This is a genomic window from Mucilaginibacter rubeus (assembly GCF_003286415.2).
In the GTDB taxonomy this organism is placed as follows: Bacteria; Bacteroidota; Bacteroidia; order Sphingobacteriales; family Sphingobacteriaceae; genus Mucilaginibacter; species Mucilaginibacter rubeus_A.
The window spans coordinates 3,633,302-3,690,972 of record NZ_CP043450.1 but is presented as its reverse complement, the minus strand read 5'-3'; the positions used below and the strand labels follow the sequence as shown (position 1 = coordinate 3,690,972).

Here is a 57,671-nt window from a genome sequence, read left to right as displayed (position 1 = left end):
CCCTGGCGACTCGGCCCGTTCGCATTCGGCCGATGAATTTATTTACCTCGAAGAGATCAAGAAGGGCATCAATCTTTATGTACGGCTGCTTGAAACACTGCCGCTGATGCTCATCAATAATCCAAACAAATACAAAAATGAAATCAAGCATATTAATAATTGATGACGAGGTAAAGCTCAGCGAACTAATGGCCCGCATCCTGGTACTGGAGGGCTATCACGTGATTCAGGCCCCCAATGCCAAAGCAGGTTTGCGCCTCATTGAGCGCGAGGATGTAAGGGTGGTTTTGAGCGATGTAAAACTGCCTGATGCCAATGGTGTCGAGTTGGTGCAGCGCATCAAACAAATAAAACCCTACATCGAAATCATTAACCTTACGGCTTTCGGCACCATTAGTGATGGGGTTTTGGCTATCAAAAACGGGGCTTTTGATTATTTAACCAAAGGTGATGATAATGATAAGATCATACCGCTGGTAAGTAAAGCGCTTGATAAGGCCAACCTTCAGTATCACATTAACGAACTGCAAAATGAGGTTGAAACCCTGCATGGTTTTCCGATTGTACTGGGGCAATCGCCGGCAATACTCGAAGCTGTTGAACTGGCGAGGAAAGTAGCCCGGACGGATGCCACCGTTTTGCTTTTGGGTGAAACAGGCACAGGTAAAGAAGTATTTGCCGAAGCCATTCATTATGAAAGCCTGCGTAAAGATAAGCCCTTTGTTGCTGTTAACTGCAGCGCCTTTAGTAAAGAGTTATTGGAAAGTGAACTGTTTGGATACAAAGCAGGTGCCTTTACTGGAGCCATCAAAGATAAAAAAGGGCTGTTTGAAGAAGCCAACGGCGGAACCATTTTTTTAGATGAGCTTGGCGAAATGAGCCATGACCTGCAGGCCAAACTGTTACGAGTGCTTGAAAACGGTACTTTCATAAAAATAGGGGAAACGCGGACTGTAAAGGTAAATGTGCGGCTTATTGCGGCCACCAACCGCGATCTGCAAAAAGAATCGGAAGATGGGCATTTCAGGCTGGATCTGTTTTATCGCCTGTCCGGGTTTTCTATCGTGTTGCCGCCCCTGAGGGATAGGATAGGGGATATAGAAGTGCTCGCAAGGCATTTTATCAAACTCTATTCGGCCAAAGTAAAGAAAAAGCAACCCGATGTAGATGAAAACTTCTTTAAGCTACTCAACCAGCACAAATGGAACGGTAACATCCGCGAGCTTAAAAATGTAATTGAACGAGTTATTATCCTGATGGATGAACCGCTGCTTACTCCCAAACTGTTGCCCAATGAATTTCATAACGGCGGATATTATGACCTGGTTGCGCTTGATCTTGACAGCGTGGAGCGCCATCACATCCGCAGGATCCTGAAATATGTAAAAGGTAATAAATCGGAAGCGGCCCGGGTATTGGGGATTGGTTTAGCTACCCTATACCGCAAAATTGAAGAGTATCACATTATCATGAACTGATACTTATGAGTAAATAAAATCACGATCATGTTGAAATTGTTTCAACACCTCACCCGCTAAGCAAAATGCCCACCTATCCTGTGGGGTGCTGAAACAAGTTCAGCATGACGCCGTGATTATCCCTTTTCCTCCCAATCACCATGAGAAAACCACCTTCTCAAAATGAAAAGGATCATTCAGATGCCGCTCATCAAAAAATAAAGACAAAATAATTAAAAGGCTGATAATCAAATCGGCGAAAAAAATTGCGGCCGCTTTGGTATAGCAATTGGCAGGCGTGCCATAATTAACGCAGGTAGGGGCAAAAAAAATTAAACACTGCAACCCGCTCTTGCCGCGAACAAATAATATCATATTCAAAATGAAAAAACTTCTCTTATTTATTGCTTTAGGTCTTACACTTCTTTTAGCCTATGCCCAGGCAAACGCTGCATCATTACAAGACAGCACCATTGTTAAAGACACCGTAAAAACCAAACCCGAGCCGTTTGCTTTTGGCGATTTTACCTGGCTTAACGGTAACGACCGCCGTCATAAAGCTTTGTTAGATACTAAATATTTCACCGGTCGTTTCCTGCTTGATTTTAACTATACCGCTTCAAACAATAACCCGGTAGACCATACCGTAGTTGGCTCAACCGCTCTGGCCCGTGATCACGAGTTCGAGATATCTACCGTAGCCTTTGGCGGCGATTTTCACTACGACAACGTGCGTGCCAGTGTACTCACACAGTTCGGCACCCGTGCTACTGTAGTGCCCCGTAATGATTTTAGCGTTACCCGCGGACAGTTCGACCTCACAACAGCTTACCGCTATCTGAGCGAGGCTAACGCCGGTTACCATTTTAATGTGCTTAACGGTATTAACGTAGATGCCGGCTTGTTCATGTCGTACGTGGGTTTGTTCTCGTACTATAATGCCGAGAACTGGGCTTACCAGCCATCGTTCACCAGCGATAATACACCATGGTTCTTTAACGGCGTACGTGTACAAATCTTTGTATCGGATAAACTGAAAATTGAGCCTTGGCTTATCAACGGCTGGCAATCATATGGCATGTTTAACAGCAGGCCAGGTATTGGCGGCCAGATACTTTGGCGTCCAAAAGAATGGTTGCAGGTATTAACCAATAACTACTACGGCGCCGATACTCAGGACAAACCGGGCCGTAAACGTTTCCATACTGATAACAGCGTAGAGGTACGTTACTATAAAAACAAAAATACGTTTGTAAATAGCATGGCTTTCTCTTTAACCGGCGACCTTGGCGATGAGAAAGGTGATGGTGTTAACGGCTTTAAATCTGACCCGGTTAAAGGCCCTGCCCAATATTTTGCAAGTGCCATGTTTTACAACCGTATGGTGATGGCTAACGGTCACTTAGGCTGGACTATAGGCGGTGGTGTAATGAATAACCCGGGCCGTTACCTGGTGCTTTATCCAACAGGTGATGCAAACCCAATTCCGGCAGTGGGTACCGGCGCAATTGGTACACATCCGTTCTCTGCTAACCCTGGCGATAAGTTTCATGCTTACGATTACTCAACTACTGTAGACTTGATGCCTAACGATTACCTCACCTTCAGGATGGAAGTGGTACACCGCCATGCAGATGTGCCTTATTTTGCAGGCCACGGTGGCGTAACCTCACCTGACGGCTATAATACTACACCGCTTTCCGGAACTAATTTTACCCCCGATCTGGTAAATTCTGAAACGAGATTCATAGCAGCCTTGCTTGTGCGCTTTTAGGCACAGTGGGCGTATCATATAAACGTACTTTAAAACCGCGATAACTTATCCCGTTTGGATTGTAAGGGTAGGTTTAGTAAAGGTTGGAGGCCGGGTTTTGCCGCCCGGCTTTTTTATGCCCTTAATTTCAAGAATTAAATAGTAAACAAAATGAAAAATTCAATTAAAATGATCATCGTCATGATGGTGATCGGTATACAGGCAAATTGCCTTATGGCACAAAATACAGATGCCAATTCTGGTATTTATTTAACTGTTCAGGATTACAAATCAGGCAAATTGAGCTATGGGCCTGAAGCTGGAAAAAAGCTAAAACTTAACGATTTTTTAGGTGGTAGCCGCATCGGCGTTACTTCCGGCAGGAAAAAGATCAAGATAGCAAAAAACGAAATATTTGGTTACCGCTATGAAGGCAGGGATTACAGGCTTTATCAAAACGAAGCTTACGAGGTGATTGATACTGCAGGGTTTCCGCTTTATGCCCATGTACAGCTAATGCCACAAGGTAAAGGCTATGCACGTACCGAAACTTATTTTTACAGCACTGATACTACAACGCCGGTTTTAAACCTAACCATAGCAAACGTGTACAGGAGTTTTCCCGGGCAAAATGATTTCAGGTACAGCATCCGCAATTATTTTCGTGGTGATGCCGATTTGATGGTTTATGATAGCTTAAACCGGGAATACCAAATCAAATACCTGTATTTTGAGCATCAACATGCAAAAGGCACTCAACACGCATCCTTATAAATAATTAACTATTGATTTTTCAAACCAAACAGCAATCCCGGCGCGAGGCCGGGAGCTGTTTATTGTTCTAAAGCCTGTTTGATATCTGCTATCAGATAGTGCGGATCTTCGAGCCCAATATACATCCGTATTAATTGATGATGACCGTTATAGGTTGAATAATCCTCTTTCTTAAATGATGCTATGGCCGGCACAACAAGGCTTTCGTGGCCACCCCACGAAACTGCCAGCAGGATATGCTGCAGGCTGTTACAAAACGTTTCAATTTTATTGAATGTGCTGTTTTTTAATACCAGGCTAAACAAACCGCCACAGCCCTGCATTTGTTGATTTACGAGATCGGCTTGTTGAAACTGTGGACTGAACGGCCAGATCACTTCCTGCACTGCCGGGTGGCTTGCAAGCCATTCTGTAATGATGCGGGTACTTTCAAAGCTACGTTGCAAACGAAGCGGTAGGGTCCTTAAGCCCCGCAAAAGCAGCCATGCCGAATGAGGCGATAGCGCCGGGCCTGTATTCATGAATTCATGCTCAAAAAGCTTTTTTAACAAAGTCTTGCTGCCGGTAAGCACACCGGCTACCACATCTGAGTGCCCTCCAATATATTTTGTTGCCGATTGCGCCACCAAATCAACGCCCATGGATATTGGCTGTTGATACAGTGGACTGCAATAGCTGTTATCAATCATGGTTATTATACCTCTTGATTTTGCGAAGCTGGTCACTTTTTTGATATCCTGGAGCGCATAGCAAAACGTATTGGGACTTTCGAGATAGATTAAACGAGTTTGTGGAGTTGCTGCTTGTTCAAAATTTTCAAAAACAGTTCCGTCAATAAATGTTGTGGTGATACCAAATTTGGGTAAAAAGTCTTTGAAAAGTTTAATTGTCCAGCTGTACAGGTTATCCACTGCAATAATATGATCGCCCGATTTCAGCAGGGACAAGATCGGGATGCTAATGGCACTGATACCGCTGCTGAACAAAAGTGCGTCTTCGGCTCCGTCTAACGCGGCAAGTTTCTTTCTGAGTATATTGAGTGTTGGGTTTTGTCCCCTTGAGTACAAGCTGCTTTCAAATTCATCATTCATAGCCTCCCTAAGCCCTGCAACATCTTTAAAACTGAAGTTGCTTGATTGCATAATGGGCGGCGAAACGGCGTTAAAATAGTTCTCTCTTTCCTCCCCAAGTTCATTTAAAATAAATGACAAATCCATAATTAAAGTGTAGTAATAGGTTTTTGGCTTCGTTTTGTGATATAGTATATAATAAGGCCTGCTATAAATGCGCTGATGCATATCAAAGCAGCCTGCGGATTTTCAATAAAAATGCTGATGGTAACAAACCAATATGTGGTAATAAATATGATAGGTATAACCGGGTACCACTTCATAACATATATACCGGTATTATTAAGCTGTTTGGTTTTGCGCCGTAAAATGAAGATCGTAATAGCCGCGGTTGAAAGGCCGACAGTATCAAAAAACATCACGTAGCTTAAGATGGTTTGAAACGAGCTGGCAAAAAACAGGATGATGAGTACGGCGCCCACGAAAAATGTAAGTCCAAATTCCTGTACCTGGGTTTGGCTGTTTACACGTTTAAAGCGTGCCGGTAATATGCCGTCTTCGGCCATGGCGTAGTAAACACGGGGGTTGGCCATAATGTTTACATTAACAAAAGCCAGCACCGAAACAAACATCAGTAGCGACACTATTTTATAGCCCGCTGCTCCAAACAAAACCCCGGCAAGTGTTGCCGCAAGCGTGGTTTTGTGCTGAAGACCGCTAATACCCAGAACAGAATAATAGGCAAAGTTGATAAGCATATATAATGATATCACGGTGGCTATCCCAAAAAATATAGCCTTGGGGATATTGATTTTCGGGTTTATAATATCGCCTCCAAAATTTATGGTTTGCTGGTAGCCGCCGTAGGTGAAAAATACAGCCACCAAACTTAATCCGAACGCACTTATATTGTTATTATTATGATATGCGATAACTTCTTTGGCGGTATGGATATTGCCTTTGAACACGGCGGCGCACAAAATCAAGATCATGCATATTTTAAAAAGGGTAAGTATATTTTGGGTACGGGCACTCATCTTAATACCCAGGTAATTGATGATGTACAAAATAAGCACCGATGTTATGGTCATGATTTTGATGCCCGTATCGTTTTGAAGGCTTGGGGGCATAATAACAGGATTAATATATTCTGCACCTATAAGTGCTACGGCAGCCACCGACGCGGCGTTGCTTATTACCAGTACCCAATTGATCATAAAAGCAAAAGCGGGGTGAAAGCAGTACGAAAAAACCTTGTAAAAACCACCGGTAGTAGGGTAGCGTGCACCAATTTCGGCAAAGGTAAGTGCCCCACATAAACTCACTGCACCACCAAGTAGCCAGGCCCCGAAATACAAAAGAGGAGTGCTTGAGTTTTTAGCCACTTCGACAGGCGCCGCGAAAATGCCCATGCCAATCACAAGGCTCACAACAATCATTGAAAGATCAAAACGGTTGAGTTTTGGCGTTATGCTCATGTAGTTTTAAAATACCAATTAATTAAGGGAAACACAAAATTTAAATGTAGCATAAATTCGTTAGCTCCGGGCATAGTAAAAGCTTTTATTGAATTCCTTCTTTAAAAAATATTTAGCTATAGTATCTGACAATTATTGCTTGTTTTCATTGTTTTGTAACAAATTGTTGTTGAAAAGATTAAAAATGGAAGTCATAAGCTATATTTACCCAGCCGGTTTTAAATGTTTATATTGAATAGCTAAAATATTGGCAGTTAGATGGATAAAATTGCCTTTTTTGATTGAAAAGATGGAGTAAAGCGAGATTTTTAGTAAGATCTCCGATTTTTAACTGACTTTAGATCAGGCATAAAATTGACAAATATTTAAAGTGGCGGGCTTTCTAAACCTTAAACCTGAATTTGAGAAACGATGATGAAAAAAAAGATATCCATTAAGGATATAGCCAAACTTACCGATACGTCAATAACCACTGTTTCATTTGTTTTGAATGGAAAGGGCCGTATTAGCAAAGAGATCAGCAAAAAAATATTGGATGTAGCCCAAAAAAACGGTTATGAACCTAATCGTATGGCCGTTGGTCTGCGTACGGGTGTTTCCAAAGTTATAGGGTTAATAGTAGAAAGCATTGGCGGCCCATTTTTTGGAGAGATGGCGAAGGTGATAGAAGAAGAAGCCGAGAAAGGCGGATACCGCATTATATATTGCAGCACCAACAATAACCTGCAAAAGGGAAAGGATATGATCCGGATGCTAAGCCAGCAACTGGTTGATGGTTATATTATTACCCCAATGAAAGGTTTGGAAAAAGATATCCAGAACCTGGTTGATAATGAAAAGCCGGTAGTACTGATAGATGGATATTTCCCCGGAACAAACATCCCGCATGTACTGGTTGATAATTTTGCAAGTGCCTATAACGCCGTTGATTGCTTTGTAAGATCAGGCTATAAAAATATAGGAATGGTGACGGCCGATCTGGGCCTGATCCAGCTTAATGACCGTAGCCTGGGCTATAAAGCGGCTTTAAAGGATAATAAGTTGAAGGATAGCAGCAAAATGCTTTTGAAAATCCCTTTTGATATGGATAAGAATGAAGGGGTGGAAGCCATAAAAGCCTTTATTGAAAAGCAAAAGCAGATGGATGCTATCTTTTTTACCACCAATTATCTGGGTACCATGGGCTTGCAGGCCATTAAGGATCTTAAGCTTCGTATCCCTGAAGATATCGCGGTAATCAGCTTTGATGATAATGAAGTGTTTAGCTTATATCCGCCGGGGATTACTACCATACAGCAGCCTACTTATGATATTGCTAAATCGGCAATTGACATTTTGATGGCGCAAATCAACACGCACAAGCTTGATGCTTCAAAAATAGATCTGCAGATTCCGTCTAAATTGATTGAGCGGGGATCAACCTTAGCTAAGGTCTCTGTATAACAGGGAGTTTAGTATTGGTAAACAAATATTACGAAAATCATTTGGTAAAACGTTTTAATTGTCTACATTTGAATAATGCACTGATCTGAATTGGGTAGTGCGAAGGAGGAGATGATCTCCTGAGGGTTCAAGTGCTTCATAGTTCTTTTTTACTAATATTGTTTAATTAATAAAGACGCCTGTTGTTTGAAGAGCAACAGGCGTTTATTTTGACCAGATAAAAAAATAACATAATAATATTACAAAGGATTGTGTTTTTAATGATAAAACGTTTTATCTATATTTGAACGGTTTTACCTACTATCACGCGCAAAAACCAAAACTATTCATGAAAAAAATACTTATTCCACTACTTTTAATTGGGGCAACATGTTGTGGCGCCAAAGCCAATGCTCAGGAAGTTTTCAAGAAAAAAGGGTACCAGGTAACTTTCATTAATAAGGATGCTGCCTTCAGCACCGAATTGAAAGACAAGCTGATCAAAACCTTTTTTGAGGTATATCCTAAACTGGCAAAAGAGTACAACAAAAACACATCTAAAAAGGTAACTTTTGTTATCGACACCGCCTATGATGGCGTAGCGGCTACCGGGAATGATACCGTAGTATTCAGCGCTAAATACATGACTAAACATCCTGGCGACATTGATGTAGTTACGCACGAAGTAATGCATATTGTGCAGGCTTACGGTAACAGCGTTGGTCCCGGATGGTTAACTGAAGGCATTGCAGACTATGTCCGTTTTAAATTTGGAGTTGATAACGCCGGTGCAAAATGGGCGTTGCCTGCCTTTAAATCAACCCAAAACTATGATAATGCTTACCGCATAACCGCCCGCTTCCTGGTATGGACAGAGAAAAATTTTAAACCAGGATTGGTTAAGGAACTGGATAAGCAACTGCGCGACCATACCTACACCAACGATAGCTGGAAAAACCTTACCGGTAAAACTGTAGACGAATTGTGGGCTGCCTATGCAGCAAACCCTGCTATTTAAACCGTTTACGTTTGTTGTGTAACAAATGTAGCTAAACCACAATTGGCACTGTGTTTTATATAAATTAGCTGCCTTATCACAAAAAAGCTAAAGGCTGTAATGTAAATAAACAGGAGGGCCGGTGATGATGAATATTTTTCCGGCGTAGCCGGGAACAAGGATATACTTAATAGTACAAATGAAAAAATTACTTACAGCGTTATTAATAGGGTCGGCGGCATATGCGCAGGCCCAAACCAAAACGGAAAAGCTGGTTGATTATGTTAACCCCATTATAGGCACACAACGTATGGGGCATACTTATCCTGGTGCTACTGTACCATTTGGTATGGTGCAGTTAAGCCCTGAAACGGATACGGCCAGCTATGAAAAAGACGGTCACTACAATCCCGATGTGTATAAATACTGCGCGGGTTACCAATACGATGATAAAACGATAGTCGGCTTTAGTCATACCCATTTCAGTGGCACCGGTCACTCAGATCTGGGTGATTTTTTGATCATGCCAACTGTCGGAACACTTAAACTAAATCCGGGCACTGCCGATAAACCGGGTAGCGGCTACCGTTCAGCATTTTCGCATCAGAATGAGGTTAGTGCAGCTAACTATTACAAGGTAAAGCTGGATGATAACAATATAACGGCCGAGCTAACTACCACTGCAAGGGTTGGTTTCCACCAGTATACTTTTCCTAAGTCAGATCAGTCGCATATCATTCTTGACCTGATGGCTGGTATCTACAACTATCCTGATAAAAACGTATGGACTTACCTTAAGGTAGTAAACGATTCAACCGTTGTTGGCTTTCGCCAAACCAATGGCTGGGCACGTACCCGTACGTTGTATTTTGCCATGAGCTTTTCAAAGCCATTTTATCAGCATGGTTATAAAAAGTATGATAAACGCGAGGTGTATGGTGGTTTCTGGGGTAAATTCAATCAAACCAAAAACTTCCCTGAAATTGCCGGCAAACAGATCCGTACTTACTTCGACTTTAAAACTGAAGAAGGAGAGAAGATCAAGATCAAGTTTGCTATATCTCCTGTAAGTATGGATGGCGCTATGAATAACATGCGCACCGAGGCACCGGGATGGGATTTTGATAAGATCAAGAATGACGGTCAGCAACTTTGGGAAAAAGAACTGCACAAAATTGAGATTGCCGGAAGCAAAGAAACCAAACTAAACTTCTACACTTCCATGTACCATACCATGATCAACCCAACGTTGTACATGGATGCTGATGGTCAGTACAAGGGTCTTGATCAAAATGTACACAAGGCAGATGGTTTTACCAACTACACTACATTTTCGCTTTGGGATACTTACCGTGCGTTGCATCCGTTATTCAACATTATTGAGCCGAAACGCAACGCAGACATGATCCAGTCGATGCTGGCCCACTTTGATCAGAGCCCGGAGCACATGTTGCCGGTTTGGTCAAACTCGGGTAACGAAAACTGGTGTATGAGCGGCTACCATAGCGTTGCCGTAATTGCTGACGCTGTTGTAAAAGGCAATGTGAATTTTGACGCCAACAAAGCGCTTGATGCTTGCGTTGCTACAGCCCGCCACCGCGATTATGAAGGTATTGGAGAGTATATGGATAAAGGATATATCCCCGACGAAAAAAGCGGTGTATCTGTATCTTCAACTCTTGAATATGCTTTTGACGACTGGGCAATTGCTCAGCTTGCCAAAAAGCTGAACAGGAATGATATTTATGAAGAGTTTATCAAACGCTCCGAAAACTATAAAAACGTTTATGATGCCTCGATAGGTTTCATGCGTCCTAAGCTGGCCAATGGCTCGTTCAGAACTAAGTTTGACCCTTTGAGCACTATTAATGAAGGCTTTATTGAGGGCAACAGCTGGAACTACACGTTGTTCGCTCCGCAAGACCCTAAAAGCCTGATCAAGCTGATGGGCGGCGATAAACGTTTTGTGCGTTACCTCGATTCATTGTTTACCATGAACCTGCCTGATAAATATTTTGCCGAAACTGAAGACATCACCCGCGACGGTATTATTGGCAACTACGTGCATGGTAATGAGCCATCGCACCACGTGGCTTACCTGTATAACTGGACAGATAAACCATGGAAAACACAGGAACGCGTACGCATGATTTTGCCGATGATGTACAAGCCGACCCCAGATGGTTTGGGTGGTAACGATGATACCGGCCAGATGAGTGCATGGTACATATTTACCTCGCTTGGTTTTTACCCGGTAGCACCAGGTTCTGATCAATATTCAACCGGCAGCCCGGCTGTTGACCACGCGGTTATCAACCTGGATAACGGAAAGAAGTTTACCGTAAACGTTAAAAATCAAGGCCCTAAAAATGTGTACGTACAAAAAATGGTACTAAACGGTAAGCCGCTTGATAAGCTTTTTATCAGTCATGACGAGATCATGAACGGTGGCGAAATCACTTTTTACATGAGCTCGAAGCATAAGTAGAGATTAGAGATTAAAGATTAGTAAAAGGGCTTTCCGCATTGGAGAGCCCTTTTTGTTTAATCATTTTTATTTACCTGTAATGATAAAAAATGCCCCTGTCAAACGGTGTCCATACGCAGGCTGTTTGGCCGCATGATTTTAGCGCGTTATTGGCCCAGGTGTTGCAGGTATAAAACATATTGTATTTACGATTGGCTTCATAAAATGCATCGTTTTTATCATAATTGGCATTTGTTTTTATGTTGATGATGTTGCCGGCGGCATCTCTTTTAAAACTGTCATCCACAAAAGCTATCAGTCGTTTATACTGCTCATTGCTGATCATGATCTTTTTGCAATCATTACTTTCGGGCATGCTTTGATAATAAGTAGCATGGATAGCCGATGTACTTAGCGCGAAGGCCGCTTTAAAAGCGGTACTAAACTTTAGATCGGCCCAGGTAGGGGTGCTTAGATAAAAGCCTTTATCACCCCAGCCTATAGCTAAATATCGGGCTGTGGTATCCCTGCTTATAGTATTTTGGTAGCTTATTTCCTTGCTCCAATCGGTAACGGCATTTTTAACAGGGACAACGATATCTGTATGATCGCCATTGGTTAGGATATAAATGGCTACATCATTTGAGGTTTTTGCCTCTTTTTTAACGCTCCATACAGAAAATATAAAAGCCGCAAAAAGGTAGAACAGTACAAATGCCACAAAGCCCAGCACGAGTCTTAAAATTACCTTCGCAATTTTTGTAATGGTTTTCATAATTAAGGTTTTTAGGTTTGGTTTACCTTAATTAATACTGGAAACAGCAGAAGGTGACCCTATAGGTAGATTGGGCTCTCTAAAAGCTAAAAATGAAAGAGCAAAAGGCAACAGGTGGCTTTCAGGATTCGAACCTGGCTACATGTATTGCTACACGTTTTCAACCATCGAAGTAACACCCGCTTACGGCATCTTTCATTACTTATTCCCGAAGGGATTTGTGTCTTTGTTTAAAAATCAGGGAATAAAGAGCAACGGGCAGCAAGCGCGGGTATAGCATTAAGGGTGCGAAGTAACGCTTACTAACGGCATCTTTATTCCTGATTGCAACAGGTTTAGGTAAAAGAAAATGATGAACAACAGACTGAAGGCAACAAGCAACAAGTGTTTCGGTTGTCCCATGCTCTGATCTGCTGAGCTACTTTAGCTTTTGGCTAAAGGCCGGATTTTTACCGGCGACCCTGGGGTTAAAATGCGAAGTAATACTTGTTTACGACACTTTAGGCTGTTGTTCATTTAAAAATAAGGGCAATGGTTAACAAATCTTCTGCATTATGCTCTACCAACTGAGCTACCGCTGTTACCAACGGGCCGGGTTCGAACCGGCGACCCTAACGTCCCTAAACGAAGTAGTACTTGTTTACGGCACCTTATCTTCTTTCAAAATTTTAAAAAAGAAGGGTAATAAGCTATAAGTGCTTGCTTACACTGCGTTCTACTCGTCTAAACTACCCTTTCGGGGCCGGACTCAAACCGACGTTTCAGGAATGGAAATCGAAGTAACACTTATAAACGACACCTTCTTTATAAAGAGCAAAGGCGGCAAGAGACCTGGGGGCTGCAAGCGAGGACTCGAACCTCCATCATGGCTTTCACCACAATGCCCTCCCCATTATTGACTGCGAAGTAACTCTTACCTACGGCATCTTTATTTTTTTAAGTGCAGGGATGTTAGCGTCCCCGCACGTTTTATAAATCTATTTTGTTAATGATATCCAGCGCTGTGCTTCCGTTTTCAATTGCTGCTAACACATCAAAAACTTTATCGCTCCAGCCTGCTATTAAGTACACATCGTTTTGCAATAGCTGCAATGGTGCGTGGCCATAACCAGCCAGGTCAAACAAGTACAGCTTTGCCTCTGGCGCAATGTGTTGTTTATAATAAATCCACTGCTCCTGGATGTGGTTGCTGCCACCGTTACTGTTCCACAGTTGGCAATCGGTAAATAGCATTATCTTGTCCATGACTGCACGTCGGGTACTCAGGTCATGGATAACCAGGTAGCCATTGGTTGAATAGCCCACTTCACTTTCGCGGCGGTAAAACTCCTGCACGTTGCCTAATATATTGTTGTGTGGTATGGCAATAGTTTTCCAACGGTCGCCAAACATACCTACTTCCACATTTTTGCAGCGCGATTGCAGCAACATAGCCAGCATCAAACCGATATCGTATAACAGCACTTTTGATTTTGCTGAAATAGGCTTCTGCATTGATCCTGATACGTCGCAGGCCAGTACTACACGGGTGTTTTCATTAAAACCCCTGATATTGGCTGCGCTTGCCTGTACCGCTTTCTCCAAAGCATCCAGCAATTCGCCGGTGTAGCCTTTGTTGCCCGTTATAGCTGCTTTGGCCGCCCTCGCAATATTTTGTACTGCCGATGCAGGAGTTATCAACTCACGGTAAGCCGCCAGATAACGGAATGGGAACTGTTTGGCTTTAGCCACCTGTTCGCCATCGACTAATGTTGCGCATACTTTTTTAAAGTGCGCATAGCTTACGCCGGCATCCTGTATGTTGCGCAGGTTACGCAGTAAGGCCATATAACCAACTTTACCGCTATCAATCAGCTCTTCCCATTTGGCACGGAACGCTATCGCCCTGGCTTCGGCACTGTCAAAATTCAGCTGACCAAGAGCCGAGAGTTCTGTTTCCCAGGTGTAAGGCGTTTGCAGTTCGTTTGCTGCAATCTTGTTAAAGATCAGCTGCTGCAAATCGTCTTTGGCACGTGGGTGCACCAGGAACAAAGCGTCGCGCATTTTAATAGCACCATCGCGGTTATATTTAGCAAACTGGTATTCATCAAAGCGGTTAAATGCTTGTGATAAACCTTTTTGCATTTGTTTTGACAAGCGGTTGAGCTTTTTTGTGCCTTTGCGCTGGTTTAATGTTTCATAGCAAGCCAGTAACTCGGTGATCTCATCTGCGCGACCGATAACCCCGTCGGTAACCCGGGCAACCAGATCGTTGCCCGAGTGCAGCTTAGCCAATTCGGTAACCAACACCAGCGGTACCGAACGCATATACATTTTGGTACGTGCATAAACTGCCAGTTTACCAACAAATACCGGGTTACATTTAGCTATCAGGTTGCGCAGGCGCTCCATACGTACCTGGTCTTTTTCATAAAAGGTGTCGTTTAAGCTCCAGGTTACTACCATGGTGTACAATTCCAATTCGGCACTCATGGTAAAGGCTTTCGCGCCTTCATGATTTGTCGTTTTGGTTTTTACTCTGCTTAATAGGTTGAATTTCATTTTGAACCTCCTTTATTTCGTTTTGTTGATACAAAGGTTAAAGGTTACTGCGCAGTGTATTTGCGCAGTGAAAAATATTTTTATTTTTTTTCTGAACCCTGATTTGTAGGATTAAAAGATGGACATGATGTTTTAGTAAATTGTGAAAATTCAGAAGATTAAATGTTGCTTTAGAGTTCTACTCAAGTAATCCTTTAATTCTACGAATCAAGGTTCAAATAGTTGTTAAGAAAAATATTTTTAATAATTATTTTTTAATTTAAATATTGTTTGTATAATTGCATCATGAAAACAACAATATGTATACAATGTCCATCACCCATACTGATTTATCAGAGGAGATAGCTATGTATATATAGTAAGTATATAACAACATTGAAAAATCCTCTTAGATAAAACTAAGGGGATTTTTTGCTTTACAGGGTAGTATATCAATTGGTCAGATTACCACATTTGGGATGTGGAGGCTCCCGGTTCGAGTCCGGGTTACCCTACTGATTTACAGCTGGAAATATAGCTCAATGGTAAGAGCAGCACCCTTATACGGTGTCGGTTAAAGGTTCAAGTCCTTTTATTTCCACAACATGGCCGGTTGCCCGAGTGGTTCAAGGGAGTCCTCTGCAAAAGGAATGCTCGCAAGTTCGAATCTTGTACCGGCCTCTCTTTTTTATTGATGCGTAATTACAATACGCAGCGGATTTGATTATTGGATATCCTGTGCGGCGATCAGTTGTTTTGTTATTAAATACTTATTTAATAGTATTTATATAGGTATTTTTTGTCTTTTTTGTTTTGTGGTTGTAGTTTTTAATTATTGAATGATATCTTCTATCCTTGAACAATCGGCGATTGTTTTCTGTGTTGTATTGTTTGAAAGAATGTTGTGTAAATAGCTGTAAATAAATATATTGCTATTTTTATTTGGATTTATTCTAAATAGAGTATTTCTTTGTAGTCAATTACTCATCTGTTACCGTTATGAATCCACTGCTTGAAGTAATATCGCCCCGGTTTTTCATCAAAATAAGATGTCTGCTTAATTCCAGGTCATTTGTTCCTGAATCGGGGCGAAAAATCTATCCAATCCTAAACCACCCGGTGTCCGTCGCCAAACCTTACATCGGGCAGCAATTAACCGATCCTTTAATATTTCAATTTGCAAATGAATAAACTTCAACGTGGCAGTTTTACTTTTTTCGACTTCATTCAACTTGCCTATTCATTAGTTATAGGTAAAAAGAAGCAGAGCTAAGTATAAAGATTTAATGAGATGAGCCTTTCAGGTAGGGTTATAGCCTGAAAGTAAAAAAGCCCCGGTGCCTGGTCGCCAAACTTCACACCGGGTAAATGTTAACCGATCCTTTAATCTAATTAATCATTCTAAACAAAACTATGAATTCTTCCCGACTATGCAGTCAACCTTCTACATTCAATCCATTACAAAAAGTTAATATTTACAATACGCTAAAATGGCTGGGATGCCTTGTGTTACTGCTTATTAGCAGTGTTGCGCAGGCCCAAACCCCGCATGGTACAATTAAGGGTAAAGTTGTCACGTCAGACGGGCAGCCTGGTGAGTTTGTGAATGTGGCCCTTAAAGGCACCAGTAAAGGTACCCATGTAAACGCTAATGGTATGTATACCATAAACAATATCAATCCGGGTACTTATACCCTGGTTGCCAGTTATATTGGGCTTAACACACAAAACCAAACGGTTGAGGTTAAAGCCGGCGAAACTATTGAAGTTAACTTTACCCTTACCGAAAATAACCAGCAATTGCAGGAAGTGGTGGTAACATCGGGCAAAAAGATTAACAAATTTAGCCGTCAGCAAAGCGACGATGTTGCCAAGCTTCCGCTTAAAAACCTCGAGAATCCTCAGGTTTACAACGTTGTAACCAGCGAGTTGCTAAAAGATCAGCTTAACGTAAATATATCTCAGGCTTTATCAAACGTACCCGGCGCTGTTCCATCTATTGATCCGGCTGGTGGCACCAGTATTACCTTGAGGGGTTTTACGGCCGAGATTGCCGCCCGAAACGGCATCCAGTTCATAGCGGCCGGTCGCTCATCTGTTGATCCGGTGAATGTTGATCATTTTGAAGTATTAAAAGGCCCATCGGCTACGTTGTTTGGCAATACGGTATCATCTTATGGTGGCGCTATTAATATGGTTACTAAAAAGCCTACAGCCGAAACTAAAGGTGAGATCACTTATTCGGCAGGTAGCTGGGGTTTAAACCGCGTTACTGCCGATATCAACACTCCACTTAACCAGGAAAAAACAGCATTATTTCGTGTTAATGCCGCTGTAAACAAACAACAAAGCTACCTCGTAAACGGCCATAACAACACGTTTACTATCGACCCGAGCCTGTTGTATAAGGTAAATGACCGCCTTACTTTGTCGGCCGACCTGGAGATTTACCACGAAGATCTTACCCGTGTGCCTTATATGCGGTACACCGGGTTGAATATCACCAACATTAATCAAAACCCTTTAGATTATCGCACTTCACTTTACAGCGATGGGATCAACGCTGTGACCAATACCTTCCGTTCATATTTTGAGGCTAAATACAAGATCAATGATAGCTGGACATCGCAAACTAACATCTCGGTAAACAACGAGAAGGTTGCCAAAAGTTATCAGGCATATCCTACGTTCATCAGTCCTACGCTGATAGAACGTGGTATTTCATTATTTGGCCCGATAACTACCATCAATACAGATATTCAGCATAATTTAAAAGGCGATTTCAAGATCGGTAAGATTCGCAACCGTCTGGTTTGGGGACTGGATTATATTCACACCAAAAGCGATTTTACCTATGCCAGCGCCACTATCGATACTATCGACATTACAAAATCATACGGCCCTGTTACGCAACCACTGGCTGATAAAGCTATTCAGAATGGCTTTACCGGATTATATCCTTCAGAATTTAACCAGTACGCTACCTACGCCTCTGATTTAGTAAATATTACAGACAGGCTGATGACGCTGGTTAGCTTACGTGTCGACCGGTATCAGCTTAAAGGCAATGGTGGATATAGCCAAACATCACTTACCCCAAAATTGGGTTTAATATATCAACCCGTTAAAGACCAGGTATCCATTTTTGGTAATTACATGAGCGGTTTTACCAACAATGGCCCAATTGTGCAGCCCGACGGCACACGGGTTGTTTTGAAACCGGAACATGCTTTTCAATGGGAAGGTGGTGTTAAAGTAAGTACAGCCAATAACAGGCTTTCGGCAACGGTAAGTTACTACAACATTGATGTGCGCGACGCTTTGCGTTACGATAACTCCAATTTTACCTATCAGGACGGTAAGCAAAAAAGCCAGGGAGCAGAGGTAAGCATTGTTGCTAACCCTGTAGAGGGCGTTAACCTCCTTGCGGGATATGTTTATAACAAAAATCAATACATCCGCGCTACATCCGGCGAAGGTAAGGATGTAACCGGTACACCAAGAAATGTGGCCAATTTTTGGGGTAGCTATAAATTTCAACCTGGCACTATACTGCAGGACTTTGGTTTTGGCGTAGGTGGTAACTATGCTCAAAAAAGCTATTATGATCTGGACAATATCATCGTGATCCCGTCATTTGTACTGGTGAATGCTACCGTGTTTTATGAACAGCCTAAATGGCGTTTGGGGATTGCTGCCAATAATACCGGTAATAAAAAATACTGGTCGCCGTCGTTTACAGCTAACCCGCAGCCTTTGCGGCAGCTAATTGCCTCGGCTTCATTTAAGTTTTAACCTTCATCACATACCGGTCGGAGATGTAGATCTCTGGCCGGTTTTTTTAAAAAAACACTAATGCCTGATTGCACCTGCTATGCGTGATTTGATTAATGAAATAAAGTTACGACCCATATCACAGGTTATTTTAAAATACCTGATGGATCACCGGGAGCCTGTGGATGCCGAAACCATTTGGCTTGATGTAAAAGCTAACGGGGCTACTTTTAGTATAGGTTCTATTTATGGGCACTTAAAGCGGATGGAGGATGCGGGAATTATTGTCAAAGTACCGAAAACCGATAGGAAAGCTTTATACCAATACATATCTTCAAATGCTTAACAAGATATCAGGTTGGCTTCACGTGGTTAAATCCTGTTATTCACCTCCGAAGAATAAGGGTGTGTGGGCATTGGTAATCCCTGAATTTCGACGTTGCTAAGTAATATTGCGAAATATAGTGATTGTAAATAAGTGTTGTTTTTATTTAAGTATTTGATTTTTAGTGTTATATGTGTTTGGCCTCTGTTTGGCAATGGATGGTGTAAATTAAAAAGCATCAACCGAAAGCAAAGCCAACATGAAAACATTATCTACCGTAAAAAGAAACCTCATCTCAGTTTTTAAATATCTTTTCATACCCCATAAAACGCTTTCGCCCGGGGAAAGGGCTGCCTGTATTAAAGGAGAGCTGATATCGATATACCTGATCACTATCAGATTGTATTATGTGATCTATAATTGATGTTGGATTTGTACTTTTATCCTGATGACCCAAGAGGAAGTAGTATATATAATAAGTAATTTCAATAGCCTAATTAGTGAGCCGGAGCTGATTGCTTTGAAACACCATTTCTACGTGGGCGAAATCAACGGAAATAGTTTACGTAAACGATGGTACCTGGAAAATAAAAGGATTACCGAAGACCCGGAAATATTAAAATTACTGGATGATGGTTACGAGCAGCTGCGATTAAGGGCTGCTGAAAATGCATTGAAAAACCATCCTGATAAAGTGTATTTTAACAGATGTGAGATATGTGGTAAAGTTGCCCGTACACCTCTCGCCAGGCAATGCCGGTTTTGTGGCCATGACTGGCACTAAGTCTACTCGCTGTCTTCGTTCTTAATCCCTTTCAATAAAGCATAAATAGCCATGGCATGACCATGCCCCAGTTCAAAATCTGCCTTAAGCCAATTGGTGACATCGCCGGCTTTAGCAAGTAGCTCGCCATTTTTTGTAAAACCTTTTTCTTCAGCCAATTGTCTAAAATCAGCCGGCCCTTTGCCCGTTTTCTCTTTTATTGTTTTTAAATATCCCTGGAATGACATGGTTTATATGTTTTAGATAAATTAAAGGTCCGCTACAAAAATTACACCCCTTTTTTGCCATTTACAAAATCGAGGATCTTTTTAGTCTCCTCCGGATAAATGCCAATGTAGTGGCTCCTCACCATATACGGCACTTTCATTTTGCTTTGGGCAGCCTCGAGCCTGATCACGTTTGATGCCTTATTTGGCATGTGGCAATCAATACAATATGTTTTTATAGCCGTACCCATTTGCGGTGCCAGTTTGCAAAAATTATGATTAGCCTCACTGTGGCAGCTCAGACATTTTTGCGTGTAGGTTACCATACTTTGAGGCTGACTTACGTGTGGGTTGTGGCAATTACCACAATCCATTTTGCTCATGGTGTAGCACTTGCTGGCTATCAGCAAATCATATTGGTTACCATGAACGTCGGGCATATTGCTGCCGGGTATTACACGCGGTTGGGTACGGTCTTTTAGCAAGGTATCGCCCATTTCAAACTCAAATGATGAGCGTTGCGGGATATTTTTATTGCCCGAGTGACAAACCGCGCAAGCATCCATTTTTTGCGTGCGCGATAATGATGCGTAAGTGGCAATATATTTTGCCTTTTTATCATCGGGGTTGTCGGTATGGTAGTTAACGTGATTGGCTGCAGGGCCATGACAACGCTCACAATCGATACCATAAATGAGGGAAGCTTTTTCAAAGCCGAAATCGCCAGCCTGCGGCGGAAGTTCTTTTACGTACGAACTATGGCATTCCAGGCATCTGCGCAAAATAGGGCGACCGAAATTCATACGATCAGGCAAATAACCAGGACTATTGGCCCAATTATGGATAGCCGCAAAATAGGATACCGGCAGTTCATAAAGCATTTTGCCTTTCCAATACATGTAGGTTTGGGCTTTGCCGTTGCCAATGGAAACATCAAAAGGTTCGGCTTCTGTTTCTTTTCCGTTGAGATAACCAACCTGGTAAAGGCTGTCGTTGCGCTTTTCCATTACTATTTTTTGGCCCATGCCAAACTCAAAAGTGTTCGAATCTTTAGTAAAGCTGCCCCGGATGTTATGGATATTAGCCAACTGCGATGTTTGAAAATGCGCGGTATGCAGAAACGAGTTGTAAACGTCGCTGTGGCACTTTTTACAACTCTCGGATCCGGCGTAAATTTCGCCCCGCGGATCAGCAGAAGTTGAGTTATAGCACTGGGTTAAAATGAAGCTTAAAGGTATAAGAGCAATAAGAGCTAAAAAAGAGTATCTTTTTTTGAGCATTGTTTACGGTTATCTGGCTGGTTATAAATTGGTTTTGATTTTTAGGGAAACCCGGTAAAATCCAATTCCAATTTAAATCAATATTTATATAAAACAAATGCTAAAACAGGCAGTAGAGGTGATGTAGGGGAGAGGTGGGATTTCGGAATTGGGAATTTCGATTTCGGATTTACGGCGTTAGCAGTGCGCCTAAAGATTTATGAAGTTTTTTAAATTTTGTAAATCTGAACATCCACAAATTATTTGCTGATAAATGGTTTATGCACTATGGAGGCTTTGCTCATGGTTTGCTGGATTTTGTATAAACGAGTAGCCATTTCAAAACGTTCTTTATAGCTTCGTTTCAACCCTTCTTTTAAGAGTTCAATTTCAGCATCGCTAAGTGTTTGCTTGTTTTTCTCCATACTATAGCTAATCAAATTTATGAAAAAATAAGCTTTAAGGCAAAATTTGAGAATGGCTGCCTGACCTCTATAAGGTAATGAGATTTACGAAGTTTTTAAAACTTCGTAAATCTGATAAGAACATGGCTGAAAAGAACTATATCTGCGAATAGGCTGTAGGTACCAGCATAGTTGATGTTATTTTATTAACCAACAGTGCATCGGCGTATTCAGGTACGGCGCTAATCTTTTTCCATTCAGGATCGCTGCCAAAGGCTTTCCAGTGGGCGCTTTTTGCTTCCATGTCGTCAAATGTGATCATATAGGTAAGATTAGGCCTTTGCGGACCGATAACCGTTTCGCCCCAAAAAACAGGTTTGAAACCAAGCCGTTTGAAAACATCTATTTCGCCTTGGTCATTAAACATCTCAATCTTCTTTTTCCCGGCGGCCTCAGTGGCGCTTTGGTACTGCCGCAATTCAAAAATCCTTGCCTTATTTTCCGGAGCTTCCAGGTGTGGCATGTGTACAAATGCTTTTAATAATGAACTTTCAATGCGCTCATAAGCGGGGGATGCAGCCGGGGCGTTCAGATAGGCGGCTCCTTTAGTCTGTAGCTGGGCATCAGTGTCAAAGCTTTCTGTCACCGAGCTGAAATGGGCAAGACTATTAAATTGTATCAATACAAAAAGCCTGGTTTGGCTTTCGGGTTTCATTTCGGTAAATACACCTACGTGTTTTACGCCTAAACGATTAAGCGCTGGTATGGCGGTATCTTTCAAAAAATTCTCAACCAGCTTTTGCTGTTCCGGACTTTTAAGGCTGTATACTCTTAGCTCATAATACTCGGCGGTTTTAGGGGCGGTTTCTGTAGCGTAGCTCATAGCGGGTAAAACAGTTGCGGTTACACCGGTTAACAGGGTTGATTTAACAAAGGAGCGCCTTTTCATAGGAGGTTTAATTGTTTGGCTAAGATAGGCTTTTCGGCAAAAATGCGGCGCGGCTGTTGTATGTTTTTGAAAACGAAAGCATCATCTAATTGTAATACAAAGGCATCTGATTTTGGCCGGCTTGCAAATTTCTCTAATTTGGTCACCTGCCTTTTGCAGATCATCTATTTATTATGAGCCAACTATTATTACCCGCCTCTGTATTCGATTTTATGAGGCAACTGAAACAGAACAATAACCGCGAATGGTTTGCACAAAATAAAGAAGCTTATCAGCTGCAACTGGAATATGTGGAGACTTTTACTGAAGGGTTATTGAATTTGGTTAATACGCATGACGTAATTGAAACGCCTACCGCAAAAAGGGCGCTGCACCGTATTTACCGCGATATCCGTTTCTCAAAAGATAAAACACCTTTTAAAAGCAATTGGAGCGGCGGTTTTAAACGTGCAGGCAAACATCGCAGGGGTGGGTACTATTTTCACCTGGAACCGGGAAATACTTTTATAGGAGGAGGTTTTTGGGCGCCTAACACGCCCGATCTCAAACGGATCCGCGACGATATCGCCTTTGATCCATCGCCTTTAAAGCAGATCATAAACAGTAAGGAATTTAAAACTGTTTTTGGTGTGTTGGAGGGAGAGCAGCTTAAAACAACCCCCAAAGGTTACGCCGCCGATGATGATGCCATTGAGCTTTTGAGGTATAAACAGTTTTTAGTTAGACGACGCTTTACCGACGCCGAAGCTTTAAGTCCGGATTTTGTAAAACAGGCTTCTGACACTTTTAAAAGTATGCGCCCGTTTTTTGATTACATGAGTGATGTGCTCACCGCAAATTTAAACGGGGAAGAGGATTAGCCGAACCCTTTATGGGGGCGACTTACTTATGTCCGGTTGACCCGTCGTTAGCTTCCGTGATCTTGCTGAGGTTGTAGTGCATTTGGCCGTTATGCTCTTCGCCTTTAAGCAGGCCTTTGTTAAACAGGTCGGCCAGGGTGGTTTTAACCAGAGCGGTAAGCTGCTCATTTACAATGCCGGGCTGCAGGCTTTCCAGTTCTTTTAATACCCTGTCTGCCGTACCTTCGCCAATCTGGGCGAGCGCGTAAATAGCTTTGTTTTGCTGGGTATCCTGCGTATCGAAATGCGCGGGGATATGCAACGGTTTATATTCTTCCCTGAATTCTTCGTCAGATAATGCCATGATAGTAAGTTTATTATCTATTAACAAATGTCGTCGGGGTTTGTGTGGCATGTTTCTAAAACAATAAACGCGGGCTTATGGCCCGCGCTCAGTTTAATTTATAAGATAGTTTTAGCATTAAACAGTTGATGGGTTTCTGATAACGCCCAGTAAAAATGAAATTACGGCAATTACCAATAATGCATGTATTAAACCTGTTGCCGAGTAGGCAAAAACGCTGATCGCCCATCCTATAATCAGGATTACCGCGATGATATACAATAGTGATCTCATAGTTTGATGTTTTTAGTTTGTTATATAAACTACTTTAAAAACCATGCCATAAATCATTCTTTATGTAAAAATATTATTTATACTGACAGTGAATTGATTTTAGCGAAATGTGTTTTGTGGCATCCCTATTGTTATATTTTGCGGATAAACCTGCATTATGAAACCTTTTTTCGTAACCACCGCCAATAACCTGTCACTTGTAATCATGCCCGAAAGTGAGGCGCATGCCGATGGGCACCCATTTTTAACTTATACCTACAGTATCTTCCGGCGCGATGACTCGATTCTTGCCAGGCTAAACCAACCCGACAGGCTTTTGCTGCCAAATAAGAAAAACAATCCTGATTATCTCGGGTATGTCAGCTTTGAGCAGCCTGGCAAAGTGTTTAGTTATTTTGCTGATGGCGAACACGAGCTATCATACGACGAAGTAGTGGATGTGATTGAAGAGATCAATCATTTTAGGGACACGCCACAATTATGGACGATTTAAAGTTAGATGTTCACATATTACTCCCATAAAAATGAACAGAGGCGCTAAGGAAAATCCTTGCGCCTCTGTTTGTAAATAACAAGAGTTATTATTTTTATTTAGTTGGCGGTATCAACTGCATGAAGGTTACAATACTACTGGCTTCGTACGATTGAATATCGCCGGTAGGTGTGCTTACAGCATAATTACGGTAAGTTAGATTACGGGCGTCGCGGTTCTTCCAGCCTGTGTTGACGTTGGTTTGAATCCAGCTCAAGTACTGGCTTTGACCGCCATCATTTATCAACTGTACTATATACTGGGCAAAAATAGCTTTTAGCACACCTTGTTCGTTAAAATCGCCTTCGGCAGGAAGTATGCCGTTGGTACACAGGTTGTTTTTAACATAATCGGTATATAGTTTAGCATCATTCAGGTAAGCTACATCGTTGGTTTGTTTGTATAGCGCCATGGCCGCGCCGATGGCTGTGCCCGAATTATAAGTATAGTCCTGACCACCGGCCGGGTTATTGCCTATTTTATTGTCGTTTACTTTACCAGATGCATCAACCAAATTGGTTTTTGACCAGGTGTAGATAGATTTAGCCTTGTCAAGGTATGATGCATCTTTGGTGATGCTATACAGTTTCATGGCTGCTATAACAGTTGGGAAATTGATGCACGAGTTTTTACCGCTGTGCTGAAAGTCCCAGAACATGCCGCCATCTACCGAGTCGTACGATCCATTCCATACCCGCTCAAATCCGACTTTTGCTTTATCAAGATAAGTGGCATTGCCTGTGAGCTGGTTAGCGCGGGCCAAAGCAATTACCCACCACATCATATCATCATAAATAAACCAAACGGTAGTATTGTTCCAGTTGTAGCCATCGTAATGATTGTAGTTTCCCTGGTATATATCACTGATCCGGGTTAATTGTGCCGGGGCTTTGGTGCGTTCATAAACATTCATGGCCATATCCCAGTAAACAGCCTGTGTCCATATAGCGGCTACGCCGTCTTTTTTGGTGGTGCTGAAATAAAGCTTATTGTTTGAATCATAAAAGGCATTATTGAACGCGGTATAAGCAAGATCGGCATCTGCACTGCTAAAGCCGGTGTTGTTATCGGTTGGAGTAGGGGTATTGGTATCGGGCTTGGTAGTAGCAGGTGTAACTTCCTTTCCCTTACTGCAGCTTACCGCGGTAATAAAAGAGCTCAGGAGTAACAGGTAGATCGTTTTTTTCATAATTTATAAATGTAGGTTAGTAAAATTGGCTTGGTTGGTAGCGCGATAAGATTTGCTTTTATTTATCAATAGGCGGGGCAATTATAGGTTAAAAAACCGCTGCTTGACGGCGTTTTAACCTATAAAAAATCGTTAACCCAATTTTTAACCGGCATTTTAACCGACGAAGCGGATTTTGAAAAGAGAAATATTAAGCCGCAGCTTTTAGCCTTGCGCTGGTTTACGTTTGGTGGTATGTGCTTTACTTTCCTTTTTGTCTGGCACTGGTGTAGATGGAGGGGCTGAATGATGATGTTGTTGATGACCATGTACCAGCCGCTCGCGCATAAAATGGGTAAGCTTATGATGAAATGGCACCAGTACAGATGCAAGGCATACTAAAATGATCAGCTCAAGCACCGGTAGGTGGTTACTGATGCGCTGCACAAAAGGGTGGATGAATAAGGTAAGGAACTCAAAAGCCAGCAGCAATGACAATACACTCATAAACTCAATAACCTTGCGGTGGGTGCGACTTTTACTAAGTAGCAGCACAATCAGGAAAAATGTGGGTATAAATACGGCTATGCCAACCAGTTGCAGGTTAACTATACGGGCTTCTTCTTCGCGGTGCTTTTCTTCGGCAATTTCCTCCTGCCGGGCGGCTTCGTTAAAACTTAGCGTTTGAATCTGCTTAACCTTTTCGGCATTGAACATGCTGTCTTTCGCGGCGATGGAGGTTTTTAGATATTGGAGTTCGAGGTGATCGTTTTTGCCCCGGTATACATCGGTAAGCAGGTTGCTGGCATGGAAAATGCCTTCAGGATATGCGGCTTTTTTTGCTGCATTAAGAGCCAATGAGGCGTAGTATACGCTTGAGTCGGGCGCGCCGGTTTGTTTATAGAGCTGTGCTATGCTGTTATAGCTGTCGGCAAGGCTGTTCTGATCGTTGATTTTGACTGCGTAATTTACACTTACCCGGTAATAATCCAGCGCAAGGGCAGTGTGCCCCATTTTGTAGTTGATATCGCCTAAAATGGATAAGGTATTGGACATGGTGGCCGTATCCTTGAGGTTTTGTTTTATGGTATAGGCCTGCATCTCATAATTTAAAGCCGAATCAACTTTGTTAAGTTTGATGTAGCAGTTGCCGATATTAGCCAGGATAATGCCCAGACGGGTGGTTTCATGTAATTCTTCTGCAACGGCTTTAGCTTTAAAATGATAGGACAGAGCTTTTACGTTGTCCATCTGATCGGAATAAACAATGCCTATATCACTCAGGCTTTTTAAAATGCCAAGGCGGTCGTTAATTTCTTCGCGAATTTTTAGGGAGTTGAGCAAAAAGGAGAGGGCGCGGTCATACTTGCCGTTTTTCCATAAAACTACACCCAGGCGGTTCATACAGTCGGCTTCGCCTTTTTTAAATGAGAATTTGCGGGCCAGTTCAAGCCCCTGTTGCGCGTACATCAAAGCGCTATCGGGCCGGGTAGCTTGTAATTGCAGGCTTAATTGCCTTAACGGCTCAACGCCAGCTGTGTCGTTTTTATGCTGATCGGCTTGTTGTCTTAACTGGTTTAGCGTGTTTTTTTGAGCATAGGTATTTACCACGATGCCCGTGAAAAAGCATACGCAAGCCATCACCTTTTGTATGTGGTTCAGCATAGATTATTTATAAGCATAAGCTCCGTTTTGATAAACGGGGATAAAAGATATACAGGGTAATGGTACCGGCTTGTTAAAAATGGTTATCTAACTATCCATCGAAGGTTCTTCTGCTGCCGCTTCTGGTTCTGGAACGTCGGCAAATCCGTCGGCCCCTTCGTTTTCCGGCTCTATGCCTGTTTCGTTATCAGCAAATCCCATTGAAGTGTTTTTGTCCCTAAAACCCATTGAAGTGTTTTTGTCAAATGCTTTGGTTGATGCGCTCATGACTTTAAAGTTTAAAATCCGTTTAAAACCAGTTAATTGTTAATTGATCAGGTATATAAATATACAATTATATTTTACTGATAATCAAATTTTTACGCATTATGTGAAAATGATGTGATGCTATAGCCTATTATTTTGCCGCTTTGAGAATTTGATGAGGATGCAAGAGGCAAAAGAGGAAAAATATAGCCTGTTTTAAGGAGAGTATATGGCAGAAAGATTTTTTAAATCCGCGATTTTAGATGACGTAACGCGGCCTGTACATGCTCCCCGTGGTTTTTATGCCAGTTGGTTACCTCGGCCGGATCAACAAACTTTATCTCAAGGCTTTCTAACGATATTTCGATGTTGCCGCTGATGTATTTGCAAAGGTATAGCGCCTGTAAGGAGCTATGAGGTTGTCCAAACCTCCCGGCTGGCACAGCCAGAAATTGTATTAGCTCAACGGGTTCAACAACAAGTTTCGCTTCTTCCCAAAATTCGCGTTTGATGGCTGTTTCCGGATCTTCACCAATATCAACCCAACCGCCGGGCAATCCCCATAGCAGGTCATCGCTGCGGTGTTCAACCAGTATGCGGCCCTGTTCATCAAGCAAAATGCCATTAACGCCTACTTTCGGGGTTGCATATCCCAGGTCATTCTTAAAGCGCTCTTTTAAAACTTCGGTTTCGAGGCCGGTAAATTCGCTGTATTCCTGGGTGGCTATCTCAAGCAGTTTTTGGTAGCGCTCCATGTCAAAAGGGCTTTTCGTGTACCTGATGCCGCTTTGAGCCAGGGCGTATATGCTTTCAAGCAGGTCGATATAGTTCTTTTTCATACAGTGCCTGCAATATACCTAACAGCTTATATAACCGGGATAAAGAAATTATAAAATCATTGGTTGTGATTATTGGGTAGGTGACAGAAGTTATGTAATTTTGAATCATGCTGTTCTCCTGACCGCATCAGCCAGTATGTGGTTCAGAGATGCACGAGTTCGAATCTCGTTCTGGGCACACTCCAAATTCATAAGAACTTCTTATTTGCTTAATTATTGGGTCGAGAGTTTGAATCTCTCCGGGGTCACAAAATACTTAGTGTATTTCTATGTTTTTTTTAATTCAATAATTTTGTCTTTTAAATGGTTTACTGATCGTTCTTATGAATTTTTCAATAAGGGTAAATGGGGGTTTAGCAGAATCGAAGAAGTCTGAGCTGAATTTAAAATCTTTATCTTCCTGTAATAATCTTTCTGCCATTTTTTGGGGGTCGAAGCCTTCAGGACGCATAACCTGATCGTTGAATGCAATTTTGATTTTTTCGACACTCATAACTAATTGCTCAATGTTAATGTTGGCAAGTTTTAGGGCTCCTATATAACCGAAGTCGCCCATTGTTAAATTATATCCTTCCCATTTATTTTGACATTGTTCCCATAATCCAAACTCACTTTTGTCAATGATCATCTCCTTGTTTACAACGTCAAATATTAATGTTTCAAACACTTTATCCTCTTCCTCTTTTGGTAAAGGGTATTCTTTTTTGTTCAGTAAAATATCTATGACACTTTCGCCATAATTTAATACTTCTGACGCATCAATACCTCCCAATTGTGTTATATGAGTTTTGATACCTGTTTTTATAATTATTATTGTATTTCCAAATTCACTAATCTCATCATTAATAATCTCCTCTGTTGTTTTTACTAATAACGGAAATTGCTCTTGCTGAGAAATATAATCGATATCCAAAATTTGTTCAATATCATACATTTGGTTGTAAAGTAAATTTAACGACCAGCCTTTCCACCTTTGTTGGAGTTTATTTAAGTAAAAGTCAGTTGCTGATGTTGTGCCGAATTCCAAACTCCAAAAGTAGAGTGTCTTTTTATCGATATTGATAATTACGCAGCCTTCTATCCAAACCTCATTCAATAATACCTCTACCGACTTACATGATCTTACAAAATCTATAAAACGCTTTTCCCCAAGATAAAGATCGGATGTTATGACGTTAGCTCTCCAATGACTGTAATGGATGGTCTTCTGAGAGTTTTCAATAAATATATAATTTGCTCTTTGCCCCATCTAACTAATTATAGTTTATTTAAAGCTACAATTTTCTTGCAACTCTCTTTAAGAGTTTCGACACGAGCAACATTATAAACCTAAATCGGATATTCTATTACGCGTTTTTCTATTTTTCTATTCGTCGCATTTGCCCTACTATTGGTCGCATATACACCGTAGCGGTTGTTTTCTTATTCCTGAGATTTGTATTGTAACAAAAACAAATTGTAAACATAAACCTATACAGGAGGCAAATCTTATGAGAAAGATAATCGTTTTAACATTCATTACATTAGATGGCATAATGCAGGCACCCGGTGGCCCGGAAGAGGATACAGCAGGCGGTTTTAAATTTGGTGGTTGGTCGGCACCTTTTACCGACGAAGAGTCCGGTAAGATCATGCAGAAGCAGATGGAGGCTACGGATATCCTTTTAGGCCGGAAAACATTCGATATTTTTGAGAGCTACTGGCCTCAACATGCTGATTATTGGCCGGGTATTAACGACGTAACAAAATATGTGCTGTCTAACACTAAAGATAAATCTGACTGGAACAACAGCATATTTCTTACCGGCGTAGAGGATATTAAAAAGCTTAAAAATTCAGAGGGTTCGGATTTAAAAGTGTGGGGTAGCGGCGAACTTGTTCAACTGCTGCTGAAGCATGACCTGGTAGATGAACTTTGGCTCAAGATTTACCCGGTGCTTCTTGGTAAAGGAAAAAGCATATATGGCCCGGAAACTCTGCCAATGACATTGGAGTTAACAGAAAGCACCGTTACGCCAAGTGGGGTGATTGTGGCTAATTACAAGCGAGCCGGTGAAGTGAAGACTGGTAATCTGGGCGCGTAAATAAATTCAGGAAGCCGCTCATTCTCCAAACAAAATGCGGGTCATTTCGGCATGGTGGTTATTCAGGAAATGCCGGGTAACCATGTAATGCTCCGTTTCCTCGTATTGTACCCGCTTAATGCCCGAGTCATCCAGTTGGTAAATGGTGGCGCCCGGGTAGGCTAATAAAATAGGGGAGTGAGTGGCAATAATGAATTGTGAATTTTCGCGTACAACCGTGTTGATGAGCGACAAGGCAGCCATTTGCCGGTTGGGTGAGAGCGCGGCCTCGGGCTCGTCAAATATGTAAAGCCCATTGCCTGTAAGCCTGTTGGTGAGCGTGGCCATGAACGATTCGCCATGAGAGCATTCATGAAGTGATTTAACTCCATATTGCCTTTCAAATATGGCCCGGTCTTTTTCACTTTCGTAGGCGTTTTCCATATAGGTAGCCAAATTATAATAACTTTCGGCCCGGAGGAAGAAATAGTCAGTCGGCTTTTTGAAACTTTTAATACCGGTTAAATAGTTAAAAAGCTGCGACGAATTACTATGCGTTTGAAACTGCGCATTTTTTGAACCGCCCTCGGTACTAAAACCCATCTGTAAAGCAATTGCCTCAATCAGTGTTGATTTTCCCGAGCCATTCTCGCCAATAATGAAAGTAATGTCAGGGTGGAATTTTAACGAATGAAGGTTTCTGATAGCAGGAATTTGAAACGGGTAGGTATCAAAAGATGGCACCATATCACGTTTCAGTTGGATCTCTTTAAGAAAAGGTTTGGCTTGCATGGTATGGTAAAGATAGGGAATGTGATTGCATGTAGACACAGTCTACATACATTAAAACCCGTAGCTGGAGACTACGGATAGCGAAGGAGGGAGAATTAGTTTGGAAAAAATGTTGCAATTTGGTTGCTAATGATACCCCATTCTTCGTAATTATCAAAGTTGAATTTATCTTTATATACAGATAAAAAGGTCAATATTTCAAGACGCAGGTTTTCGATATCGTCCGGACGAAATAACTCTTGAATTTCATCGTAAAATTGGAAAAAATGTCCCCTTTCCCAATTGGTTAAAGTGTTAAGTAAAGCTATACCATCCAGAATGTCGCATGCTCTCTGTAGTGAGATAGTGGTATTGTTAAGCTGATTAAAAGTCAGGCTAAGTAGTACGCGGCCGGCAATTGGATCCGTGCTTTTATTCATCCTATTGCCGATAAGCGCTATTACTTCGTTAATATTTTTACTCATTGCAAGTTCAATGAAAAAATAATCCGGTTCCGCTTCAGCGAGAATGATATCATCGGCCCATTTTACAATTTCGGTTTTGGTGACAAGTTTCCATTTTAGCCCAAGGTAAAATACTTCAAACAAAAGCTGATATGATTGTGGAAAGGCTGGCATTAGTAATTAGTGATAAGATCATTTTGGCCGAGGAAATATCCTTCAAAGCCACCAAATAAAATAAAATCCTGGTCATTTTCTGAAATGGCCATTAGACGTTCGTCTTCAGGATCAAAAGTAAAGTAGAATAGACCGTCACTTTTAAGCAAGCTTAAATTCTCAACGTATCTAAAATGATGATTGCGGTTGTGATAAAAAGAATATTCTCTTATATCGTAAAATTTGAGCCTAAATATTTCGCCTTTTATAGGTTCGAAATCTATCTCAATAAATAATTGATGATTTTGCGTGAAGATATTTATTCTCAAAATATTTGAATCAAGAATGCGGACTTGAAACTTCTTTAACAAGTCAAATAGTTCATCGTCTTTTGCTATGTACTTCATTACAATTAATTTGGTTGTGTTTTGATCTTTAATATAGTCTATTTATAGCCACTGATAGCAGAATAGCCGCTTATACTTAGTTAGGTTAAACGGGGCTCACAGGCGAGGATGCTTGCAGCAGCGTTCGACGACATTCTGGTCAATCGGACAAACTCCCCTTTAGGGGTCGGGGGCTAATCTTCCGGCTTCTCCTTCGCGTCGGCCATACGCACAATTCTTGGCTGAAAGCTTGCTAACACATCAACCAAATCATGCTGGGCAGCCATTACAGCGTGGATATCTTTGTATACCATTGGAGCCTCGTCAAGGTCGGAGCCAATTAGCGTGATGCGTTTATCTACCAGGTTAGCGGCAACCACTTTCGGGTCGACGGTTTTGAAGGCAGCGCTTCGGCTCATTAAACGGCCCGCACCGTGAGATGCTGAATTGATGGAAGTCGCGTCGCCTTTACCGCGCACTACAAAACCAGGTGTGCTCATACTTCCGGGAATAATACCTAATACGCCTTCGCCGGCCGGTGTAGCACCTTTTCGGTGTACCATCACTTCGGTACCATCGGCAAGTTGCTCTTTCCAGGCAAAGTTATGATGGTTTTCTATCATCATAATCGGTTTAAGATTAAGCGCACGGGCAATTTTGTTATGAATTTCGTGGTGATTGGCGCTGGCATAATCGCCGGCAAGGTTCATGGCAATCCAGTATTCCTGACCCTCATCGTTATCTAAATTTAACCATGCCAAATGTTTGGCTTCCTGCGGAAGCTTGGTTTTGCTCATGGCAATTTTGGAGTAATGATCTGCAATATTTCCCCCAAATCCCCGTGAACCAGAGTGCGATAACAAGGCAAGATAGTTACCTGCCGGGATACCCTCAAGCGCGCCATCGGCAACGGTAAGCTCGCCCCATTCCACAAAATGGTTTCCCGTACCTGATGTACCTAACTGGGCGTAAGCCTTATCCTTCAGGTTACGAATGGTTTTAGTCTCGCTCCAGGTAGGGCGGTCGAACAGCGAAGTATCAAAATGCGTTTTGGTAACACCGCCAATACCAAAATGAGTATGGTTAAGCAACAGGCTTTTAAGCATATCATTTTCGGTATCTACAACACCTGCCGGTAAATCAAAAATGCTCAGGCACATACGGCAGGCAATATCCACCCCAACCGCAAACGGGATAATGGTGTTGGCGGTTGTAGCCAATACGCCACCAATCGGTAATCCGTATCCCTGGTGTGCGTCAGGCATTAATGCACCTGCAACAGCTATAGGCAGCTTAACGGCAGTTTTCATCTGCGCTAAGGCGCCTACCTCAATATGTTCAATACCATATACCGGGAAATCGGCTATCTCCTGCTTTAAGGCAAAGGTGGTTCGGGGCTGTTTCAGAAATTTTCCTTCTTTTCGAAGATCGATCACGGCTTCGGCCAGGTTTTTAAATTTACCGCCTTTTTTAAGGGCATAAGGCATCGGGTCGTCAATAAGGGCTTCAAGATTTGCCAATATTTGTTCCTTGTCCATTACACCATGTTTTAACAGACCGTTGGCCACACGGCTAAAGTTCTCTAATATTTTTACGTCGTTAATACCTAATGCGGTAAGTTCGTTGTTGCTTATTTTTATCTTTTCCATAGCGCTCTAAAACCTCCGCCAATTGGCGGAGGGGTTTCTTAAATCGGCTGCTTTTGTTAATTAATGATACAAAGTAAAATTGCAACTGCGCAATGTATTTGCGTAGTGAAAAATAATTTGATAATATTATAAAAAAAATAATGCGCTTTAATATACCGTCATTGCGAGGTACGAAGCAATCTCCGCCAGGCAGAGCGGCTATGAAAGTCACCCTGCACAGTTTGGGATTGCTTCGTTCCTCGCAATGACGGGTGATCAATTATCCGAAATCGAACATCCGAAATCCCAAATCAAAATATGCCTGTTAACCGTAATGCCCTTATCCGCTACAGAACCATTGATAATTGCCTGCAAAACCGTCGCAAACAATGGACGCTTGACGACCTGATTGAAGCATGCTCCGAAGCCTTATACGAATACCAGGGGATAGATAGCGGCGTGAGCCGCCGTACCATCCAGGCCGATATTGAGATGATGCGCAGCAATAAGCTGGGCTATGAAGCGCCTATTGTGGTGGTTGATAAAAAATACTACACCTACTCGGATAAGAATTACAGTATCAATAACATCCCGCTTAACAACCAGGATATGCAGGTGCTCAGCGAGGTAGCCGGTTTGCTTGGTCAGTTTAAAGGCCTCGGACATTTTGCCGATCTTAATGAAATGGTTACAAAACTGGAAGACAAGATCTACAGCCAGAAAACACATAGCGTGCCGGTGGTAGATTTTGAAAAGAATGACAACCTGAAGGGTTTGGAATGGATTGAGATTATCCGCAAGGCTATCGTTGCTAAAAATACGCTGTGTATCACATACCAATCGTTTAAGGCAAGAGAGGCCAGTACATTTTGTTTCAGCGCTTATTTATTAAAGGAATATCGTAACCGCTGGTTTGTGCTGGGCGTAACGCATGTAAGGAATAGCCAATTGCTTACACTGGCGCTCGACAGGATCCAGACCGTTGAAATACACCCCGACAAATACATTGAAAATACGCAGGTGAACCTGGCTACTTATTATAACGATGTACTGGGCGTAACAAAATCGGCAGGGCAGCGCGATGTTGAAATTACCTTTTGGGTAGATGATAAAAATGCGCCTTACGTCATCACTAAGCCTTTGCATCACACCCAAAAGATACTGAAGGTTACAGTAGATGGGACGATATTCAGCATAAAAGTGGTTATGAATTTTGAGCTTGAACGCGAGCTGCTTGGCTTCGGGCCTAAATTGAAAGTGCTTGGTCCGCGGATATTGGTTAAGCAAATGAAAGACTTGTACCGAAAATCATTGGAGCACTACACGGGCGATAGCCCGATTCCGCAGGGGAAGAATTTGAGTAGTTTATTGAACTCGTAAATATTGCAGTGAAAAAAACAGGGGAGTGAAAATGCAATTATTATTCCCAACTAAATCCGAAATCGAACATCCGAATTCCGAAATCAAGAAATTGACTTTTGTACCCGATAAGTCGAAACTTTATTTTTGAAAATGCTTGCAGATTATGTACCAAACCTGTTACATTTAGGAAATTGTAAACTGAAATGCCAAAACACATCCTGATTATTTACGTATTGGTTGCCTGCTGTATTATGGGCATTATGATTAACGCATTTGTAAAATGCTGGCTGAGCAAAAGAGCCGAACAACGGCGGGTGCTAAAACCGCTAAATGCTAATCGTTCCTGATTTTTAACACTTCAAATGAGCAGGCCCTGTGACTTAAGCGGGGCTTGCTGAAAACGCTCATCTAATTGGGCCTGTTGTCTGGTGTAATCACGAGACTTATCAAACTAACCTCCAGTATTGCCGCAATTAATATCAACCGTTCAAGTGTCAGCGCTGTATATCCAAGTTCAAGCTTGCTATAAGTATTTTGAGAAATGCGAAGCTTACCGGCCATATACTCCTGCGAATAGTTCCTGCTTTCCCTTAGCTTCCTGATATTATCTGTGATCAGCTTAAGCCTGATCTTGATCTCTGCACGAGGCACGGCAATTGTTTTCATTTGTTTCTTAATAGTGTAATATTTATATAATTACGATATTTTTGTGATGGTAGATTTATGAATGCTCAAAAAGAGAAATATCAAACAAAATACCGGCCATAAAAACGGGCCATGAAGTTTTATCCTCATGGCCCGTTTTTAATATAGACTGATGATGTTTATCTCCTAAAAACCATCAAAAACAAAGGTTTCGTTTTCAAGTGGCTTTCTTGGTAACATTTCAGGGCGGATACTGGCCTGATATACAAATGATGCTACGATGATTGCGGCCTGTTTCAGATCGTCAATCATCAGGTGATCGTAATCGTCCATATTGCTGTGGTGGGTACGGGTTTCATAGTCGATAGGATCCTGCACAAACTGAAAACCAGGGATGCCGGCCCAGTCAAATGAAAGGTGATCGGTTGACCCTGTATTGGCCAAAGTCACCGCGGTAGCTCCAAGGTCGTTAAAAGGTTTTAACCACTGTTCAAAAATGGGCTTCATCTTTTCATTACTTTGCGCGTAGATGCCCCTGATTTTTCCGGTACCGTTATCAAGGTTAAAATAAGCCGATACCTTCGCCTGTTCAGGTTTTACTGTAAACTTAACAGCATCCCTAAAATGATTTTTAACATACCCGAACGAGCCCAGCAGGCCTTGTTCTTCGCCGCTCCAAAGCGCTATGCGGATGGTGCGCTTCGGCTTAAGGCCCAGCGAATCGAGCAGGCGTACGGCTTCCAGCATTACAATACAACCCGCGGCATTATCTGTAGCACCGGTGGCCGCTTGCCATGAATCAAGGTGACCGCCCAACATCACGAGCTGTGACTTTAGTTTAGGATCGGTACCCGGAATTTCGCCCACTACGTTATAGCCATTGGTATCCTCGGAAGATGATTTGCCGGTAAAGCTCATGGCCAACTCCACTTTTTGGCCGGACTGAAGTAAGCGTTTTATTTTTTGCGCATCTTCCAGTGCGATACTCAATTGGGGTATAGTTTCCGGATCGGTTAATTTGTAGCCATAATAACCCTGCACAAAAACGGTTCCGTTTACATTGTTACGGCCGGCGCTGATGAACGCCAAAGCGCCGGCGTTTTTCAGTATCATGTCGGCAGTTTTAAAAACCTTCATGCGGTCATTATACATGTTAATTATTCCCTTCGGAACCATATAAGTGTCCTTAAGATTGGCCAAAGCAGTGTCCGTCAGTCTTTCTGCCGATGGTTCAAAATTCTTTTTATGATCGGCTGCGGTACCGGTGACCAGTACAAATTTGCCCTTGTATTCTGTAGCGTGGTTACTCAAATAGGTAGTATCCATGGACTGTGTTGGCGTAATCACCACAACCCCGCCTTGTAGTTGACCTTTACTGCTTGGGCTCCATGGAGTTGGATAGGCCCTGATCTGGGCATTATATGGCGCACGCATCATCATGCTGAAATCCTGTACTTCCCATGATTTTCCAAAAGTACCCCAGCGTTCGGTGGCGGCGTTGGCCAGTCCCCATTTTTTCATGGTGGCTACCGCCCAGCTTGCCGCACGGGAATAACCAGGCGAATTGGTCAGGCGCGCACCCGAAACATCGGTCAAATAATGCGCTATTTGTGGAATTTGTGAACTGCTAAGCTCCGCTTTACGGATACGGTTGAAAGTTGCCGTGTCAACAACGTCCTGCTGGGCATAGCTACCGGCATGGACAAGCAGCAATGCACCGGAAATGAAAAGGTATTTTAAATGAGTCATAGTGAGGGTTTTAGAATTAAATATAAGGGTTTAGCTTGATAATCTGCGTTTAGCCGGAAAGAGCGAATGAGATTAAAGTTGCTTTTACCCGAGGCTGCTAATATGCTTTACCTCTGTATCGCTTTAATTTGTTTTGAATATAGTGAAAAATGAAAAATAAAATTTATATTAGTCTTATAATAAGCTACTTGTCATGAAAGATGTGACTCCCCGAACCATTATTGCTTATGTAATTATCGGTACATATACCTGCTTAACAGTAGTAGCGGTTATATATCCGGTTCTGGGGATCCGGTCATTTGACCTTGAAAAGTTCTCCGCTTACTTTTCAAAAATATCGGGGGCTTTCACCGGGCTTGTCGGCGTTATTATTGGTTATTACTTCGGTAAAAGTGATAGCAATCAAACGGGCTCTACCGGGCCGGAAGCAGGGTTAAGTAGCCCAACGCCTCCTAATCCTACGGTGCCTCAACCTACACCAGAGCAACCTGTTTCACCTGTTCCGGAATCGGGTTCCCCATATTCGGTATTTGACGAGGATCAGCAAACAACGAACGAAAGGCGGTCTTCAAATGAGAATGATATGCTTGCCGGTATATAATGATAACGATTTAATGCCTTGTTGGTAATTGTAATTTATTCTTTGTTAAATGATTAACAGGGCTTTATAGACCTTAAATAGCGTAAAAACCGAACGTTAAACGCGTATAAACACTATATAATCAGGGGATTTTTATCTTCAATTTTATCTTCTCTAATTAAAGTCTACCGGGCTTACTATTAATTTGTTTTTTTAATAGATGAGCTCGATCCGGAATATCAGCGCGAACTAATCAACAATCAAATTATATAAACCTTAATTTACAACCTATGTCTTTTTTATCAAACCTTTGGGACCATGTAAAATCCCTGTTCCACAACGCTTCGGGCGCCGTACACGAAATTATCACCGTGGCCGACAAAGTAGCCAATACCCTTAAAAATCTTGAAGCAAGCCAGGCCGGGCAATTCCTGGAAGCCACCCTTGAGACCCTGGTGCCACCATCAGCAGTAATTGTAAATGGTATCAAATTATGGCTTCCTAAAATTGTAACCGAATTGAATTGGGCAGTGCAGGAAGATGGCAAAACAGATGAGCAAAAAATAGCCGACGCCGTTGGGTATCTCGCTAAATTAAAAGGTATCAATCCCGATGCTTATGCCAGCCAGCTAAACACGCTGAACGCCCTCATTCAAAAATGGATGTCAGATCAACAAGGTGCTGGGCTAAACATTCAGCAGGCGCTAACCATAAGCCAGGTAAATCATAATCCCGACCTGGTTTCGGCTTAATAGCATTACCGGCCAAATCTTATCATAGTACTGAAAGCTTATGAAGTGAAAAACTTCATAAGCTTTCGCCTTTCACCCATTCTGACTTTTTGATGATTGCTCTTACTATATCATCAAGTTCATTGGCTGATATAGTGAGAAATTTTAGCAGCTCGGCGGCATCAGGGTTTTGAGCAACATGGTCGCTCAATAAATCGGCAAGGCCCATGACCCGGGCAACAGGAGCACGTACAATATGGGCTTGTGTCCATGCAATTTCCTTTAACTGGATGTTTTGTTTCTCTACGGCGTCGATATGGTCTTTTAGCATGGTAACGTCCCGCTCAATCAATATCCAGTGGGTTGTAGCGCCAGAGCTATCCTTAACCGGCGATGCTGATCTGTGGCTCCAATAGCGTTCGCCGTTCTTCTTATGACTTATAATTTCAACTTCAAAGCTCTGGTTTTGTTCAGCAGTGTAATTTGTGGCTGTTTTTTGAAGCAGGTGGTCTGTTTTTAATAAAATATCTATGTATGTGCCGGTAACTTCGTGTTTGCTATAGCCTGTTATATGGGTGAAGGCTTTGTTAACATAAACAATCTTCCGCTGATGGTCGCTATTGGCTTCGGCCTCAACAATTAATACTGCGTCGGTGGCGTAACGTAGTGCCGATTCGGTAAGCCTGAGCCATTGCTCTTCTTCTTTTTGGCGGGTAATATCCTGCATGGCCCCAATAACCCTTACAGGGATACCGGTTTCTGAATTTCTGACAATAAAAGCCCTGTCAAATACGTGTTTATATTTACCATCGGCACATAAAAAACGGTAGCTTAACTGCAACAACGTATCTCCGTTTGCCAAAGCCTTCTTTATTTGCTTGTTAATAAAATGTAGATCGGCAGGGTGAAGTCTATTTTTAAGCCACTTATTTACGTCTCTAATCTCAGTTAACTGGTGCCCAAAGGTTCGGCTCATGCCATAGTTGTACAAAATAGTATCGTTAGCTATATCCCAATCCCAAATGGTATCACTGGTGGCCTGTGCAACCGTTTCATAACGGTTATTGCTTTGCTGTAGGCCATTAAATAGCATAGGCAACAATATGGCTACTACGATACATAGTATGATCAGGTTGCTGGATACTGCTATCCATGAACCCAGAGAGTACTGTAAACTAATGCCGTTTTTTAATAAATTGAAATGAATGCAAATAGCTACCGATACGCAAATGGCTGCATTGGCATAAACGGTACAAAAAGGGTGCTCGCCATGAAAAACGAGCAGGCAAAATATGGTTAGTGCCAATAAATATAATAGCCCCGGCCCATACCAGCCAAGGTAATAAAGTAAACCAACCGCAAGGAGGTATAATAAACCTATAAACCATGATTTGCGCACCTTAACACTCATGCCCGGCAATAACACCGAAGCTGTAATGCTCACAACAATAAATATATCAAACCCGGCAAGTGCGTACAGATGGCTAATGACGCTCATATAAACGCCAGGTACCAGTGCAAAAAGAAATAGCGGAAACAGGTATAGCATCATGGTAGCAAATAATTTGTTGCTCCAATAATGTAAACCGTGCAATTGAGAAGTATCGCCCGAGCAGTTTTTGGTAATGATGCTTTTATAGGCCTGCCAGATCTGCATCAGTTTTTTCTTGATATTATATTGTGTGTTGAACTACAGTTATAGTGCAGTAAACGACGCGGAGTATCAAACGCGAGTTGCGAATCTGGTAAAAAATAAGGCATAGATGTGGTACCGTCAGTTTACTAAAATATTAAATAAACATATAGGTTGTACGTGCTTTTGGGGAGTTGTGTAACAATGTACTATGGAATTTAATTTAATTGTTGCCGTTGATGTTCATAATGAGATATTTATAGCAATCAATTATTAGCGCTCTTTTCTGTTTATCTGACATTTAACGTTTCTTGATCGTGTAAAATTATGAAAAGGATAGTCATATTAGCATTTATTCTTATTGGTGGTGCTTTTGTTAACAACCTGTTGGCTCAACAAACGGATAGTAAGCTTCCGCGTTTGCTTGTCAGATTGGACGATATCGGCATGAACCATTCTGTAAATATGGCCATGCTCAAGGCCGCGCAAACCGGTATGCCATTGTCTGCTTCGGTTCAGTTCGCGTGCCCATGGTACCAGGAGGCTGTTGAAATATTAAAGCAATATCCAAATGTTACTGTCGGCGTTCATCTCACGCTCACATCCGAGTGGAAAAACTACCGCTGGGGGCCGGTAACAGGGCGCACAGCAGTGCCAAGCCTGGTTGATTCAAACGGGTATTTTCCGCAATCAACAAGGGCGTTTGCTAAAAGTGGATATAAACTAAGTGAAATTGAAACCGAATTATCGGCACAAATAGAAAGGGCCAGGGCTTCCGGATTAAAAATAACCTACATCGATCCGCATATGGGTATTATGCTCTCTACACCCGAATTGCGTGCCCTCACAGAAAAACTGGCGCGCAAGTACAAACTCGCTATATCAACCTTAAGTAGCGTAACTTATTTCGGCGAAACCTATAAGGAGATGTGGGGCGAACCTATCGCTACAAAAAAGGAGGCTTTTTTAGCTTATGTAAGCAACTTAAACCCTGATAAACCAAACATGCTTGTGCTGCACACCGCTACGCCCAGCCCCGAAATGGATATACTGGTTGATATGAACAGCAATATGATGAACTCGAAGGATGGCAAGCCACTTACAAGCGTACATCGCCAAACTGAACTCAACGCTTTGTTATCTCCCGAGTTTGCGGCGATGATTGGCAAAAAGTTTCAGCTTATTAATTACGGCCGGTTACTTGCTGGCAAGGATATTAGTGTTCTTACAGCAGCGGATAATAAATAACGCCTTTATTTTTTTGAAACAGCGATTATAACAATGCCGCCTATAACAAGTACACCGCCAAGGTAAGGTGGCCAGTTAACAGTCTTTTCCCTATCGGCCGATACCTGTATAGGGCCGGCGTCAATGATCTTTTCTTTTTTAGTATAAGTAAAGCCCGTCCAGATGAGCATGGCCACACCTACAATGATGAGCAGGATCCCGATAGTTTTGTTCATGATTTTATAATTTGGTTATTTTTAAACAAATAGCTTTTTATAGTTATTTGTTTGCAGTTGTTAATTGGAGGGTACATAAAGTTTTTTTGCGTTTAACTTTTTTTTAGATTAGAAGCCTGAATCCGGAATTGTGCGCCGCGAGTTGTACTTTCGCTAATATTCTGAAAATTAACGCCGTAGATCGTAAATGCAAGATGATTTGATACTGGAAACCATATCGGTTACCAAAAACTTTTTTGGAGATAAGTCTTCGGGGGTTAATAACATTACCATTTTTATTCCAAAAGGAAAAATAACAGCTATAGTTGGCGAAAGTGGCAGTGGTAAAACTACATTGTTAAACCTGCTTTACGGCACATTGGAGCCAGATCACGGTGAAGTGTTTTTTAAGGAAGAACAGGTATTGAGCAGGGCGAAAGGGCTGCAGCATGCACACGAAGTTATGCGGATGGTAACTCAAAATGATACTGATCTTGATCCCCGTATATCGGTGTGGGACACGGTATGTGAAGGTCTGCCGGATGGCGATCAAAGCCAGGCCATTCATTTGGTTACAGATGTGTTAAATTTATTAAATATTTACCCCATCAGGGAGATGGCTTTTGGAAAATTAAGCGGAGGCGAAAAGCAACGGGTAACTATAGCCAAAGCGCTGATAAGTCGCCCTGAAGTATTGCTGCTTGATGAGCCTTTTAACCAGGTTGACGCTACCTATCGCGAAGCCCTACAGCACGATATCAGGTATATTGTAAAGGATTGGGGAGTTACGGTAATATTAGTATCCCATGATCCCGCGGAAATTCTTTCCATGGCCGATGAACTGATCGTGCTAAAAGAAGGGGAGATAGTAGAAAATGGTACTCCCGAACAATTGTATCATTCGCCTAAGCTATTGTATACAGCCCAAATTTTGGCAAGTTGCACTCACCTCACTTCAACCCAGGCTAAGGTTTGCGGTATAAAAAGTAAACGTGGTGCTGTAGTAGTTTATGCCGAGCACGTTAAAATAAGCAGCCTTGGCAGTAAATGGCTGGTTAAGATGGTATTGTTTAAAGGTTTTTTTGAAGAGCTTGTTATCGAGAAAGAAGGTATCACGTTAAGAGTGCTTAATTATGACAGGCGTAAATACCCGGTTGGCAGCAAGGTAGGTATCAGCATCAGCAAATATTTTGAATTTGGGAAGTGGGAGAGTTAATTAAAACTCCCGTCACTTCGCCACTGCTAATTCCCCGGTTTTCGCTTTCCTGTATTTCGATAAATTGATCAATAATACACTACTCAGTATCACAACTAATCCTACAATCTGTATTAGCGTTACGCGTTCGCCGGCAAAAATTACACCGAGTAATACTGCTATCACGGGGTTAACATAGGCGTATGTGCCAACCTGGGTAGCAGGTTTAACCTGCAAAAGCCAAACATAAGCGCTAAACGCAGCTATCGAACCAAATACAATCAGGTAGGCTAATGCGTACCAGCTTTGTGCAGGTATACTGTTCCATTGAACTCTTTCCACTTCGTTGTTTAAAAAGCTTGCCGGTAAAAAGAATGCGCCGGCCGCAAGCATTTGCCATGCTGTGTTTACAGATACCGAGCCTTTTGTGTTATAATGTTTTGAATATAATGATCCCGAAGCCCAGCCAAGCGTACCGAATAAAAGCAATAACATTCCCGGTAACTTTGATGCTCCGTTTGCAGATCCTAATACATCCTCAATCTGATCGCGAAATAAGAGTATTACGCCTATAAAGCCAATAATAAGTCCGGTAATGGTGCTTTTACTTTTAAAGTTGGAGCCCCAGTTAGGTTTATCAAGCAACACAAACCAAATTGGCGGCGAGGTTACCATAATGGCCACCATGGCACTCGGCAACGTTTGCTCGGCCCATATTACCGCGCCGTTACCTATCACCAGCAGCAGAAACCCACTTACCGCGGCATGCAATATATTTTGTTTTACAAAGATCTTTTCACCCTTAATAGCACACCATGCCATTAACAACAAGCCAGCCGTAAAAAAACGCATTGCTCCCAGCAGCAACGGCGGAAAGCCCGCGACCGCCATTTTTATAAAAAAGTAGGTAGACCCCCATACAATATAAACGATGGCGAAGGCTATAACAACTAATACAGGTGATGCAGATTTTGTGGTTGTGGGTGTCATGGCGTATTTATTTTTCGGGTATAACCAATTGTTGTTGTTCTTTTTTGGTTTCAAGTACTATGGTAGTGCGGGTACTCAGGATATTGGGGATTTTGCTAAAATGGGTGCGCATTAAGTTCATCAGCGAAGCTGAATCATAGGTGCGTACTTTTATTAAGTAGCAATCATCGCCGGCTATGTGGTGCACCTCCTGCACTTCGGGAATTTTGGCCAATTCGCTCGAAGTAGCATCACTTCCGGGGCCATCTGCAGCTTTCATAAAAATAAAGGCCAGCATTTTTTGCTGCAGGGCTGCTGGGTTAATACGGGTAGTATATTGTTGGATTACGTTTTTTTGTTCCAGTTTTTTTACACGTTCCAGTATGCCTGATGGGGCCATGCCAAGCTCACGGGCCAGATCGGCATTGGAGATACGGGCATTTTCCTGCATCAATCGCAAAATTTGCAGATCGGTTTTATCTAAAATAATTTCCGGTTCGTTAATCATACAGTAATATTCGTGATAAATTGAATAAAATTCAAATATTTTTTATTTAAATGAATTTAATTCGACAAAAGTATATTTATTGTGTTTAAACATCGTTTTGATTTGCGTTGCTGGTAAGCGGTATAACCCTGCTCCGGGCAATAGAAAAGAGGTTTTTAGGGTTACTGAAAATTTTTTCAAAAAATTTAAAATGTTTTTAAATCACAATCGTCTTTATCTTTAAAAGGAAAAGAAATTGACAACAGCGATAATGCCCCAGGACAAAAACAGCCACATCATACAAACAATAGCATCGTATGGTAAAAGCCTGTTGGGATTTATTCGCCGGAGGGTAAAAAACGATGCCGACGCCGAGGATATATTACAGGACGTTTGGTACCAGTTTAGCGCTGTTATTAATTCTGAACCGATTGAACAAACCAGCGCCTGGCTATACCGGGTGGCCCGGAACAAAATAACTGACAAGCATAAAAAAAAGACGGAAACCCTGCTTGATGATATGCTGGCCGATGATGAGGATTATGACGATGAGGCACCGGACTTTAAAGCCATACTCCTTACCGAAGCTACTACTCCTGAAACCGAGTATTTGCGCAACCTTTTTTGGGAGCAGTTATTTTTTGCGCTGGATGAATTGCCCGAAGAACAAAAACAGGTATTTGTTTGGCATGAGCTTGAAGATATCCCCTTTGAGGAAATTGCCAAACGTACCGGGCTAAATACCAATACGCTGGTATCAAGAAAACGATATGCGGTATTACACTTACGCAAACGGCTTGCCCAGCTTTACCAGGAAATTACTGAATATTAAAAATTAAGACATTATATAACATGAAACCATTTTTTTATAAAAGGCGATTTTTCTTCATCCCACTTGGGGTGATTGCCTGCCTGGCTGTTATCAGCTTTGTTGTGATGCAGCTTTGGAACCATTTATTGCCCGATATTTTGCATGTAACGGCCATTACTTACTGGCAGGCCATGGGCATATTTATACTATGTAAGATATTGTTTGGCTTTGGCAAAGGCGGACCTAAAGGCGGAGGCGGCGCACCATGGATGCGCGGGCGTATGGCCGAGCGTTTTAAAAACATGAGCCCCGAAGACAGGGAAAAGTTTCGTGCCCAATGGGAAGACCGTATGTGCGGATGGAAAGGTCGCGGCCATGGTTATGGCAGGTTTGACCGCGATTGGGACAATTTTAAAACTACAGCTAACGAAGAAAAGACAGCTGAATAAGCTTTATAGTAACACCTTCGCGGAAGGTTTGAGATTTTTTATCTACCTTAAAAATAAATTATAATGGATGTACTGGTATTTGCAACAAGCGTACGACAAAAACGGCAGGTGAGCCGGGTACAAAATCTGTTAACCAAAGTGCCCGCCATAGCCCAATGGAACTTTGACCTGGAAGATTGTGATAATATTTTACGTATAGAGGCTAAAGATATTTCACCCCGTTTTATCGAATCGCTGTTGCAAAAAGCAGGCATCCATTGCCAGGAACTTGAATATTGAACCAGGCACAAAAGTTTTAGTTTAAGTGATTGTTTTACGGCCCGGCTTATTTTTTTGCCGGGCTGTTTATTTCAATCCAATAACCATCCGGATCCTGGAAATATAATTGCAGTACACCATCACCACGAAAAGTTGGTTCTTTACTATCGCCTTTCCAGTTGGAGTAGGGGATATTCATTTTCTCAAGGCTTTTTGCAAATTCTTTTACCGATGAAACCGTAAAGCAAAGGTGCACTCCTTTAACTTGTTTTTCGTTGCGTTCGGCCTGAATAACGTGGAGTTTTACATTGTTGCCGAGGCTGTACCATTGATGTACGGTATCAGCAAAGGGATTGTCAACTTTTTTGAGATGCAGTACTTTGGTATAAAACTCGGTGCTTTTTTTAAGGTTACTGGTGGTGATGGCTATGTGATCAACCACAGGCGAGATATCGGTGCCACTTTGGGCTTTACAAACCACCGGCAAAAGCACAGTTATGGCCAGCAGCAGTGTAGTTATTTTAGCTGTTTTAATGATTGTTGATAACGACGTCATATTTAGGATTGGTAATTTAATTGCCTAAATATATAGGTTTAGCATTGTGATTTTAGCAGTGCACAAATAAATTACATAAATACATTCAATGAAAACTGAATATCAGTTTTTCTTCCTCGTGGTTAATACATTCGCTGTTGTGTACGTTCCAGTCGTTAATATCAATAAGGCCCGGATGGGTCTTGTAATGGCTGTCATCAACAGGGCATTTTACCACATATCCAACATCTCTTATCAGCACAATTATTGGCCTTGCACCGCAAACTTTGCAGCAGTTGCAATTAACCGACCCTGGTATATTTACATAACCCCTCATACTTCATCTGGCGTTTAATTAATTTTTAATTGCGATTAGTTATCAGGTCGTTCAACTTAATGAAGGTGTTTATCGTATTTTATCCAAAAAAGTTAATATTATACTAATTTAGAATAAAATCCTCCATAAAAATATATTACGTATAAAAAAAGCATTAGGTTACTCACCCTTGCATTTTATTATATGTTTTGGGGTAATATTTATTTTGATCTTATTTTACCGGGATGTTTATGATAAATTTAAACATTGTAAAATAGCTATGGAGCAAGATAAATTATATAACAATTATACGGTTACCGGCGGTAAATGGTTGCATATTGCTACTGTTAGCGTTTTATGGTTCGCTTTAATTCTGCAAATTGGGATAGCCATCCCCAATTATTTGCAAACAGGAAGAACCCTTGCGGGTACGCTGATGCAGTTATTTAGTTTCTTCACCATCCTTACCAATTTACTTGCTGCTTTGAGCATGACGGCTTTATTTAATATTAACAGCCGTTTAGGGAAATACTTTTTCCAACCCCATGTTTTCAGTGCTATTGCTTTATACATTACCATAGTAGGCCTGGTTTATAACCTGGTGCTTCGCAACTTGTGGCATCCTACAGGGTTATCTAAGCTTGCCGATGAGCTGCTGCATTCGGTAAATCCGGTGCTGTTTGTAATTTATTGGTTAGCCTATATGCCAAAGGCAAATTTAAAATGGACACAAGCTTTAAGCTGGCTTTGGTTTCCCCTCATCTATTCGGTGTATATATTTATTCGCGGAAGCATAAGTCATTTGTATCCTTATCCGTTTCTTGATGTTGATAAATTAGGGATTCCCCAGGTTGCAATCAACTCCTTATTTATGCTTATCGCTTTTCTGCTCGTTGGCTTTTTATTTGTTTGGATCAACCGGATCATGGTAAAACGCAAATCCTGAATTAATGCCTGAGTCAGAAACCTTCACTGTAACATTCCTTTTACTACAGCTATGATTTTATCCTAATGGCATGATAAGTGGGTAAATAAATATATCTATTTAAAAAATAAATCATTTGCTATGAAAACCATTGTTTCACGCTCAATTGCGTTGTTGATATTAGCAGCCATGGGCTTTACAAGCTGTTCGACCGAGTACCGTGAACGTCGCAGGCATCGTCATGACGACCGGGTACGGGTACACGAACGTGTAGTTATACACAACTAAATAAAGGTAAATACAACAAAACAGGCCATACTTTATCAGCATGGCCTGTTTTGTTTATGGCGATTAAAAACCGGGGGCTTTTTATCGAAAAATCAATCGTTCCAAAGGTGTTTGTGGTGAAGATTGTTTTCCAGTTTGTTTTTAATAAAAAGGTCGTCTTTATGCAAAATGCAGTCGCCGTGATTAATATCTTCTTCAGAAGTAACTTTAATGATACTGCCTGATATTTGTTCAACTATGCTTGATAGTGTAAGAATCTCTGTGTCGGGAATTTGAACGGTTAATATTGCCATGGTAGATGATGTTATTTTTTGATAATTCAAAAATATGGCAATAAAATTTACCTTGTGTTTTACGAAAGTAAAATTTAAATAACCTTTATTTTACAAATGTGTCAACAATATTAATTCGCGGTTTTAGTTACCAGTACCCAGTCGACAATAGTTTTGGCTTCTCCTGCTTTTATTTTATTGACCGAGCTTTCCGATATACCATAATATGGCTTGGTAACCTTGTTAACGCCACCCGGATAACCGCCCCCTAACGCGAAATTAAGAATGATGAATTTTTTGTTATCGAAAGCCCAGCGCCCGTATTTCTCAACCATAGCCTTGGTAACGGTGTAGGTAACTTTGCCGTCTACTTTAAAAATAAGGCTCTCCGGCGACCAATCAACCGAATAAATGTGCCATTGCGTAACGTCAATACCTGCCGGGAAAAATACACGTTTTGCAAGTGGGGTATTACCAAAATAGTTGGGGCCATGAAGCGCATGACTAACCCAGCTTGAGTCGCCCACGGTTTCCATGATGTCAATTTCGCCGCAATCGGGCCATTTGCCGTTGCCAAGCGCCCAGAACGCCGGCCATAAACCCGCACCTGAGGCCATTTTCATCCGGCATGAGGCTGTACCATATGTAAATTCCATTTTAGCACGCGTATTGATACGGCCGGAAATAAAATCATATTTGCGTTGTTCCTTACTGGTAAAGCCAGGCTGATAAAGAGCCTTCAATACTAAAGCGCCGTTTGTAGCCCCTTCGTCTTTCCCATCAATCATATAAATGGTAGCGGCCGAGTCAACATAGGCCTGCTGTTCATCATTAACCGTGTTGCCCGTAACTTCAACGTTCCATTTGCTCCGGTTGAGGGTAGGTTTGTTAAAGTCTTCAAAGAAAACAGTATCGGTTTTGGCATGCTTTTGCGCAAATACTTGCGATGCTGTTAAAAATATTGCTGATAGTAGCAGATGTTTTAATTTCATTTTTTGATGATGTGAGATGTGGGTTTAAAAGTATATAAATTGGTTGGTACGAATTTAGTATTTACCAATTGAGATCATAATTTTACAGTGATGTATCAGTTTTAAAATTAAAGGATACGTTGATATTAATTATATTTATGCCAGTACTCATTTTAAGACCATGGGTAACAACACAGCAAACTTATATTTCAGGTCAAAAAAGGTTTCGTTAATAATACTGGCGGTAACAGCCCTGGTTTGCTCCAGAGTGCTGTTCGTTTTTTTCAATGATCCCGAAGGCCCAAATCTTTTAATAATTATCGGCTTGGCTGCGGCTATATATTTGTTGTCCTGGGTAGTTTATGTATTCGGTCCGTTGAGAATAAATGGCTTTACGAGACTTGCTGTAGTAATTTGTATTCAAGTACTATTGGTTATCGGTCTTTATTTTTGGATGAGGTAATTTTCCGTCTCTCTCGCAGAAAGTCCCTATATAACGTTAGGATACACAGCCGCCATCACCCGGAACGAAGAAAATATACCTTTCCCATAATTTTTAAGCAGAACCGATACCGGCGCAATTTTACGCTTCAATTACCTTTACTTTTTTAAATTGCAGTCTTATATACATTTATATGCACAGTAGTGGCTTTTTAAAAGTACTTGCAATTATTGCGGTTATCAGTTTATTGTTTGACTGGTATGTTCACTCAGGTTTGAAAACCTTAACTGCCGATTGGCAATCAAACCTGTGGCGAAGCATTGTTTTATGGGGATATTTAATCATTTCGATAGGTGTAACCGTTTTGTTTTTATTGGGTTTTGGCGCCTTTAGTACGGCAAACGGTATGCGCCCTTTTCACGAGTGGATGCTGAGCCTGTTCCTTACCTTTTTTATTACCAAACTGGTTTTTATAATTATACTTTCCCTTGGTGATCTGGGGCGTTTCTTCGTCGGGATTTTCAATAAGATCACCGGTTCTGGAAGTGTTAGCGGGCAATCAGCTTTCCCTGGCAGACGTAAATTTATCAGCGAGATAGCGGTGCTTGTAGCTGCCGTGCCATTTACCTCGTTCTTTTATGCCATGTTTAAAGGTAAATACGATTATAAGCTGCATAAAACCACACTTTATTTTGAAGATCTGCCGGAAGCCTTCGACGGATTTACCATAACGCAACTCTCGGATATCCATTCGGGCAGTTTTGACAATACAGAGGCGATGCAGCGTGGTATCGATCTGGCAAAAGCTCAAAAAAGTGACCTGTTTGTTTTTACAGGTGACCTTGTGAATAACGCGGCTTCAGAAATAGAGCCTTACATTGATAGGTTTGGACAGATCAAGGCCCCCTACGGGCAGTTTTCTATTTTAGGGAACCATGATTATGGCGATTATATCGTATGGAACAGCGAACAGGAGAAAGCTGCCAACCTGGATAAGCTTAAGCAACACCATAAAGCGTTAGGTTATCGCTTATTGCTGGATGAGAATGTAACTATCGAGAAAGGGGGGCAAACTATCTCGCTCATCGGGATCCAGAACTGGGGTAGGGGTTTTATACAGGTAGGAGATCTGAATAAAGCAATGCAGGATGTACCCAAAGATGCTTTTAAAATACTGTTGTCGCATGATCCTACCCACTGGGAAGAGCAGGTGCGGTATAATCCAACCACCATTCATCTCACACTCTCGGGACATACCCACGGGGCGCAGTTTGGTGTAGAGATCCCAGGTTTTAGATGGAGCCCTGTAAAATACCGTTATCTTGATTGGGCAGGTCTTGCCAACGAAAAGAACCGGTATCTGTATGTTAACCGTGGTTTCGGTTTTCTGGCATTTTCTGGACGATTGGGTATCTGGCCGGAGGTTACCGTTATTGAGTTAAAGAAGAAGATTGCATAAATTTTGAAATGTTGGTTGCTATTTGTGGCAAGGTTTTTATACGCTATTAGTGTACTTAAAACTAAAGTGATGGCAACCAATAACATGAAAATAATAGGTAAAGGCAGCCCTGAAAGCCGACATCAGCATAGTAATGCATGGGAAGTGATGAAGCCTTTTGTGCATTTCGGTATTAAAGCGATAGGTGCAATTGCCCACACACTCATCTATATTGTGAAACATATCCCCAAGCCCGATTCGCTTAAATCATCCGAAAAGAAAAGCGGCAAAATCATTAAAATATAAACAGGAAACCCGGTAGTAGATAACTGGCTTCTTTATTGCATCAGCCGGACCATTTAACAGAATAAAAAAATGGTTTATCGGCTTGCTAAAATTGAATAGCAGGATTAGTATTTCCGCCTATATTTTTTATAATAACTTTTACCACTTCTGATTGCTGTAAAAGGGATGAGCCCTATCACAATAAGTGGAAAGGATAATATCATCAAAATACTACCCCAGGATGTCCCGGTTGTTTTGTGGCGAAATGACGTTTTGCGCCTATGTATGCAATTCCGATACTAAAAAGTATCAGGATGAATCCGCGCAGTCTCAATTTCTGTACAATGTTCATTGGACTACTAATATATTGTTTCGACAATGAAATTTAGTGATTGTTTTTGCCAAAAAAAGAAAGACTTAAGTTTTCCGGAATCAAAAGTGCAGTTAAACGGCCTCTTGTTAGTTTTTAAAGACGTTTTACCGTTAATACACCCATGTAAAATACCGTGTTTTCACGGATTGCGGCAATGTTTTTTAATAGCGACATTTAGATGTTGGTTAAAATGTACGCATACAAAAATGCCATTGCTTATAACAGGCTGCTAACGTTGCCGATGTAACATTGAAACATATTTAAAACCTAAACCTTAACCTTGTCTTGCACCCGTCTGCCTGACGGGTGTTTTTTGTTTTATACCAGTTTTAATTAATAAGCGTTGTGTAAGTGCTTTGTTGTTTAAGTAGCAATTTGTACTTACTTTCACCCTCAATGAATCATCTGTTTACCGGTTATAAAACACTTCAAAAATTAATACTTCCTGCCCTGTTATTTTCTGCTACACTATCAAACGCGCAGGTGTTTGGTGGCAACCCGCCATCAATAAAGTGGAAACAGGTAAACACGCCGCCGGCCAGGGTAATATTTCCGGCAGGGTTGGATTCTGCGGGATTAAGAGTGGCCAATATTGTTCAGCAAATGAACGGTTTGGTGAAGCCAACCATCGGTTTTAAGCAAAAGCAGATTAGTATTGTATTGCAGAATCAAACTACCGTAGCCAATGGTTACGTGGGTTTAGCGCCCTTCAGGAGTGAGTTTTTTTTAACGCCCGATCAAAATAGCTTTGAAATAGGCAGTTTGCCATGGCCGCAGCAACTGGCCGTTCATGAGTACAGGCATGTGCAGCAATACAATAATTTTAATGTAGGACTTTCGCGCTTGCTCCGCATAATTTTTGGCGAGGGAGGGCAAGCCTTGGGTAACGACCTATCTGTACCTAACTGGTTTTTTGAAGGAGATGCCGTATTTAACGAAACCCTCGTGAGCGAACAGGGCAGGGGAAGGCTACCTTATTTCTTCACCGGCTATCGTGCGCTATGGGCTGCTGACAAGAATTATAACTACATGAAACTCCGCAATGGCTCATACCGCGATTATGTGCCCGATCATTATCCGCTTGGCTATATGATGGTGGCGTACGGTCGCGAAAAATATGGCAGCGAATTGTGGAAGAACGTGACGCACGATGCTGCAGCTTATCGGGGAGGGTTTTATCCTTTTCAATGGGCGGTAAAAAAATATACCGGCGAGAGTTTCCAATCTTTCTCAAATAATGGGCTCAGCTATTTTAAGCAACAATTTGCCGAAGATGATACCCAGCCCGTTGCCGAACGCAAAAGGCATTTTGATGCCAACAGGCAGTACCCGGCGTTTGTGAACGACAGCACAATTATTTACGCCGAAACTACCTATGATCACTTGCCAGCTTTTGTTATCAAAACCGGTAATAAGGAAGTAAAACTCAGCACCCGTTCTTATTCGTTGGATAGCTATTTTGATTATAACAACAGTAAAGTTGTTTATACATCGTACCGGCCCGATTTGCGCTGGGGTTATCGTAACTACAGCGAGTTGATGCTACTTGATGCGCAAACAGGACAGGAGCATCGTATCACTTCAAAAGCAAAATACTTTTCGCCCGCTTTCAGTGCTGATGGTAAACGTATAGTTGCCGTGCAGGTTGATCCATCTGGTAAAAGCCAGCTCCATATTTTAGATACCGCAGGAAAAGTACAAACAGAAATTCCGAACCCTCAGGGACTGTTTTATACTTATCCAAAGTTTTATGGCGATGATAAATTGATCTCGGCAGCCCGCGATAAGGAAGGAAAGATGGGTATCGCCATTACAGAGGTTGCTACTGGTAAAACAGGATTTTTAACGCCGCTAAGTTTCCGCCCGATAGGTTTTATCGCCGTAAAAAAAGATACATTGTACTTCACCCAAACCGATGGCAAAAACGACCGCCTGTTTGTGATGATGCTTAATAATAGAAGCATTCTTGAGATGCTGCCTACCGGTAATTATACGGGATTAGGCTATTATCAACCAGCGGTAAGTGATGGTAAACTGGCCTGGGTTGGCTTTACTGCCGATGGTTACCAAATAAATCAGGCTAATAAAAAAGATCTGAAATGGATAGCCGCCGGAGGTGATTATACGCGTTATCTGCCCGATCTGGGTATCACGGCGCTAAGAAAAGATTCGGCCGCTAACCTGGTTGCAGGTATTGTTAATAAACCATTGCCTGTTACCAATTATTCAAAAGCGCATGGTTTGTTTAACTTTCACAGCATTATACCTAATATCAGCGACCCTAATTATTCGTTCGCTATCACAGGCGAAAACGTGCTGAACACTTTTCAATCCGAGCTGTCTTTTGATTATAACACCAATGAGGGATATAAGCAGTTTGGCTTTGATGCCATTTATGGCGCATTATTCCCCTATATTTCTGCAGGGGCAGACTACACGCTTGACAGAAGAAGTTTTTACAAAGGGCAATACGTTTACTGGAACGAAACCGCTGTGCATGGCGGTTTGCGAGTACCGTTGAACTTTAGCGAGGGTAAGCGTATAACAGGTCTTACTTTTGGCAGCGACCTGTATTTTAACAGTATAAATTTTCAGCAGGCTTACAAAAACAGGTTTTCTGACAGGGCATACAGTTATCTGAATAACTATATCAGTTTTAGTAACCAAACTCAACAGGCACAAAAAAATATCTATCCCCGGTTTGCGCAAAGCATTGGCGTTAACTATAAATCGGCAGTATCAGGCTCCGGCGCAACACAGTTGTTAGCTACAGGAAGCTTTTATTTCCCCGGTTTATTTGTGAACCACAACTTCGTGATTAGTCTGGCCCATCAGCAAAAGGGGAAAGATAATGTAATCAGTTTTTCTAATGATTTCCCGTTTTCAAAAGGATATACTGCCGAAAATCTCGACAATATGAACAAGGTAGGGTTAACCTACCACTTACCTATAGCTTACCCCGATGCCGGTTTTGGTAATCTTTTTTACCTGTTACGACTGCGCGCGGCCTTGTTTTTTGATTATACCCATGCTAATGCCGCTAACTTTTTTACCGATGGTAGCAGCTTTAAACAAAATTTCCGCTCGGCAGGTGGCACACTGTATTTCGATACCAAATTCTTTAATCAAAACAGTATCACATTCGGTATCAGGTACAGCAGGTTACTGGATGAGGATTTCTTTGGCGGGACAGGCCGCAACAGGATTGAATTAGTGCTGCCGGTGACGTTTTTTTAAAACTTAATCAGCCTTATTTCATCCTGAAAACAACTCAAAATGCGAGGCGTATGCCACCCGCAGGCTGCTACACCTGTATCTCAATGTCATTAATTTTAAGAGGTCGCCAGATTGCACGGAGGGCACAAAAAGCTTTTAGAAATCACCGCCCTTTTAAGTTAGTATTTTTAACTGATGAGCATCTTTTGAATTGTGATTTTCTCGCCAGTTTTTATATTAATTATTGATTAACTTGCTGCTGATACATCTTTTAAAGAAATAATTAAACAAAAATTTATTATCTATTAAAAACCTAAAACCATGACCAATTCTATGTGCAAGGAGGAACGCTTTGTATGAGCGAACCTATCACTAATCTTACACCCGGCTTTATTTCACGTGGTAATTATCTTAACAGCAACGGCATATTAAGGCCGGGTGAGGCACTGACGTCGAAGAACGGGCTTTTTAGTGCTGTGCTTGGTGCCGATGGCCGTATTTGCATCTTTATTAATCGGCCAGGAGCTACACATCAGGACCTTTACCATTGTGTAGCCATGACCAGCTGGCCTGAAGGCGACTATTATGCCACGTTGCATATCAACGGAAACTTTTGTGTGTATGCAGGGACGGGCCCGGCAGATAACAAGGGTGCGGTGTGGTCGTCAAACACCCCGCACGATTATGACTCGGAGTATTTTGCAATTATGCGTAACGACGGCAATTTTTGCATTTTCGCTGGTAAGTATCCTAACGAATATCGGGGAATGAGCTGGTGCACCGGCACCGCTGATACTACACTTTCGCGTGAAGCGACGCCAGCTCCCGGTCCGCAGCAAGGCATGCTCGCCAGTACCATGGATCATCCGAGCCGAAGGAGCTGGGGCTTTAAGGCAGGCAGCAAGTTTGTTCAACAGTTGCGTGTGCAGCAGTCTGGTACACCTTCAACTCTTGCTATCGGGATGGGCTCTAACCAAAATCCATACCAGGCCGAGCTTAAGTTTATGAGGGGTGACGAATTGTTATTTCAACGTTCTTATGTTAACCGCAAACAACGCTCATCTGATTGGACCACCGTATTCGAGCTTACGGATTTTGCCCATGAATTGGTTGCTGGGGAAATGATCAGCTTTGAAATAACCGTATTACAGGCTACTTCTATAGAACCTGTTTTAGACGATTTGCCTGATTATCCCCGTAGCATGATGCCCAACTCGGGTATGATGGCCGCTAAGTTTATACTGGAGGGCACAATTGTAACGCCAGGTGTTACTGTTGCAATAAAGCGATACGGGGTGTTGGAAGAAAAATCGATGCTGCGACTTGGTGAGGATGGATATATGCCAATGGGCGTGAAAGTGACAGGTGTGGTTGAGGCAAATTTCGAAGTTGTTAACCAAACCTGGAATTTCGGGGACAGTTTGATTTGGCCATGGGCACAAACTCAGTCATCCGGATCGATAACCCGGCTGCTTTCACCAATTATAAGCGGAAGGTTAGGGCCCTCTTTTTTCTGCCCCAGCCGTGGCGTATACGAACCGGAAGTAACCTGTGATGGAATAAGCAACGGTAGGCCGGTACGGGTTGTTACTACAGCAAGGGCTATGACAACTACGGCCCCTGCCAATATTGTAACAAATGGCATCACATCTCCGATTACGGTACGCCAAATAGAGGGGCTTAGCCAACATGTTTATTTTGGTCTGGTTACCGGCAGAGCCTCCGAAGGGAAACCCGGGATAGGTATACGTTTTCGTGCAACGTTGAATAGCCGGGGTACTATAGGAGATATCGCTGTGATGCAGTTTGTAAGGGGGCAACGTCTTTATACCAAAAGCGATGGATCAATGTTTGAATTATCAACGAATTATCAATGGTACCTTGATCGGAGTAAGAGAGATGACAAGCTGCAATATGGGGGTGAGGATGCCATTGCAGAAATCTTACCGGGTGGTAATGCCACTGTTTATATGCTGGATCGTCCTTCTTTTTCACTAAATCCTACCGTGACACGTATCAGTGTTTACGAAACTTTCCGTTCATACCTCGTTTATAAACCCAAAGGACCAGGAGTACATGAAACACGTTGGGTGCCGCTTGGTTATGTGGAATGGAACTGGAGGGTGATTATTTCCCGCGCCAGTACATCGGTGCCCTGGCCTGATGTGGTTGATTCATCCAGCTACACCGGTGACGATGCGCTCTCAAATTTCGTTGAAGCAACGGAATTACCAAGCTGGAATCATACAACGGCCGATCTTGGGGACCGGGTGACTACAGAATTCCCGGCTACTGCCCCGCCATTTGTAGATTATAATTCTGCCGATGTCATGAATGCTGAGCAGATGGAAATCCGATTAACTGAACCTGCAACGCCTGAAATAATAACCCAGCTAACCACTTCGCTGGAAACACCCATGTCAAATGCATCCCGCGATAACCATAGTGTACTGGTGTGGGTGTCGCCTTCAAAGGCACAGCAGGCATTACAAGT

Annotated in this window: 57 protein-coding genes and 3 tRNA genes (2 of these 60 running past the window's edge); 31 read left to right on the top strand and 29 right to left on the bottom strand. The window is 42.0% G+C overall.

Annotated features, from left to right (window positions below):
• The 4 genes from DEO27_RS14570 to DEO27_RS14555 all read left to right on the top strand — a co-directional run.
• Window positions 1-163 carry the 3' portion of a M20/M25/M40 family metallo-hydrolase gene (locus DEO27_RS14570; RefSeq protein ID WP_112573736.1) on the top strand. It extends 1,010 nt beyond the left edge of the window, so only the last 163 of its 1,173 coding nucleotides appear in the window; its start codon lies off the left edge, out of view; it ends in the stop codon at window positions 161-163.
• The gene (locus tag DEO27_RS14565; RefSeq protein WP_112573735.1) at window positions 138-1,478 is read left to right on the top strand and encodes a sigma-54-dependent transcriptional regulator; all 1,341 of its coding nucleotides are present in this window, start codon (window positions 138-140) and stop codon (window positions 1,476-1,478) included. Before DEO27_RS14570 ends, DEO27_RS14565 begins: the two co-directional genes overlap by 26 nt.
• Window positions 1,479-1,839: 361 nt before the next feature.
• Complete coding sequence (locus tag DEO27_RS14560; protein WP_112573733.1) at window positions 1,840-3,231, top strand: outer membrane beta-barrel protein; 1,392 nt, start codon at window positions 1,840-1,842, stop codon at window positions 3,229-3,231.
• Between the two features lie 150 nt (window positions 3,232-3,381).
• Window positions 3,382-3,984 (top strand): hypothetical protein, encoded by a 603-nt coding sequence (locus tag DEO27_RS14555; protein ID WP_112573732.1) that lies wholly within the window; start codon window positions 3,382-3,384, stop codon window positions 3,982-3,984.
• Between the two features lie 59 nt (window positions 3,985-4,043).
• Here DEO27_RS14555 and DEO27_RS14550 read toward each other — a convergent pair whose 3' ends face one another.
• Window positions 4,044-5,201 (bottom strand): trans-sulfuration enzyme family protein, encoded by a 1,158-nt coding sequence (locus tag DEO27_RS14550; protein ID WP_112573731.1) that lies wholly within the window; start codon window positions 5,199-5,201, stop codon window positions 4,044-4,046.
• A gap of 2 nt (window positions 5,202-5,203) precedes the next feature.
• On the bottom strand, window positions 5,204-6,532 hold the full coding sequence (locus DEO27_RS14545; protein ID WP_112573730.1) for an APC family permease: 1,329 nt from the start codon (window positions 6,530-6,532) through the stop codon (window positions 5,204-5,206).
• Between the two features lie 411 nt (window positions 6,533-6,943).
• Here DEO27_RS14545 and DEO27_RS14540 point away from each other — a divergent pair, with 411 nt between their 5' ends.
• The 3 genes from DEO27_RS14540 to DEO27_RS14530 all read left to right on the top strand — a co-directional run bounded on the left by DEO27_RS14540 (window position 6,944) and on the right by DEO27_RS14530 (window position 11,439).
• On the top strand, window positions 6,944-7,975 hold the full coding sequence (locus DEO27_RS14540; protein WP_223818253.1) for a LacI family DNA-binding transcriptional regulator: 1,032 nt from the start codon (window positions 6,944-6,946) through the stop codon (window positions 7,973-7,975).
• 328 nt (window positions 7,976-8,303) lie between these two features.
• Entirely contained in the window at window positions 8,304-8,972 is a 669-nt protein-coding gene (locus DEO27_RS14535) for a basic secretory protein-like protein (RefSeq protein WP_112573728.1), read from the top strand.
• Between the two features lie 178 nt (window positions 8,973-9,150).
• Window positions 9,151-11,439 carry a GH92 family glycosyl hydrolase gene (locus DEO27_RS14530; RefSeq protein ID WP_112573727.1) on the top strand — a complete coding sequence of 763 codons (2,289 nt, stop codon included), beginning with the start codon at window positions 9,151-9,153 and terminating at the stop codon, window positions 11,437-11,439.
• A gap of 70 nt (window positions 11,440-11,509) precedes the next feature.
• Here DEO27_RS14530 and DEO27_RS14525 read toward each other — a convergent pair whose 3' ends face one another.
• Both DEO27_RS14525 and DEO27_RS14520 read right to left on the bottom strand, forming a co-directional pair.
• The gene (locus DEO27_RS14525) at window positions 11,510-12,193 is read right to left on the bottom strand and encodes a TIGR02117 family protein (RefSeq protein WP_112573726.1); all 684 of its coding nucleotides are present in this window, start codon (window positions 12,191-12,193) and stop codon (window positions 11,510-11,512) included.
• Window positions 12,194-13,162: 969 nt separating this feature from the next.
• Complete coding sequence (locus DEO27_RS14520; protein ID WP_112573725.1) at window positions 13,163-14,734, bottom strand: TROVE domain-containing protein; 1,572 nt, start codon at window positions 14,732-14,734, stop codon at window positions 13,163-13,165.
• Between the two features lie 420 nt (window positions 14,735-15,154).
• Here DEO27_RS14520 and DEO27_RS14515 point away from each other — a divergent pair.
• The 7 genes from DEO27_RS14515 to DEO27_RS14490 all read left to right on the top strand — a co-directional run bounded on the left by DEO27_RS14515 (window position 15,155) and on the right by DEO27_RS14490 (window position 19,596).
• Window positions 15,155-15,228 (top strand) — tRNA-Pro (locus DEO27_RS14515).
• A 13-nt stretch (window positions 15,229-15,241) separates the two neighbouring features.
• A tRNA-Ile gene (locus DEO27_RS14510) sits at window positions 15,242-15,314 on the top strand.
• A gap of 6 nt (window positions 15,315-15,320) precedes the next feature.
• A tRNA-Cys gene (locus DEO27_RS14505) sits at window positions 15,321-15,394 on the top strand.
• Between the two features lie 732 nt (window positions 15,395-16,126).
• Entirely contained in the window at window positions 16,127-18,508 is a 2,382-nt protein-coding gene (locus DEO27_RS14500; RefSeq protein WP_112573724.1) for a TonB-dependent receptor, read from the top strand.
• Window positions 18,509-18,650: 142 nt separating this feature from the next.
• Window positions 18,651-18,833, top strand: coding sequence for a hypothetical protein (locus tag DEO27_RS14495; protein WP_262714170.1), 183 nt, complete (start codon window positions 18,651-18,653; stop codon window positions 18,831-18,833).
• A 238-nt stretch (window positions 18,834-19,071) separates the two neighbouring features.
• Window positions 19,072-19,236 (top strand): hypothetical protein, encoded by a 165-nt coding sequence (locus tag DEO27_RS31450; protein ID WP_190295419.1) that lies wholly within the window; start codon window positions 19,072-19,074, stop codon window positions 19,234-19,236.
• A 24-nt stretch (window positions 19,237-19,260) separates the two neighbouring features.
• On the top strand, window positions 19,261-19,596 hold the full coding sequence (locus DEO27_RS14490) for a hypothetical protein (protein WP_112573722.1): 336 nt from the start codon (window positions 19,261-19,263) through the stop codon (window positions 19,594-19,596).
• A 2-nt stretch (window positions 19,597-19,598) separates the two neighbouring features.
• On the opposite strand, the gene DEO27_RS14485 is transcribed toward DEO27_RS14490, so the two are convergent.
• The 4 genes from DEO27_RS14485 to DEO27_RS14475 form a co-directional block, all read right to left on the bottom strand.
• Window positions 19,599-19,823: a DUF4287 domain-containing protein gene (locus DEO27_RS14485; protein ID WP_112573721.1), complete on the bottom strand. Its 225-nt coding sequence runs from the start codon at window positions 19,821-19,823 to the stop codon at window positions 19,599-19,601.
• Between the two features lie 41 nt (window positions 19,824-19,864).
• Window positions 19,865-21,082: a cytochrome c3 family protein gene (locus DEO27_RS14480; protein WP_112573720.1), complete on the bottom strand. Its 1,218-nt coding sequence runs from the start codon at window positions 21,080-21,082 to the stop codon at window positions 19,865-19,867.
• Between the two features lie 239 nt (window positions 21,083-21,321).
• Window positions 21,322-21,486, bottom strand: coding sequence for a hypothetical protein (locus tag DEO27_RS31445; RefSeq protein WP_190295418.1), 165 nt, complete (start codon window positions 21,484-21,486; stop codon window positions 21,322-21,324).
• Between the two features lie 136 nt (window positions 21,487-21,622).
• Window positions 21,623-22,414, bottom strand: coding sequence for an NIPSNAP family protein (locus tag DEO27_RS14475; RefSeq protein WP_112573719.1), 792 nt, complete (start codon window positions 22,412-22,414; stop codon window positions 21,623-21,625).
• A 173-nt stretch (window positions 22,415-22,587) separates the two neighbouring features.
• Between DEO27_RS14475 and DEO27_RS14470 the strand changes: the two genes are divergently transcribed.
• Window positions 22,588-23,274, top strand: coding sequence for a DUF2461 domain-containing protein (locus DEO27_RS14470; RefSeq protein WP_112573718.1), 687 nt, complete (start codon window positions 22,588-22,590; stop codon window positions 23,272-23,274).
• A gap of 22 nt (window positions 23,275-23,296) precedes the next feature.
• On the opposite strand, the gene DEO27_RS14465 is transcribed toward DEO27_RS14470, so the two are convergent.
• Together DEO27_RS14465 and DEO27_RS14460 are read right to left on the bottom strand one after the other, a co-directional pair.
• Entirely contained in the window at window positions 23,297-23,617 is a 321-nt protein-coding gene (locus tag DEO27_RS14465; RefSeq protein WP_112573717.1) for a hypothetical protein, read from the bottom strand.
• A 117-nt stretch (window positions 23,618-23,734) separates the two neighbouring features.
• On the bottom strand, window positions 23,735-23,890 hold the full coding sequence (locus DEO27_RS14460; protein WP_112573716.1) for a lmo0937 family membrane protein: 156 nt from the start codon (window positions 23,888-23,890) through the stop codon (window positions 23,735-23,737).
• A gap of 157 nt (window positions 23,891-24,047) precedes the next feature.
• On the opposite strand from DEO27_RS14460, the gene DEO27_RS14455 reads away from it, so the two are divergent.
• Complete coding sequence (locus tag DEO27_RS14455) at window positions 24,048-24,383, top strand: hypothetical protein (protein WP_112573715.1); 336 nt, start codon at window positions 24,048-24,050, stop codon at window positions 24,381-24,383.
• A 94-nt stretch (window positions 24,384-24,477) separates the two neighbouring features.
• Here DEO27_RS14455 and DEO27_RS14450 read toward each other — a convergent pair whose 3' ends face one another.
• The 5 genes from DEO27_RS14450 to DEO27_RS14430 form a co-directional block, all read right to left on the bottom strand.
• Window positions 24,478-25,611, bottom strand: a complete 1,134-nt coding sequence (locus DEO27_RS14450) for a glycoside hydrolase family 76 protein (protein ID WP_112573714.1) — start codon at window positions 25,609-25,611, stop codon at window positions 24,478-24,480.
• Between the two features lie 204 nt (window positions 25,612-25,815).
• A complete protein-coding gene (locus DEO27_RS14445) occupies window positions 25,816-27,255 on the bottom strand; it encodes a tetratricopeptide repeat protein (RefSeq protein ID WP_112573713.1) in 1,440 nt (479 codons plus the stop codon).
• Between the two features lie 87 nt (window positions 27,256-27,342).
• Complete coding sequence (locus tag DEO27_RS14440) at window positions 27,343-27,522, bottom strand: hypothetical protein (RefSeq protein ID WP_112573712.1); 180 nt, start codon at window positions 27,520-27,522, stop codon at window positions 27,343-27,345.
• Between the two features lie 224 nt (window positions 27,523-27,746).
• On the bottom strand, window positions 27,747-28,340 hold the full coding sequence (locus DEO27_RS14435) for an NUDIX hydrolase N-terminal domain-containing protein (protein WP_112573711.1): 594 nt from the start codon (window positions 28,338-28,340) through the stop codon (window positions 27,747-27,749).
• A gap of 283 nt (window positions 28,341-28,623) precedes the next feature.
• A complete protein-coding gene (locus DEO27_RS14430) occupies window positions 28,624-29,589 on the bottom strand; it encodes a hypothetical protein (protein WP_112573710.1) in 966 nt (321 codons plus the stop codon).
• Window positions 29,590-29,830: 241 nt separating this feature from the next.
• Here DEO27_RS14430 and DEO27_RS14425 point away from each other — a divergent pair, with 241 nt between their 5' ends.
• A complete protein-coding gene (locus DEO27_RS14425; protein WP_112573709.1) occupies window positions 29,831-30,424 on the top strand; it encodes a dihydrofolate reductase family protein in 594 nt (197 codons plus the stop codon).
• An 18-nt stretch (window positions 30,425-30,442) separates the two neighbouring features.
• Here the strand turns inward: DEO27_RS14425 and DEO27_RS14420 are convergent, their stop codons facing one another.
• The 4 genes from DEO27_RS14420 to DEO27_RS14405 all read right to left on the bottom strand — a co-directional run bounded on the left by DEO27_RS14420 (window position 30,443) and on the right by DEO27_RS14405 (window position 33,826).
• Window positions 30,443-31,195 (bottom strand): AAA family ATPase, encoded by a 753-nt coding sequence (locus DEO27_RS14420; RefSeq protein ID WP_112573708.1) that lies wholly within the window; start codon window positions 31,193-31,195, stop codon window positions 30,443-30,445.
• 95 nt (window positions 31,196-31,290) lie between these two features.
• On the bottom strand, window positions 31,291-31,782 hold the full coding sequence (locus tag DEO27_RS14415) for a hypothetical protein (protein ID WP_146750070.1): 492 nt from the start codon (window positions 31,780-31,782) through the stop codon (window positions 31,291-31,293).
• A 29-nt stretch (window positions 31,783-31,811) separates the two neighbouring features.
• Window positions 31,812-32,198: a hypothetical protein gene (locus tag DEO27_RS14410; protein WP_112573706.1), complete on the bottom strand. Its 387-nt coding sequence runs from the start codon at window positions 32,196-32,198 to the stop codon at window positions 31,812-31,814.
• 173 nt (window positions 32,199-32,371) lie between these two features.
• The gene (locus tag DEO27_RS14405) at window positions 32,372-33,826 is read right to left on the bottom strand and encodes an RtcB family protein (protein ID WP_112573705.1); all 1,455 of its coding nucleotides are present in this window, start codon (window positions 33,824-33,826) and stop codon (window positions 32,372-32,374) included.
• Window positions 33,827-34,123: 297 nt separating this feature from the next.
• Here DEO27_RS14405 and DEO27_RS14400 point away from each other — a divergent pair, with 297 nt between their 5' ends.
• A complete protein-coding gene (locus DEO27_RS14400) occupies window positions 34,124-35,185 on the top strand; it encodes a helix-turn-helix transcriptional regulator (protein WP_112573704.1) in 1,062 nt (353 codons plus the stop codon).
• A 390-nt stretch (window positions 35,186-35,575) separates the two neighbouring features.
• Here the strand turns inward: DEO27_RS14400 and DEO27_RS14395 are convergent, their stop codons facing one another.
• Window positions 35,576-35,833 (bottom strand): helix-turn-helix domain-containing protein, encoded by a 258-nt coding sequence (locus DEO27_RS14395; protein WP_112573703.1) that lies wholly within the window; start codon window positions 35,831-35,833, stop codon window positions 35,576-35,578.
• 165 nt (window positions 35,834-35,998) lie between these two features.
• Window positions 35,999-37,561, bottom strand: coding sequence for a M20/M25/M40 family metallo-hydrolase (locus DEO27_RS14390; protein WP_112573702.1), 1,563 nt, complete (start codon window positions 37,559-37,561; stop codon window positions 35,999-36,001).
• Window positions 37,562-37,754: 193 nt separating this feature from the next.
• Between DEO27_RS14390 and DEO27_RS14385 the strand changes: the two genes are divergently transcribed.
• Together DEO27_RS14385 and DEO27_RS14380 are read left to right on the top strand one after the other, a co-directional pair.
• A complete protein-coding gene (locus DEO27_RS14385; RefSeq protein ID WP_112573701.1) occupies window positions 37,755-38,162 on the top strand; it encodes a hypothetical protein in 408 nt (135 codons plus the stop codon).
• Between the two features lie 269 nt (window positions 38,163-38,431).
• Window positions 38,432-38,893: a hypothetical protein gene (locus DEO27_RS14380; RefSeq protein ID WP_112573700.1), complete on the top strand. Its 462-nt coding sequence runs from the start codon at window positions 38,432-38,434 to the stop codon at window positions 38,891-38,893.
• 55 nt (window positions 38,894-38,948) lie between these two features.
• On the opposite strand, the gene DEO27_RS14375 is transcribed toward DEO27_RS14380, so the two are convergent.
• Window positions 38,949-40,529, bottom strand: a complete 1,581-nt coding sequence (locus DEO27_RS14375) for a PAS domain-containing protein (protein ID WP_112573699.1) — start codon at window positions 40,527-40,529, stop codon at window positions 38,949-38,951.
• 303 nt (window positions 40,530-40,832) lie between these two features.
• On the opposite strand from DEO27_RS14375, the gene DEO27_RS14370 reads away from it, so the two are divergent.
• Window positions 40,833-41,753 (top strand): ChbG/HpnK family deacetylase, encoded by a 921-nt coding sequence (locus tag DEO27_RS14370; RefSeq protein ID WP_112573698.1) that lies wholly within the window; start codon window positions 40,833-40,835, stop codon window positions 41,751-41,753.
• A 5-nt stretch (window positions 41,754-41,758) separates the two neighbouring features.
• Here DEO27_RS14370 and DEO27_RS14365 read toward each other — a convergent pair whose 3' ends face one another.
• Entirely contained in the window at window positions 41,759-41,968 is a 210-nt protein-coding gene (locus DEO27_RS14365) for a hypothetical protein (protein WP_112573697.1), read from the bottom strand.
• 187 nt (window positions 41,969-42,155) lie between these two features.
• Between DEO27_RS14365 and DEO27_RS14360 the strand changes: the two genes are divergently transcribed.
• On the top strand, window positions 42,156-43,163 hold the full coding sequence (locus tag DEO27_RS14360; protein ID WP_112573696.1) for an ABC transporter ATP-binding protein: 1,008 nt from the start codon (window positions 42,156-42,158) through the stop codon (window positions 43,161-43,163).
• Window positions 43,164-43,175: 12 nt separating this feature from the next.
• On the opposite strand, the gene DEO27_RS14355 is transcribed toward DEO27_RS14360, so the two are convergent.
• Together DEO27_RS14355 and DEO27_RS14350 are read right to left on the bottom strand one after the other, a co-directional pair.
• Window positions 43,176-44,132, bottom strand: a complete 957-nt coding sequence (locus tag DEO27_RS14355) for an EamA family transporter (RefSeq protein WP_112573695.1) — start codon at window positions 44,130-44,132, stop codon at window positions 43,176-43,178.
• A 7-nt stretch (window positions 44,133-44,139) separates the two neighbouring features.
• The gene (locus DEO27_RS14350; protein ID WP_112573694.1) at window positions 44,140-44,619 is read right to left on the bottom strand and encodes an Lrp/AsnC family transcriptional regulator; all 480 of its coding nucleotides are present in this window, start codon (window positions 44,617-44,619) and stop codon (window positions 44,140-44,142) included.
• 235 nt (window positions 44,620-44,854) lie between these two features.
• Here DEO27_RS14350 and DEO27_RS14345 point away from each other — a divergent pair, with 235 nt between their 5' ends.
• The 3 genes from DEO27_RS14345 (at window position 44,855) to DEO27_RS14335 (ending at window position 46,137) form a co-directional block, all read left to right on the top strand.
• A complete protein-coding gene (locus DEO27_RS14345) occupies window positions 44,855-45,430 on the top strand; it encodes an RNA polymerase sigma factor (RefSeq protein WP_223818252.1) in 576 nt (191 codons plus the stop codon).
• Window positions 45,431-45,450: 20 nt separating this feature from the next.
• Window positions 45,451-45,858 carry a hypothetical protein gene (locus DEO27_RS14340; RefSeq protein WP_112573692.1) on the top strand — a complete coding sequence of 136 codons (408 nt, stop codon included), beginning with the start codon at window positions 45,451-45,453 and terminating at the stop codon, window positions 45,856-45,858.
• Window positions 45,859-45,921: 63 nt separating this feature from the next.
• Complete coding sequence (locus tag DEO27_RS14335; RefSeq protein ID WP_112573690.1) at window positions 45,922-46,137, top strand: hypothetical protein; 216 nt, start codon at window positions 45,922-45,924, stop codon at window positions 46,135-46,137.
• Window positions 46,138-46,183: 46 nt separating this feature from the next.
• On the opposite strand, the gene DEO27_RS14330 is transcribed toward DEO27_RS14335, so the two are convergent.
• Entirely contained in the window at window positions 46,184-46,672 is a 489-nt protein-coding gene (locus DEO27_RS14330) for a VOC family protein (RefSeq protein ID WP_112573688.1), read from the bottom strand.
• A gap of 85 nt (window positions 46,673-46,757) precedes the next feature.
• Window positions 46,758-46,913, bottom strand: a complete 156-nt coding sequence (locus DEO27_RS31440) for a hypothetical protein (RefSeq protein WP_190295417.1) — start codon at window positions 46,911-46,913, stop codon at window positions 46,758-46,760.
• A 334-nt stretch (window positions 46,914-47,247) separates the two neighbouring features.
• Between DEO27_RS31440 and DEO27_RS14325 the strand changes: the two genes are divergently transcribed.
• Window positions 47,248-47,913, top strand: coding sequence for a Pr6Pr family membrane protein (locus DEO27_RS14325; RefSeq protein ID WP_146750069.1), 666 nt, complete (start codon window positions 47,248-47,250; stop codon window positions 47,911-47,913).
• A gap of 120 nt (window positions 47,914-48,033) precedes the next feature.
• Complete coding sequence (locus DEO27_RS31435; RefSeq protein ID WP_162996835.1) at window positions 48,034-48,180, top strand: hypothetical protein; 147 nt, start codon at window positions 48,034-48,036, stop codon at window positions 48,178-48,180.
• Window positions 48,181-48,272: 92 nt separating this feature from the next.
• Here DEO27_RS31435 and DEO27_RS14320 read toward each other — a convergent pair whose 3' ends face one another.
• Both DEO27_RS14320 and DEO27_RS14315 read right to left on the bottom strand, forming a co-directional pair.
• Window positions 48,273-48,473, bottom strand: coding sequence for a hypothetical protein (locus DEO27_RS14320; protein ID WP_112573682.1), 201 nt, complete (start codon window positions 48,471-48,473; stop codon window positions 48,273-48,275).
• A 110-nt stretch (window positions 48,474-48,583) separates the two neighbouring features.
• On the bottom strand, window positions 48,584-49,444 hold the full coding sequence (locus DEO27_RS14315; RefSeq protein ID WP_112573680.1) for a family 16 glycosylhydrolase: 861 nt from the start codon (window positions 49,442-49,444) through the stop codon (window positions 48,584-48,586).
• 614 nt (window positions 49,445-50,058) lie between these two features.
• Between DEO27_RS14315 and DEO27_RS14310 the strand changes: the two genes are divergently transcribed.
• From DEO27_RS14310 to DEO27_RS14295, 4 genes are all read left to right on the top strand, one after another.
• Window positions 50,059-51,324, top strand: a complete 1,266-nt coding sequence (locus DEO27_RS14310) for a metallophosphoesterase (RefSeq protein ID WP_112573676.1) — start codon at window positions 50,059-50,061, stop codon at window positions 51,322-51,324.
• 69 nt (window positions 51,325-51,393) lie between these two features.
• Window positions 51,394-51,609 carry a hypothetical protein gene (locus tag DEO27_RS14305; protein ID WP_112573674.1) on the top strand — a complete coding sequence of 72 codons (216 nt, stop codon included), beginning with the start codon at window positions 51,394-51,396 and terminating at the stop codon, window positions 51,607-51,609.
• A 748-nt stretch (window positions 51,610-52,357) separates the two neighbouring features.
• Window positions 52,358-55,198 carry a TolB family protein gene (locus DEO27_RS14300; protein ID WP_112573672.1) on the top strand — a complete coding sequence of 947 codons (2,841 nt, stop codon included), beginning with the start codon at window positions 52,358-52,360 and terminating at the stop codon, window positions 55,196-55,198.
• 335 nt (window positions 55,199-55,533) lie between these two features.
• Window positions 55,534-57,671 carry the 5' portion of a hypothetical protein gene (locus tag DEO27_RS14295; protein WP_112573670.1) on the top strand. Its footprint extends 403 nt past the window's final position, so 2,138 of the gene's 2,541 nt are visible here — the first part of the coding sequence; its start codon is at window positions 55,534-55,536; its stop codon lies beyond the right edge, outside the window.

Coding starts and splice junctions, on each gene's coding strand:
- DEO27_RS14560 (WP_112573733.1), top strand. CDS start 1,840: ATGAAAAAACTTCTCTTATTTATTGCTTTAGGTCTTACACTTCTTTTA.
- DEO27_RS14435 (WP_112573711.1), bottom strand. CDS start 28,340: ATGAAAAAGAACTATATCGACCTGCTTGAAAGCATATACGCCCTGGCT.
- DEO27_RS14540 (WP_223818253.1), top strand. CDS start 6,944: ATGATGAAAAAAAAGATATCCATTAAGGATATAGCCAAACTTACCGAT.
- DEO27_RS14555 (WP_112573732.1), top strand. CDS start 3,382: ATGAAAAATTCAATTAAAATGATCATCGTCATGATGGTGATCGGTATA.
- DEO27_RS31450 (WP_190295419.1), top strand. CDS start 19,072: ATGAAAACATTATCTACCGTAAAAAGAAACCTCATCTCAGTTTTTAAA.
- DEO27_RS14340 (WP_112573692.1), top strand. CDS start 45,451: ATGAAACCATTTTTTTATAAAAGGCGATTTTTCTTCATCCCACTTGGG.
- DEO27_RS14500 (WP_112573724.1), top strand. CDS start 16,127: ATGAATTCTTCCCGACTATGCAGTCAACCTTCTACATTCAATCCATTA.
- DEO27_RS14350 (WP_112573694.1), bottom strand. CDS start 44,619: ATGATTAACGAACCGGAAATTATTTTAGATAAAACCGATCTGCAAATT.
- DEO27_RS14300 (WP_112573672.1), top strand. CDS start 52,358: ATGAATCATCTGTTTACCGGTTATAAAACACTTCAAAAATTAATACTT.
- DEO27_RS14430 (WP_112573710.1), bottom strand. CDS start 29,589: ATGGGGCAAAGAGCAAATTATATATTTATTGAAAACTCTCAGAAGACC.
- DEO27_RS14400 (WP_112573704.1), top strand. CDS start 34,124: ATGCCTGTTAACCGTAATGCCCTTATCCGCTACAGAACCATTGATAAT.
- DEO27_RS14520 (WP_112573725.1), bottom strand. CDS start 14,734: ATGAAATTCAACCTATTAAGCAGAGTAAAAACCAAAACGACAAATCAT.
- DEO27_RS14355 (WP_112573695.1), bottom strand. CDS start 44,132: ATGACACCCACAACCACAAAATCTGCATCACCTGTATTAGTTGTTATA.
- DEO27_RS14365 (WP_112573697.1), bottom strand. CDS start 41,968: ATGAACAAAACTATCGGGATCCTGCTCATCATTGTAGGTGTGGCCATG.
- DEO27_RS14490 (WP_112573722.1), top strand. CDS start 19,261: ATGACCCAAGAGGAAGTAGTATATATAATAAGTAATTTCAATAGCCTA.
- DEO27_RS14530 (WP_112573727.1), top strand. CDS start 9,151: ATGAAAAAATTACTTACAGCGTTATTAATAGGGTCGGCGGCATATGCG.
- DEO27_RS14405 (WP_112573705.1), bottom strand. CDS start 33,826: ATGGAAAAGATAAAAATAAGCAACAACGAACTTACCGCATTAGGTATT.
- DEO27_RS14550 (WP_112573731.1), bottom strand. CDS start 5,201: ATGGATTTGTCATTTATTTTAAATGAACTTGGGGAGGAAAGAGAGAAC.
- DEO27_RS14475 (WP_112573719.1), bottom strand. CDS start 22,414: ATGAAAAGGCGCTCCTTTGTTAAATCAACCCTGTTAACCGGTGTAACC.
- DEO27_RS14320 (WP_112573682.1), bottom strand. CDS start 48,473: ATGGCAATATTAACCGTTCAAATTCCCGACACAGAGATTCTTACACTA.
- DEO27_RS14335 (WP_112573690.1), top strand. CDS start 45,922: ATGGATGTACTGGTATTTGCAACAAGCGTACGACAAAAACGGCAGGTG.
- DEO27_RS14310 (WP_112573676.1), top strand. CDS start 50,059: ATGCACAGTAGTGGCTTTTTAAAAGTACTTGCAATTATTGCGGTTATC.
- DEO27_RS14495 (WP_262714170.1), top strand. CDS start 18,651: ATGGATCACCGGGAGCCTGTGGATGCCGAAACCATTTGGCTTGATGTA.
- DEO27_RS14330 (WP_112573688.1), bottom strand. CDS start 46,672: ATGACGTCGTTATCAACAATCATTAAAACAGCTAAAATAACTACACTG.
- DEO27_RS14535 (WP_112573728.1), top strand. CDS start 8,304: ATGAAAAAAATACTTATTCCACTACTTTTAATTGGGGCAACATGTTGT.
- DEO27_RS14455 (WP_112573715.1), top strand. CDS start 24,048: ATGAAACCTTTTTTCGTAACCACCGCCAATAACCTGTCACTTGTAATC.
- DEO27_RS14525 (WP_112573726.1), bottom strand. CDS start 12,193: ATGAAAACCATTACAAAAATTGCGAAGGTAATTTTAAGACTCGTGCTG.
- DEO27_RS14425 (WP_112573709.1), top strand. CDS start 29,831: ATGAGAAAGATAATCGTTTTAACATTCATTACATTAGATGGCATAATG.
- DEO27_RS14395 (WP_112573703.1), bottom strand. CDS start 35,833: ATGAAAACAATTGCCGTGCCTCGTGCAGAGATCAAGATCAGGCTTAAG.
- DEO27_RS14325 (WP_146750069.1), top strand. CDS start 47,248: ATGGAGCAAGATAAATTATATAACAATTATACGGTTACCGGCGGTAAA.
- DEO27_RS14305 (WP_112573674.1), top strand. CDS start 51,394: ATGGCAACCAATAACATGAAAATAATAGGTAAAGGCAGCCCTGAAAGC.
- DEO27_RS14375 (WP_112573699.1), bottom strand. CDS start 40,529: ATGCAGATCTGGCAGGCCTATAAAAGCATCATTACCAAAAACTGCTCG.
- DEO27_RS14385 (WP_112573701.1), top strand. CDS start 37,755: ATGAAAGATGTGACTCCCCGAACCATTATTGCTTATGTAATTATCGGT.
- DEO27_RS14545 (WP_112573730.1), bottom strand. CDS start 6,532: ATGAGCATAACGCCAAAACTCAACCGTTTTGATCTTTCAATGATTGTT.
- DEO27_RS14440 (WP_112573712.1), bottom strand. CDS start 27,522: ATGAGCGCATCAACCAAAGCATTTGACAAAAACACTTCAATGGGTTTT.
- DEO27_RS14480 (WP_112573720.1), bottom strand. CDS start 21,082: ATGCTCAAAAAAAGATACTCTTTTTTAGCTCTTATTGCTCTTATACCT.
- DEO27_RS14565 (WP_112573735.1), top strand. CDS start 138: ATGAAATCAAGCATATTAATAATTGATGACGAGGTAAAGCTCAGCGAA.
- DEO27_RS14450 (WP_112573714.1), bottom strand. CDS start 25,611: ATGAAAAAAACGATCTACCTGTTACTCCTGAGCTCTTTTATTACCGCG.
- DEO27_RS14410 (WP_112573706.1), bottom strand. CDS start 32,198: ATGAAGTACATAGCAAAAGACGATGAACTATTTGACTTGTTAAAGAAG.
- DEO27_RS14420 (WP_112573708.1), bottom strand. CDS start 31,195: ATGCAAGCCAAACCTTTTCTTAAAGAGATCCAACTGAAACGTGATATG.
- DEO27_RS14445 (WP_112573713.1), bottom strand. CDS start 27,255: ATGCTGAACCACATACAAAAGGTGATGGCTTGCGTATGCTTTTTCACG.
- DEO27_RS14315 (WP_112573680.1), bottom strand. CDS start 49,444: ATGAAATTAAAACATCTGCTACTATCAGCAATATTTTTAACAGCATCG.
- DEO27_RS14465 (WP_112573717.1), bottom strand. CDS start 23,617: ATGGCATTATCTGACGAAGAATTCAGGGAAGAATATAAACCGTTGCAT.
- DEO27_RS14370 (WP_112573698.1), top strand. CDS start 40,833: ATGAAAAGGATAGTCATATTAGCATTTATTCTTATTGGTGGTGCTTTT.
- DEO27_RS14470 (WP_112573718.1), top strand. CDS start 22,588: ATGAGCCAACTATTATTACCCGCCTCTGTATTCGATTTTATGAGGCAA.
- DEO27_RS14460 (WP_112573716.1), bottom strand. CDS start 23,890: ATGAGATCACTATTGTATATCATCGCGGTAATCCTGATTATAGGATGG.
- DEO27_RS14485 (WP_112573721.1), bottom strand. CDS start 19,823: ATGTCATTCCAGGGATATTTAAAAACAATAAAAGAGAAAACGGGCAAA.
- DEO27_RS14360 (WP_112573696.1), top strand. CDS start 42,156: ATGCAAGATGATTTGATACTGGAAACCATATCGGTTACCAAAAACTTT.
- DEO27_RS31445 (WP_190295418.1), bottom strand. CDS start 21,486: ATGGAGAAAAACAAGCAAACACTTAGCGATGCTGAAATTGAACTCTTA.
- DEO27_RS31435 (WP_162996835.1), top strand. CDS start 48,034: ATGAAAACCATTGTTTCACGCTCAATTGCGTTGTTGATATTAGCAGCC.
- DEO27_RS14390 (WP_112573702.1), bottom strand. CDS start 37,561: ATGACTCATTTAAAATACCTTTTCATTTCCGGTGCATTGCTGCTTGTC.
- DEO27_RS14380 (WP_112573700.1), top strand. CDS start 38,432: ATGTCTTTTTTATCAAACCTTTGGGACCATGTAAAATCCCTGTTCCAC.